Annotated in this window: 47 protein-coding genes and 2 pseudogenes (1 of these 49 running past the window's edge); 17 read left to right on the top strand and 32 right to left on the bottom strand. The window is 40.3% G+C overall.

Annotation, left to right across the window (positions count from 1 at the left end; genetic code table 11):
* Nucleotides 1-2,385, bottom strand: partial view of an NACHT domain-containing protein gene (locus BP861_RS11935; protein WP_292375808.1) — the 5' portion only. The gene continues 750 nt to the left of window position 1, outside the view; the window shows 2,385 of its 3,135 coding nt (coding positions 1-2,385); it begins with the start codon at nucleotides 2,383-2,385; its stop codon lies beyond the left edge, outside the window.
* Between the two features lie 97 nt (nucleotides 2,386-2,482).
* Here BP861_RS11935 and BP861_RS16055 point away from each other — a divergent pair, with 97 nt between their 5' ends.
* From BP861_RS16055 to BP861_RS11925, 3 genes are all read left to right on the top strand, one after another.
* The gene (locus BP861_RS16055) at nucleotides 2,483-2,557 is read left to right on the top strand and encodes a nitroreductase family protein (RefSeq protein WP_292377548.1); all 75 of its coding nucleotides are present in this window, start codon (nucleotides 2,483-2,485) and stop codon (nucleotides 2,555-2,557) included.
* 815 nt (nucleotides 2,558-3,372) lie between these two features.
* On the top strand, nucleotides 3,373-4,605 hold the full coding sequence (gene hacA, locus BP861_RS11930) for a homoaconitase large subunit (RefSeq protein ID WP_292376066.1): 1,233 nt from the start codon (nucleotides 3,373-3,375) through the stop codon (nucleotides 4,603-4,605).
* A 313-nt stretch (nucleotides 4,606-4,918) separates the two neighbouring features.
* Entirely contained in the window at nucleotides 4,919-5,098 is a 180-nt protein-coding gene (locus tag BP861_RS11925; RefSeq protein ID WP_292375806.1) for a hypothetical protein, read from the top strand.
* 161 nt (nucleotides 5,099-5,259) lie between these two features.
* On the opposite strand, the gene BP861_RS11920 is transcribed toward BP861_RS11925, so the two are convergent.
* The 10 genes from BP861_RS11920 to BP861_RS11875 all read right to left on the bottom strand — a co-directional run bounded on the left by BP861_RS11920 (nucleotide 5,260) and on the right by BP861_RS11875 (nucleotide 18,922).
* Complete coding sequence (locus BP861_RS11920) at nucleotides 5,260-5,427, bottom strand: hypothetical protein (protein ID WP_292375804.1); 168 nt, start codon at nucleotides 5,425-5,427, stop codon at nucleotides 5,260-5,262.
* A gap of 304 nt (nucleotides 5,428-5,731) precedes the next feature.
* The gene (locus BP861_RS11915; protein ID WP_292375802.1) at nucleotides 5,732-6,583 is read right to left on the bottom strand and encodes a 2-oxoacid:ferredoxin oxidoreductase subunit beta; all 852 of its coding nucleotides are present in this window, start codon (nucleotides 6,581-6,583) and stop codon (nucleotides 5,732-5,734) included.
* Nucleotides 6,570-8,309, bottom strand: a complete 1,740-nt coding sequence (locus tag BP861_RS11910) for a 2-oxoacid:acceptor oxidoreductase subunit alpha (protein ID WP_292375800.1) — start codon at nucleotides 8,307-8,309, stop codon at nucleotides 6,570-6,572. The genes BP861_RS11915 and BP861_RS11910 overlap by 14 nt, the downstream gene beginning before the upstream one ends.
* 523 nt (nucleotides 8,310-8,832) lie before the next feature.
* On the bottom strand, nucleotides 8,833-8,982 hold the full coding sequence (locus BP861_RS11905; protein ID WP_292375798.1) for a hypothetical protein: 150 nt from the start codon (nucleotides 8,980-8,982) through the stop codon (nucleotides 8,833-8,835).
* 386 nt (nucleotides 8,983-9,368) lie between these two features.
* Nucleotides 9,369-10,625, bottom strand: a complete 1,257-nt coding sequence (hmgA, locus tag BP861_RS11900) for a hydroxymethylglutaryl-CoA reductase (NADPH) (RefSeq protein ID WP_292375796.1) — start codon at nucleotides 10,623-10,625, stop codon at nucleotides 9,369-9,371.
* 555 nt (nucleotides 10,626-11,180) lie between these two features.
* Nucleotides 11,181-11,549 (bottom strand): DsrE family protein, encoded by a 369-nt coding sequence (locus BP861_RS11895; protein WP_292375794.1) that lies wholly within the window; start codon nucleotides 11,547-11,549, stop codon nucleotides 11,181-11,183.
* A 628-nt stretch (nucleotides 11,550-12,177) separates the two neighbouring features.
* Complete coding sequence (locus tag BP861_RS11890; protein ID WP_292375792.1) at nucleotides 12,178-14,787, bottom strand: valine--tRNA ligase; 2,610 nt, start codon at nucleotides 14,785-14,787, stop codon at nucleotides 12,178-12,180.
* Between the two features lie 481 nt (nucleotides 14,788-15,268).
* On the bottom strand, nucleotides 15,269-15,922 hold the full coding sequence (locus BP861_RS11885; RefSeq protein WP_292375790.1) for an HAD family hydrolase: 654 nt from the start codon (nucleotides 15,920-15,922) through the stop codon (nucleotides 15,269-15,271).
* Between the two features lie 1,113 nt (nucleotides 15,923-17,035).
* Nucleotides 17,036-17,800, bottom strand: a complete 765-nt coding sequence (locus tag BP861_RS11880) for an HAD family hydrolase (RefSeq protein WP_292375789.1) — start codon at nucleotides 17,798-17,800, stop codon at nucleotides 17,036-17,038.
* Nucleotides 17,801-17,974: 174 nt separating this feature from the next.
* A complete protein-coding gene (locus tag BP861_RS11875) occupies nucleotides 17,975-18,922 on the bottom strand; it encodes a phosphotransferase (protein WP_292375787.1) in 948 nt (315 codons plus the stop codon).
* 635 nt (nucleotides 18,923-19,557) lie between these two features.
* On the opposite strand from BP861_RS11875, the gene BP861_RS11870 reads away from it, so the two are divergent.
* Nucleotides 19,558-19,866 carry a hypothetical protein gene (locus tag BP861_RS11870; RefSeq protein ID WP_292375786.1) on the top strand — a complete coding sequence of 103 codons (309 nt, stop codon included), beginning with the start codon at nucleotides 19,558-19,560 and terminating at the stop codon, nucleotides 19,864-19,866.
* Between the two features lie 431 nt (nucleotides 19,867-20,297).
* On the opposite strand, the gene ahbC is transcribed toward BP861_RS11870, so the two are convergent.
* From ahbC to cobA, 3 genes are read right to left on the bottom strand one after another with little or no spacing between them, the layout of a single operon-like run.
* Nucleotides 20,298-21,497, bottom strand: a complete 1,200-nt coding sequence (ahbC, locus tag BP861_RS11865; protein WP_292375784.1) for a 12,18-didecarboxysiroheme deacetylase — start codon at nucleotides 21,495-21,497, stop codon at nucleotides 20,298-20,300.
* Nucleotides 21,498-21,510: 13 nt separating this feature from the next.
* On the bottom strand, nucleotides 21,511-22,302 hold the full coding sequence (locus BP861_RS11860) for a uroporphyrinogen-III synthase (RefSeq protein ID WP_292375782.1): 792 nt from the start codon (nucleotides 22,300-22,302) through the stop codon (nucleotides 21,511-21,513).
* 40 nt (nucleotides 22,303-22,342) lie between these two features.
* A complete protein-coding gene (gene cobA / locus BP861_RS11855) occupies nucleotides 22,343-23,110 on the bottom strand; it encodes a uroporphyrinogen-III C-methyltransferase (protein ID WP_292375780.1) in 768 nt (255 codons plus the stop codon).
* Between the two features lie 526 nt (nucleotides 23,111-23,636).
* Between cobA and rnz the strand changes: the two genes are divergently transcribed.
* Complete coding sequence (gene rnz / locus BP861_RS11850; protein ID WP_292375779.1) at nucleotides 23,637-24,554, top strand: ribonuclease Z; 918 nt, start codon at nucleotides 23,637-23,639, stop codon at nucleotides 24,552-24,554.
* Between the two features lie 75 nt (nucleotides 24,555-24,629).
* Here the strand turns inward: rnz and BP861_RS11845 are convergent, their stop codons facing one another.
* Together BP861_RS11845 and BP861_RS11840 are read right to left on the bottom strand one after the other, a co-directional pair.
* On the bottom strand, nucleotides 24,630-24,890 hold the full coding sequence (locus BP861_RS11845) for a hypothetical protein (RefSeq protein ID WP_292375777.1): 261 nt from the start codon (nucleotides 24,888-24,890) through the stop codon (nucleotides 24,630-24,632).
* A 255-nt stretch (nucleotides 24,891-25,145) separates the two neighbouring features.
* Nucleotides 25,146-26,264 carry an AAA family ATPase gene (locus tag BP861_RS11840; protein WP_292375775.1) on the bottom strand — a complete coding sequence of 373 codons (1,119 nt, stop codon included), beginning with the start codon at nucleotides 26,262-26,264 and terminating at the stop codon, nucleotides 25,146-25,148.
* Between the two features lie 667 nt (nucleotides 26,265-26,931).
* On the opposite strand from BP861_RS11840, the gene BP861_RS11835 reads away from it, so the two are divergent.
* Both BP861_RS11835 and BP861_RS11830 read left to right on the top strand, forming a co-directional pair.
* Nucleotides 26,932-27,111, top strand: a complete 180-nt coding sequence (locus tag BP861_RS11835; protein WP_292375772.1) for a hypothetical protein — start codon at nucleotides 26,932-26,934, stop codon at nucleotides 27,109-27,111.
* Nucleotides 27,112-27,508: 397 nt separating this feature from the next.
* The gene (locus BP861_RS11830; RefSeq protein WP_292375770.1) at nucleotides 27,509-27,994 is read left to right on the top strand and encodes a hypothetical protein; all 486 of its coding nucleotides are present in this window, start codon (nucleotides 27,509-27,511) and stop codon (nucleotides 27,992-27,994) included.
* Between the two features lie 166 nt (nucleotides 27,995-28,160).
* Here the strand turns inward: BP861_RS11830 and glmU (BP861_RS11825) are convergent, their stop codons facing one another.
* From glmU (BP861_RS11825) to glmU (BP861_RS11810), 4 genes are all read right to left on the bottom strand, one after another.
* Nucleotides 28,161-29,354, bottom strand: coding sequence for a bifunctional sugar-1-phosphate nucleotidylyltransferase/acetyltransferase (glmU, locus tag BP861_RS11825; RefSeq protein ID WP_292375768.1), 1,194 nt, complete (start codon nucleotides 29,352-29,354; stop codon nucleotides 28,161-28,163).
* Nucleotides 29,351-30,655 (bottom strand): phosphoglucosamine mutase, encoded by a 1,305-nt coding sequence (gene glmM, locus BP861_RS11820; RefSeq protein WP_292376064.1) that lies wholly within the window; start codon nucleotides 30,653-30,655, stop codon nucleotides 29,351-29,353. The genes glmU (BP861_RS11825) and glmM overlap by 4 nt, the downstream gene beginning before the upstream one ends.
* Nucleotides 30,656-30,724: 69 nt before the next feature.
* A complete protein-coding gene (gene glmS, locus BP861_RS11815) occupies nucleotides 30,725-32,578 on the bottom strand; it encodes a glutamine--fructose-6-phosphate transaminase (isomerizing) (protein ID WP_292375766.1) in 1,854 nt (617 codons plus the stop codon).
* 19 nt (nucleotides 32,579-32,597) lie between these two features.
* The gene (gene glmU, locus BP861_RS11810; RefSeq protein WP_292375764.1) at nucleotides 32,598-33,815 is read right to left on the bottom strand and encodes a bifunctional sugar-1-phosphate nucleotidylyltransferase/acetyltransferase; all 1,218 of its coding nucleotides are present in this window, start codon (nucleotides 33,813-33,815) and stop codon (nucleotides 32,598-32,600) included.
* Between the two features lie 1,230 nt (nucleotides 33,816-35,045).
* On the opposite strand from glmU (BP861_RS11810), the gene BP861_RS11805 reads away from it, so the two are divergent.
* Nucleotides 35,046-36,299: a replication protein A gene (locus BP861_RS11805; protein ID WP_292375762.1), complete on the top strand. Its 1,254-nt coding sequence runs from the start codon at nucleotides 35,046-35,048 to the stop codon at nucleotides 36,297-36,299.
* Nucleotides 36,300-36,869 (top strand): RPA family protein, encoded by a 570-nt coding sequence (locus BP861_RS11800; RefSeq protein ID WP_292375760.1) that lies wholly within the window; start codon nucleotides 36,300-36,302, stop codon nucleotides 36,867-36,869.
* A 106-nt stretch (nucleotides 36,870-36,975) separates the two neighbouring features.
* Here the strand turns inward: BP861_RS11800 and BP861_RS11795 are convergent, their stop codons facing one another.
* Complete coding sequence (locus BP861_RS11795) at nucleotides 36,976-37,158, bottom strand: hypothetical protein (RefSeq protein ID WP_292375758.1); 183 nt, start codon at nucleotides 37,156-37,158, stop codon at nucleotides 36,976-36,978.
* 452 nt (nucleotides 37,159-37,610) lie between these two features.
* Between BP861_RS11795 and BP861_RS11790 the strand changes: the two genes are divergently transcribed.
* The 5 genes and pseudogenes from BP861_RS11790 to BP861_RS11770 all read left to right on the top strand — a co-directional run bounded on the left by BP861_RS11790 (nucleotide 37,611) and on the right by BP861_RS11770 (nucleotide 39,471).
* Nucleotides 37,611-37,829: a hypothetical protein gene (locus tag BP861_RS11790; protein ID WP_292375756.1), complete on the top strand. Its 219-nt coding sequence runs from the start codon at nucleotides 37,611-37,613 to the stop codon at nucleotides 37,827-37,829.
* Between the two features lie 96 nt (nucleotides 37,830-37,925).
* Complete coding sequence (locus BP861_RS11785) at nucleotides 37,926-38,297, top strand: hypothetical protein (RefSeq protein ID WP_292375754.1); 372 nt, start codon at nucleotides 37,926-37,928, stop codon at nucleotides 38,295-38,297.
* Nucleotides 38,267-38,473 (top strand): annotated as a pseudogene (locus BP861_RS16050) (ATP-dependent 26S proteasome regulatory subunit); the annotation flags it as partial. The gene BP861_RS11785 and the pseudogene BP861_RS16050, both read left to right, overlap by 31 nt.
* 66 nt (nucleotides 38,474-38,539) lie before the next feature.
* On the top strand, nucleotides 38,540-38,839 hold the full coding sequence (locus BP861_RS11775) for a hypothetical protein (protein ID WP_292375753.1): 300 nt from the start codon (nucleotides 38,540-38,542) through the stop codon (nucleotides 38,837-38,839).
* 410 nt (nucleotides 38,840-39,249) lie between these two features.
* A complete protein-coding gene (locus BP861_RS11770; RefSeq protein ID WP_292375751.1) occupies nucleotides 39,250-39,471 on the top strand; it encodes a hypothetical protein in 222 nt (73 codons plus the stop codon).
* Nucleotides 39,472-39,614: 143 nt separating this feature from the next.
* Here BP861_RS11770 and BP861_RS11765 read toward each other — a convergent pair whose 3' ends face one another.
* From BP861_RS11765 to BP861_RS11745, 5 genes are all read right to left on the bottom strand, one after another.
* A complete protein-coding gene (locus BP861_RS11765; RefSeq protein ID WP_292375749.1) occupies nucleotides 39,615-40,175 on the bottom strand; it encodes a metallophosphoesterase in 561 nt (186 codons plus the stop codon).
* Between the two features lie 213 nt (nucleotides 40,176-40,388).
* Entirely contained in the window at nucleotides 40,389-41,177 is a 789-nt protein-coding gene (locus BP861_RS11760; protein WP_292376062.1) for a winged helix-turn-helix transcriptional regulator, read from the bottom strand.
* Entirely contained in the window at nucleotides 41,177-41,698 is a 522-nt protein-coding gene (locus BP861_RS11755; RefSeq protein WP_292375747.1) for an ArsR family transcriptional regulator, read from the bottom strand. The genes BP861_RS11760 and BP861_RS11755 overlap by 1 nt, the downstream gene beginning before the upstream one ends.
* 64 nt (nucleotides 41,699-41,762) lie before the next feature.
* Nucleotides 41,763-42,800, bottom strand: a complete 1,038-nt coding sequence (locus tag BP861_RS11750; RefSeq protein WP_292375746.1) for a deoxyhypusine synthase — start codon at nucleotides 42,798-42,800, stop codon at nucleotides 41,763-41,765.
* Nucleotides 42,801-43,094: 294 nt separating this feature from the next.
* Entirely contained in the window at nucleotides 43,095-43,592 is a 498-nt protein-coding gene (locus BP861_RS11745; RefSeq protein WP_292375744.1) for a pyruvoyl-dependent arginine decarboxylase, read from the bottom strand.
* A gap of 556 nt (nucleotides 43,593-44,148) precedes the next feature.
* On the opposite strand from BP861_RS11745, the gene BP861_RS11740 reads away from it, so the two are divergent.
* Both BP861_RS11740 and BP861_RS11735 read left to right on the top strand, forming a co-directional pair.
* Nucleotides 44,149-44,811 (top strand): hypothetical protein, encoded by a 663-nt coding sequence (locus BP861_RS11740; RefSeq protein ID WP_292375742.1) that lies wholly within the window; start codon nucleotides 44,149-44,151, stop codon nucleotides 44,809-44,811.
* A gap of 164 nt (nucleotides 44,812-44,975) precedes the next feature.
* Nucleotides 44,976-45,818, top strand: coding sequence for a carbon-nitrogen family hydrolase (locus tag BP861_RS11735; protein WP_292375740.1), 843 nt, complete (start codon nucleotides 44,976-44,978; stop codon nucleotides 45,816-45,818).
* Nucleotides 45,819-45,957: 139 nt separating this feature from the next.
* Here the strand turns inward: BP861_RS11735 and leuS are convergent, their stop codons facing one another.
* The 6 genes from leuS to BP861_RS11705 all read right to left on the bottom strand — a co-directional run bounded on the left by leuS (nucleotide 45,958) and on the right by BP861_RS11705 (nucleotide 56,060).
* A complete protein-coding gene (gene leuS, locus BP861_RS11730; RefSeq protein WP_292375738.1) occupies nucleotides 45,958-48,861 on the bottom strand; it encodes a leucine--tRNA ligase in 2,904 nt (967 codons plus the stop codon).
* 29 nt (nucleotides 48,862-48,890) lie between these two features.
* Nucleotides 48,891-50,108: a threonine synthase gene (gene thrC, locus BP861_RS11725; protein WP_292375736.1), complete on the bottom strand. Its 1,218-nt coding sequence runs from the start codon at nucleotides 50,106-50,108 to the stop codon at nucleotides 48,891-48,893.
* A 424-nt stretch (nucleotides 50,109-50,532) separates the two neighbouring features.
* Nucleotides 50,533-50,865, bottom strand: coding sequence for a DUF1622 domain-containing protein (locus BP861_RS11720; protein WP_292375734.1), 333 nt, complete (start codon nucleotides 50,863-50,865; stop codon nucleotides 50,533-50,535).
* Between the two features lie 125 nt (nucleotides 50,866-50,990).
* Nucleotides 50,991-51,323, bottom strand: a complete 333-nt coding sequence (locus BP861_RS11715; RefSeq protein ID WP_292375732.1) for a DUF1622 domain-containing protein — start codon at nucleotides 51,321-51,323, stop codon at nucleotides 50,991-50,993.
* A 462-nt stretch (nucleotides 51,324-51,785) separates the two neighbouring features.
* Complete coding sequence (locus BP861_RS11710) at nucleotides 51,786-52,673, bottom strand: LppY/LpqO family protein (RefSeq protein ID WP_292375730.1); 888 nt, start codon at nucleotides 52,671-52,673, stop codon at nucleotides 51,786-51,788.
* Nucleotides 52,674-53,192: 519 nt separating this feature from the next.
* A complete protein-coding gene (locus BP861_RS11705; RefSeq protein WP_292375729.1) occupies nucleotides 53,193-56,060 on the bottom strand; it encodes a M1 family metallopeptidase in 2,868 nt (955 codons plus the stop codon).
* 582 nt (nucleotides 56,061-56,642) lie between these two features.
* On the opposite strand from BP861_RS11705, the pseudogene BP861_RS11700 reads away from it, so the two are divergent.
* Nucleotides 56,643-57,671 (top strand): annotated as a pseudogene (locus BP861_RS11700) (hypothetical protein); the annotation flags it as partial.

Below are 57,671 nucleotides of genomic sequence, written 5' to 3'. Positions count from 1 at the left end.
TGCATAGCATTCTTTTATTATATCAACTGATAGATTATCCCAATAAAGTTGCTCTTTTTTATCAAAATCTTTGCCCATAATTAGATTTTCATTCAGTCCAAAACCTATCTCTGCGGCTAGTGTTGCTTCATGCTCGTTTTGACTATTAATATAGTATAATATCAAATTCTTTAATGTTTCAACAACCTTGGTTCGGTTTTCTCTAACAGAATATTTTAAGTCTAAAATTGGTTTAATCGGATCCCCTAAATGCAAAATCCCTGTTTCAAATTCTCCTGGTTCTATTATTTTTTCAAAGGTATTTTTCCCAAGATAAAAAGAGAATTCAAAGCACTCTTTTGTAATTTCCTTAACTAAGTTTGGATTTGGAGTCATAAATTCCAAGCTTCTTGCCGCAAAGGAGAGTAAATTTTTACGCTCCATATTCGTTGATTCCTTTGCTACGCTCAATATAGTATAAAGTATTTTATCTGTAGCACTTTCTGAGTATTCTCCCCTCATCTGAAATGCTAATTGAATTACCACATCCCATTCTCTTCTTTTTATTTTTGGAATCAGCTCATTGGTTAATTCTTTTGTTTCCTCATAATTTCTACAAAACCAGTCTGCTGTAAAATATTCCAAAAAAGTCCTGTGTGTGAATTTATATAACTCTTGATTCTTCGTGGCACCAATGGCAGTAAGTATCCATGCGCGCCCCCTTGAGAAATTTACAAAATCTGTTGCCACCGCTTTGGCTTCATCTTTATCTTCATAAGTAGAAGGATAAAGATACTCAGTTGATTTCTTTATTAATTCCTCCTCACTTACACCTTCTTTTGAAGATTGGTTTGTATATATCCAATGAGCAAGATGAGAAATTAGAGATTCGATTTTTGAGTCTTGTATCGTAATTCCAGGATTAATTCCTCTATGTTTATCCCATTTTTTGAACAGCATTTCAGCGCATTTTTGATATATTTTAGGTCTATTTTCTGGAATGTAATTTTCTTGCCTATATATATTGCACATTAAAGACAACATCAAGGAATTAGAACGAAGATCAGAGACTTTTTCGCTTTCTATCATGAAGCGCCTTGCTTTCTCACTTCTTTCATTTGGCCTTAATTCGAAATCTAGATTAAACCATTTTTCTACATATTCTTTTATTTGAGCTTGATTAAAAGAAGTCATTTCATAGATCTCAAACATATCTTCTCTTAAAGTGGCTTGTTCATAACCTATTCTACGTGAAGTGACTATTATTGGAGTCGAAGGATAAAGAGTACAGAATGATTCTATTTCGTTTACCATTTTTTCTCTATATCTTGTATCTATAAGCTCATCAAGTCCATCAAATATTAATAAAATATATCCATTTAATAGCAGATATTCAAAAGTACCCTTTGGCGGTTCTATTTGAAAGTCATTACTGAACTCTTCATTGATGAAATCGATAATGGAAATATTATTTTTCGTTTTTTCGGCATGATAATCTCTAATCACCACTACAAAAGGAACTATTTCTCTTCCTGCAAAAAGTCTTTCTGAATATCTAGCAGAAAGTTCATAGCATATTTTTTTGGTGAAGGTGGTTTTTCCATTTCCTGGATCACCCAATAATACAATACGATGCACTTTTAAAAGAAAATTAAAAAACTCTAAGGGATTATTATTTTCATTATCTCTACTTCTTTTTATGAAATTTGGGCAGACATAGATTTTTTCGATGGGTTTTCTTACACCACCTTCAAAATTTGATATTTTTATGTATTCGTTTCTGTTTTTCAAGACACTGCGATATTTCTCAAAAAAGTCCTGAATTTCGTTAAAATTTAATTTCTCTCTCGAAAGGAATTCTATATTTTTTTTGATTCCGGTTAATTCATCCAAAATTACTTTTGAATGGTAACTTGATGTAGCTGCAAGAGCTATAATCTCACCATTAGAAATTTGCTTGTCGAGTACTTCTTGACATCCTTTAATCAATATATTAAAAAGTAATGAAGAAAGACACGAAATTCTCTTCTCTTTAATATCAAAGTATTGTGATAACAAAAGTGTGAATTCTTTTTCGATATCTTTGATATTTTCGTTAGTGGAATTGTGAAATATATTTGCTGCATATATTTGGCGTATTATACCTTCAATTGCCGGGCACTTAAAAAATATACATATCGATTCAAAATTTATTTTTAAATTTTCGTCTAAATTACTTATTTCCCTATTTATGGATTTGAGATCTTCTTCTATTAATGGATCAAAGTAAGATTTACCAAAAATTATTTTTTCTATTTCTGTCTTTTCAAAGAGTGACTTTTCAATCTTTCTGCACAGACTTTGAGTACCAAAACCAATTACAGAAGACACCGACTTGCCAAATATTGTTTGAGTGATCGGCCCCATAACATTCATCCACGTCGTCCATAAATAGATAGAAGTTTATTCTTACTTTTAAGACTTATACAGTTAAAGTATTTAATTTGCACTTTTTCTCTCGCGCATACCGAGGGATAATCTCGAGAAACTACTGGAGGCTGCTAGGCTTGCACCATCGGCTGCAAACAGGCAGAACTGAAAGTTTATTTGCATTTGCTCTAAAAACGCTATCATGAAAGAGATTGATTCTCAAAAAATACTGCGGGATGTAGCATATCTTAATTAAGTACACTTATTTCTTGCATTATAGAAAACTGACACTGTTTGCTTATATGTTAATTGCATTTTTTTCTAAGCAGGTAAACAAGCAAATTCTAAGGACTCTTGTAACAAAGATTATCTATGCAAAGTAGAGTTAAATGGAAAAAAATATCTAAACAATATTATATATTTATATAGTTGAAGTAGAAGAACACTTTAACATTAATGAATCATTGACATTAAACATATTACCTTTCTAGAGAAGAAACTGAAGAAGAATACGAAAAAAACTGAAAAACAAGCGAAGGCTATAAGAGTACAATTTTATATTGGCAATTTTCAATAACGGTGTGTGCCTTTATGAAAGCCTTAATATCAAAGAACTTCATAATCCTGAGTTTCGGTTTGTAACTTTCCTTGCTGACCAGTTAGATGGAGAACTTAAACTGAAAAAAGTAAATGGAATAGAGTTTATTATTAGGTTTAATGTAGAAAAAAATAATCACGCGTTGACATCAGCGCCACATTTAATTAAATAAAGAGTAGTTTATTTTGCTTTATAGAAACCCTGTATAAATCAGCTTCAAGAGGCTGAAAAGATTTTTGTACAATTTATATTTGTAATATTAGGATTTTGTTCTTTAATATGTCAAGATATATTACAGTTATTTCTTTATAGTGAATCCAGGAATCTGAGTTTCTTAGACTTCATTATTACTTGATTATCAAACAGGAGACTTACTTTTGGGAACAATTAGCGAAAAAATTTTCTCGCGGGCAGCGGGAAAAGAGGCAAAGGCAAATGATTTTGTCCTGGCAGATATTGATTATGCAATGGCGCATGACGGGACCTCGATACTTACAGTTAACGCTTTTAAGGAAATGGAAATGAAAAAGGTCTGGGACCCCTCAAGGATTGTAATCCCCTTCGACCACATCGCGCCTGCAAACAATGAGACTTCAGCTACCCTGCAAAAGGAAATCCGGGAATGGGTAAAGGAGCAGGGCATTCCGAATTTCTATGAGCTTGGGGAAGGAATCTGCCATCAGGTGCTTCCAGAAAATGGGTTCGCCCTTCCTGGAAAACTGGTTGTGGGAGCTGATTCACATTCCTGCACTTATGGGGCTTTCGGGGCTTTTGCAACAGGCGTGGGAGCCACCGATATGGCTGAAATTTTCGCCACAGGTAAGCTCTGGTTTAAGGTGCCAGAGAGTCTAAGGTTCACGGTTGAAGGAAGGCTTGGAAAAGGAGTTTATGCAAAAGATTTGACCCTTTACCTTATCGGGAAGACCGGAATTGACGGGGCCACCTATAAGGCTGTAGAATTTTACGGGCAGGCTATCTCCGAATTGTCAGTTTCCGGCAGAATGACGCTCTGCAACATGGCAATTGAAATGGGAGCAAAAACTGGAATTGTTCCGCCGGACGAGAAAACTTTCGATTTCCTGAAAAATAGGGCGGCTGCTCCCTATGAACCGGTTTATGCCGACCAGGATGCAGTCTATGTAAAAGAACCTGTTTACTCAGCTGAAGATATCGAGCCTCAGGTAGCCTGTCCGCACCAGGTTGACAACGTAAAGCCTGTGGGAGAGGTTGAAGGTACCCACGTAGACCAGGTTTTCATAGGGACGTGCACAAATGGGAGACTTGAAGACCTTGAGGTCGCAGCAGCAATCCTTAAAGGAAAAAAGGTCGCAGTCAGGACTATTGTTATTCCTGCATCCCGCACGACTCTCCTTTCAGCAATTGAGAACGGAACAATGGAAACTCTGCTTAAAGCAGGCGTTACGCTTGCAACCCCTGGCTGCGGCCCCTGTCTTGGTGCTCACCAGGGAGTGCTCGGGGAAGGGGAAGTCTGTATTTCAACCGCGAACCGAAATTTCAAAGGCAGGATGGGAAAAGACGGTTTTATTTACCTGGCATCTCCTGCAACAGCAGCAGCTTCGGCACTGTCAGGAGAAATTACTGATCCAAGGACAGTTTGAATCTGAAAAATAAAGGACAGACATTTATATCTGAACCCCTAAAAATTTGAACAGAATAGTTTGAACAGAACATTTTCAATAGAACAGTCTGGAACCTGACCTATGCACTTCAGGATTTCAAACAGTTCAATTTTTTAAACTGTTCAATTTAATAAATTATTTTATTCATTTTGGGCTTTCTTTTTATCTCTTTTTGGTTCAGAATTCTAAAATTGTTAATTATATCCAGCGGAGATTTATACCATGAATCGCATATATTTTAACAGGAGGGACAACTATTACTGAAGAACTTAGTCACGAGAACCTTTCACATTTGATTGAGCACTGGATAGAGCATAACGAAAGCCACATACAGAGTCTCAGGGAATGGGCCCAGAAAGCCAAAAAAGATGGTTTTCTCGGAGCTTCTGAGGATATCTTGGAAGCTGCCAATAAAATCGAGGAAGCAAATAAAAACCTTAACCATGCAAAAGAAGAGCTTTTCCATCAGTGAAAATGCGTAAGAGCAAAATCTTAAGAGCTGATTTTAATCTCTCTGTGACGGGCTTTCTCCGTCACCATTCTTTTATTTACTTTCTCACTTGTGAGTCTAGACTTTCAGACCTCTGCTCAGGCCAGGAGTTTCTTAATATCTTTTAAATCCATAATAAGCTCTTAAATCCTAATAAGCTCTTCAACGCTTGATTCTCCAATATACCTCATGAAACTTTTTTCTTCCTCAAGGCACAAATCTTCACTTTTAAGTAACTCTTGACTCAATTTATCCCCAAAAATAATAGGTACAGTTTTTTCACTTTTCTTGGCATTTCTTTTTCTCAACATTTGACAGAGATTTTTTGATGAAAAGTGAGATATTCAGAATTTTATCTGCATGGTCCCCCATTGATTACCTCCCATACAAATACATATAAATCTCAAATAGATACTAATATTTCTTAATTTATTATCATCTCTTTAAAAATTAAAAGAGATAACGCAGTGAAGATTTCATCCGGGTATTATTAAAAACGTCTACAAATTTAAGAACGATTTTTCAAATTAGAAGCTACTTCTAAACTTGAAACTATTCTGAGGAATGTCAAAATTTCAGAAAATCGATTTTAAACAAAAATAGAAAGAGGAGATTTCAATAAAATTTCTCAATTTCGTGCTTTACTTCTTCAGGAGAAAACTTTTGCCTTACAAGGGGTTTTTCCTGAATTGCCGGAATTCTCTCCTCAAATACATCTCTCTCATACTTATAAAAAATACCATTTGGGATTTTATCTCCCCATTCCAGAGATTTCTCAAAGGCTTTTATATGGTCGTAAGGGTCATAATCGTCCCCAAGCTTGTAAACCCTGTCCCTGTACCATTTGAATGTGTTTATCTTATTGAAGGTCACACAAGGTTGAAGAATATCAAGAAGGGCAAAACCTCTGTGTGTTATGGCAGCTTTCATAAGTTCTTTAAGGTGCTCCTGATCGCCTGCAAAACCTCTAGCTACGAAGCTACAGTTCTGGGAAATCGCCATGGCAAGTGGGTTCATTGATTCCTGAAGGACGCCATAAGGCTGAATTGTTGTGTAGGTTCCCTCTGCTGTAGTAGGAGAGGCCTGCCCTTTGGTCAGTCCGTAAACTTGGTTATTGTGCACGAACATGGAAATATTCGGGTTCCTGCGGATTGCATGAAGAAAATGATTTCCTCCTTCCCCGTAGCAATCACCATCTCCTGCAACTGCAATTACGTGAAGGGAATGGTTGGCAAGTTTTGCAGCTGTAGCCACAGGCAGGGTTCTACCATGCAGCCCATTAAACGTATGGCACTTTATATAGTGGGGCAGTTTTCCAGCCTGTCCTATTCCCGAAACCACAAGAACTTCCCAGGGTTCAATCCCAAGTTCGACAAGTGCCTGTTTGATGGCCGAAAGAATCTGAAAATTTCCGCATCCAGGGCACCAGGCCGGAACCTGGCCTTTATACTCTTCAGATGTAGGCATTCAACTCCTCCTTCAGGTTTTCAATTGTAAAAGGTCTCCCATCATATTTGCTTATCTGGTGAGAAAATCCAAATCCAGTTTCTGCCTTTAGAAGTTTTGCAAACTGCCCAGTGGCATTGTTTTCTATGCAAATTGTAAGATCTGCGTTCTCAAGAAGCCCAATATAATCGAACATTTCCAGTTCGGGAAGAGGGTAAATCTGACTGAAATGTAGCATTGCGACCTTCTTGTCCTTAGAAATTGTATCAACCACCTCTTTTATCACACCATAAGTAGATCCATGCCCTACAAGCACTATCTTTGGAGAGGAGTCACCATATAAAAGCGGAGCTTCGATTTCTTTCTTTATAAGCGGCAGTTTGTTCAGCAGCCTTTTGTGAACCATTTTAATGCGGGTTTCGGAATCTTCTACAATATGCCCATCTTCGTCATGCTCATCACTATCCGCTACTACAAGGTGTTTTCCGGCTTCCCCCGGGACTGCAAGAAGAGAAATTCCTGTACTGGAATATTTGTAACGTTTATAGTCCGTAACGCCTTTAAGATCCTCTTCCCTCAGTCGGTAATCGTTATAAATTAGGTTCTCCAAACCGAAGTTTTCAAAAGTCCATTCAGATTCTGCGAGGTATTGGTCGGACTGAATGAACACAGGGATCTGGTATTTTTCTGCAAGTTCGAAAGCCCTGTTAGTCAGGTAAAAAGCCTGCTTTGGAGTTCCTGGCTCGAAAATAACTCTCGGAAACTCTCCGTGGCCTGCGTGAAGAATAAAAAGCAAGTCTCCCTGTTCGGTGCGTGTGGGAAAACCCGTAGCCGGTCCAGGGCGCTGCATTTCCGCAATCACAACAGGAGTTTCGGTCATTCCTGCAAGGGAAAGTCCTTCGACCATAAGGGCGAATCCTCCTCCGGACGTTCCGGTCATAGCCCTTACCCCTGCAAAAGAAGCTCCTATCGCCATATTAATAGCTGCAATTTCGTCTTCAGCCTGCTCAACAACGAGATTATACTCTTCCGTCCTGGAAGCCAGATACTCCATAATTCCTGTTGAAGGCGACATAGGATATGCCGAATAAAACTTACAGCCAGACATAATTGCTCCCACTCCGATTGCCTGCAGCCCGGTTATGAGCATGTGCCTTTTCTCCTCAGGCTCACGGATTCCAAAAGCTTCGCATCTGGGGCAATTCGTAAGAGCGTATTTATAGCCTGCTTCTGCGCAGGCTATATTGTTCTGGACTATTTCTTCCCCTTTTCTCAGGAAAGTTTCTCTCAAAATCTCTTTTAAGGCTTCAAGCCCGAGATCAAGCAACCCAAGCGCTGCCCCGGTTGCTACAGTATTTGCCATAACGCTGTTCTTCCCGACATCCAGCGCTATCTTTCGGAAGGGAATATCTATGAACTCCGGTTCTTCGAATTTCTGTTTGGCAATTTCAGAGTCATAGAGAATAAATCCTCCGTCTTTCACATTCTTTCTGGCAATTTTAATGGTGTTCAGGTCAAGAGCCAGAAGAATATCTACCATCTCTCTGGATGCCGAGATTTTCTGGTCGGAAAACCGTATCTGATAATAATTATGTCCCCCCCGTATCCTCGACATGTAGTCCTGGTGCGTAAATACATGATATCCTATTCGAGAGAAAACCTTTGCAAGAGCTCCTCCTATGGTCTGCAGTCCCTGTCCGGCCTCTCCTCCTATTCGAAGTGTATACTCCAGAAACTTAACCCCCATATTTTTCTTTATCTTCTATTTATCTTCAGTTTCTCTGGCTCGCTCAGTTTACCAACGTTTTTACCCCATGAATCCCGATTGGTGAATTTCAGTTATGGCTAATTTACAGGTCTTAATTGGTACTGTGCGAGGGTTTTTTATTAGCTGATGAAATGCATTAAAATTCAAGCCTCGAGCCTGTTTTAAACAGTAACAGCAAAATAGAATTTTATTGGATAGTTTTTTCCTTGTCCTTTTGCTACTGGCTCTATCTAGCTTTCTTCTATTGAGTTCCCCGAGAAAATATTATTATTTAACCTTAAATAACCTTGCTTCTTTTCCTTATTTGTGTGAAATTGGCAAAAAGAAATAAATAATAAAAATGGAATTGAGCTCATCTCGAAATCTACCTTGTTTATATATATAAGGATTTTAGAACTAGTTTCATGATCGAAGGATCGATTGATTATTCAAAATCAGAGATATAAGGATGTAGTTCTAAGTTTTGGGATGAGCTCTTAATAAGCAAATCGGCGATTTAGATTTAAAATAGATAGAGAACCTTCCCAAAAAGAATACAGCCTACCAGGGCAATTCCAAGTATCAATATATCTGCCTGCAGCACACTATATAATATTAAAAAGCAAAGCAATAAGGTAACTGCGCATGCCAGAATATCCACAGGATTGCTCATGCATGCCTCCATATTAAGTTTACAAATTCACATTATGATAAGGGTTTCTAATTTATCAAAAATTAAATAATAATAAATCAATATAATTTTCAAATCTTCTTTCTCAGTAAAAAGATAAGAAATCCGGGTCTTCAACTAAAACAGAGATAAATTTCCAGCAAAAAGAGAAAATAGAAATATGGTCCCCAAAAGTCATTCTGTGCCATAATAGGGGGATTCCTCGCCTAATGTAAATCTAACCCGTATAAAATTTAACTTTTGTTTCAAATCAAGCCTTTTTAAAAAGGCTTGAGCGAAACCCCCCTAGCGACGTTTGAGTTTTAGCCTTACCCCCAAACCCTATCGGCGTGATCAACCGGCGCAACGGTTGCGGCTCAACGGTTGCGTTAGAACTTCCCACGGCCTAGCTGGGCATGAGCGCGGGCAAGGTGCCCCGCAGCCTGGGCTCCTATAAGGTTAACTTCTCCTGCAAGCACGGCAGAAGCTACGATTTCTGCAAATTTCTTGGAGTTTACTCCGGGAACGTCACCTGAGCCTGCAACACCAAGAATATTCAGGCAATCTCTCTGGGTTCCAAGGCTAGTGCCTCCTCCAACAGTTCCTACAGGCAGGGCAGGCAGGGTAACAGAGCAGTGAATTTCTTCGTATTTCGTAAGCTCCATGCTCGTAATTGCAGTGCTTCCTTCTACAACATGAGCTGCATCCTGCCCACAGGCCAGGTAGATAGCAGCAATAATGTTTGCAGCATGGGCATTAAAGCCAAGTGATCCTGCTCTTGCTGAACCCAAAAGGTTTTTGCTGTAGTTCACCTCAAACATGGATTCTGGTGTACATTTCAAGGTCTCTTTGACAATTTCTTTTGGAATGGTAACCTCGGCTACAACGGTTTTTCCTCTTCCGAGAATTGTGCTTATGGAAGCGGGTTTTTTGTCGGTACACATATTTCCTGAAAGGGTAACCGGATGTGCACCGAATTCATCTTCTATAAGGTGCATCACTGCATCAGTAGCTATAGTCACCATGTTCATGCCCATGGCGTCTTTTGTGTCGTACGAGAACCTGAGGTATACGTATGTGCCAGTTACGAAGGGTTTTACGGAAAGCAGTTTTCCAAAACGTGTCGTCTTTTCAGCAACGGCTTTCATCTGCTCGAAAATCTCAGGACATTTTACCCACTCATAAAATTCTTTAGCCCTGCTAAGACTCTCAAGCTTAAAGACAGGTGCTCTGGTCATCTCGTCCTCAAAGACTCTTACATTTGCTCCACCTGATTTCGTGATCACCGAACAGCCGCGATTTACACCGGCAACAAGAGCCCCTTCAGTTGTAGCAAGAGGAATGTAGTATTCGGAATTTGCGTATTCGCCATTTACCTTCAGAAGTCCGGCAACTCCGAGAGGGATCTGAACTGCGCCTATCATGTTTTCAATATTTTTTTTCGATGCGGCCTCAACATCAAGGGAAAAATTCTGAATGTGCTCAAACTCGAGTTTTTCAAACTCCTGTATTGCAAGCCGTCTGAGTTTTACTGAAGTTACAGGGTCTGCAAACTCCTCAATCTTGCGAAGAGCCACATCTCCATCTAGAACCTTTTGTAAGAGAATTTTCTCCTCCTCACTTAATTCATAATCTTGTAAAAACATGAAATCACCTGCTGAAGTTATTTTCTTTCCATTTCTTTAAAATTAATTGACTGAAGGGATGCGATATGTGCAAAAACGCTCTATCTATTGATTCGCGTTTTTGTATCTTTATTCTAGCTATATCCACATTGACATATAATCCATTCCTCAATGTGACGTATTCTATAACTCTCAAGCTGTGTAAAAAAACCTTCACTATACATAAAAAGATCTGTCGGCTTCCTTTAACATTCAAGGAATACTTGTAATCTTACAAACCTTAATATTTATATAAAAATTCTCAGACTCGGTTGCAGATCCGTTAAAAGGGGATCTGGTAAGTAAGGCTCAGAAATCAATAAGAATTTTTAAAGTGACTAAAATTGGATGAAATATAGATTAAATGTTCTATAGGCCTGTTTCATATCTATATTTACTGATTGCAGGATCAATCGGGTCCGGGTAGAATTAGGTCGAAGAAAACATTACTTCAGAAAGGGCTTCAGTAAAACACATCCAACTACTTGAAAATTTTGTTTCTTAAGTTTCTTATTTAATTCTAAATGTTCTTAAGGCTCAGAAATTAATGATTAACTGATTTTCTTCGGTGTATCTCAGAAAAAGCTCGGCCACTTCTTTTGAGCAGATAAATTCAATTCCAGGTATCAATTCTTCTTTCTTAAGTCCGATCATGTCCGAGGCAAGCTGGCAGCACCGAAATTCAACTCCCATGTCGATACATTCCTGAACAGTGGCATCGTATTTGGGTGATCCCCTTGTTTTATCTTTCTTTGCAAGCAACACACCCATAGGACCCCACAGGATTACCTGCACATCGAGCCCCTTACTCCTGTAATACTTCGCAAACTTGAGAGTTTCCTGCGGACTGGTGCTTTCATACACCATGTTTTTGAGCAGCAATAATACTTTTTCGACTTTTGTCATAAAAACTCCAGGTATGAATAATACATTTCTGAAACAGATTACCTAGATGTATATAAAGTTTCACATTGAAAAAGGAAGTCTATATTTTTTCACTTTCTTTATATAATTATGTTCCTCTTTGTGAGCACAGCAAAGTTCAGATACTTTAATCTCGTTAATTCGCTCTATTGCAAGGTAAAGTAATATAGCCACTTCACTACTCTGAATCTAGCCTGAGATTTTTGCAACAAATATTTTTTAAATGTGGGGACTAATTCTAAATGCCCGTTTTTCGAGATTCCGGCTTTATAAAAATACTTAATTTAAGCTAAGCAATTTATAAATTATCTTCGAATGTTCTCCATATTTGATGTCTAGTTTCCATATTTGATGTCTATTTTGTATCTTTGAAAATAGCACTCCAGTAATAATAAGATAAAGAATATAAATAAAATTATATAAATAGGTTTTACAGTGGCGTGTGCAGGAATAAGAATTGGAATTTGAATTAAAATCGGAATTTGAATTTATGGAATCTGGCCTTTGGATGTCCTGCTTTCAGAGCTGGTCCTGCCTTCAACTGTTAGTAAAAAGCTGGAAAAATAAGCATTATTCTATACCAGATAATTTTAAAAAGGTAAGCTTTTGCTTACCTTACAATTACAACAACCGCGCCTCTGACTTCAAGCACATCGACCTCTCTGCCTGCGGAGATAACTTCTTTCCTTATCTCTACAGCCTCGGATTCGAGCTCGATAGGTTTGCCGTCTACATTAACGGTTATTTTTCCTGAAGCGGCCTGAGCTTCAATTGCAGCAGGGTCTTCGGCCTTGAGAGCTTTCACGACAGCGCCTGCGTCTTTTCTGAACCTGGGGCCCAGGATACCCATATTGGGTTTAACTTCTACTGGCACATATTCAAAGGAAGGAGCTCCTTCCATTAACTCAACTTCGGAGTTCGTAGCGCCTGCAATATCTCCTGTATCGATATTTGCATTGTATATCTCAAGCTTTTTCAGAGGGGCATTAAGTGCCATTCCCAGTTCAGACTTGTATCTGCGGACCTCACCTGTGATCTCCTTAATCAGTTCCCCTGCAGCTTCGGCTTCTTCATTTATGAAGCTTTCCTCTACTTCCGGCCAGGCCTGTGTATGGACACTCTCATCACTAAACCTTGAGTATAGTTCTTCCGCAAAGAAGGGTATAAAGGGTGCAAGCAGAAGCGAGAGAGTTTTAATTGTCCTGTAGAGCACATACTGGGCTGCTCTCCTGCTTTCGGGCTCATCGCCATAAAGCCTGCTTTTTACTAGTTCCAGATAGTTGTCAGCAAGGACTTCCCAGGCAAAACCTCTTATGGCTTTGAAGGTAGAATCAAACTGGTACTCATCAAACTCCTTTGTTGCAGTGTCTACAACTCTGTTAAGTTTACTCAGTAGCCACCTGTCAATTATGTGGAGAGATTCCACAGGGAAATTCTCGGCGTCTTCTTGTCCGAAGCCTTTCAGGTGAGACATTGAAAATCTATAGATACTCCACATCTTCTGAAGGAAGCGAGAAGCTGAGACCACGTCTTTCCAGCGGAACATTACATCCGAACCTGTGGACCCGCCAACTGCACCCCATTGCCTGAAAGCATCGGCACTGTATTGTGTGGTTACTTCTTCAGGAGAAATAACGTTTCCAAGGGATTTGCTCATTTTATGTCCATCAGGCCCGAGTACCATACCATTAATTACTATAGAGTCCCAGGGTTTCTTTCCTTCAAGGGCTAAACTCCGCAGGATTGTGTAAAAAGCCCAGGTTCTGATAATATCATGACCCTGTGGGCGGATCTGTGCAGGCAGGCGGAGGTCGTGCTCGCTTTCCCAGCCCGTGACGTGTAATGCCGTGATCGAAGAGTCCATCCAAGTGTCAAGCACATCGGTTTCGGGTTCAAATTCGGTTGAGCCGCAGGCGCAGGCTTTCTTCGGAACTGCTTCATTCGGGTCAATTGGAAGCCAGCTCTCTTCTGCAATCATTACTTCCCCGCACTTCTTGCAGTACCAGATCGGAATTGGGGTTGCAAATATCCTCTGTCTGGAAATGCACCAGTCCCATTCCATAGTGCCTGTCCAGTTCTGAAGCCTGACTTTCATATATTCAGGATACCATTTAATCTCATCTGCAGCTCTCAGGATACCATCGTTGTCGATTTTTACGAACCATTGGGGCTCCGAAAGGATTTCGATAGGAGTATCACAGCGCCAGCAAAGCCCTACATTCTGTTCCAGAGGCTTCTGGTTATAGAGGAAACCTGCGGCTTTCAGGTCAGCAATGACAGCTTCTCTGCACTCGGCAATGTTCAGGCCTTCATACTTGCCTGCTGCTTTTGTCATCTTTCCCTGTTTGTCGATGGCTTTTATAAGAGGGAGTCCGTATTTTGCCCACCAGCGTACGTCCTGCTTATCCCCGAAAGTACAGATCATAACAGCGCCTGTACCGAATTCAGGCTCAACATCCTCATCGGCAATCAGAGTAACTTTCTGGCCAAAGAGCGGAACTGTAATGTCCTGGCCTATGTGCTGGCTGTAACGTTTGTCTTCAGGGTTTACCGCAACTGCAACACAGGCTGCCATAAGTTCTGGTCTGGTGGTTGCAATGTCTACCTTGTCGAAGTGAACAAAGTTAAGCTTTGTTTGCCTTGTTTCATACTCGACTTCTGCAAAAGCAATGGCAGTTTCGCAGCGGGGACACCAGTTGACAGGATGTTCTTCGTGATAGATGTATCCGTTATTATACATCCTGACAAAAGATTTCTGTGTTTTTACAAAGTATGAAGGTTCCATGGTAACGAATTCGTTGCTCCAATCAACAGAAAAACCCAAACGCAGCATTGTTTTTCGCATCTTGTCGATATTTCCTGCAGTAAGTTCCCTGCACATCCTGCGGAACTCGGCTCGAGGAACCTGGTTTTTCGTTATCCCGTGAATTTCTTCAACCTTGACTTCAGTTGGCAAGCCGTGACAGTCCCAGCCCTGAGGGAACATTACATTGTACCCACGCATACGTTTGTATCGGGCAACAAAGTCAATATAGCACCAGTTAAGTGCGTTTCCGATATGGAAATTACCTGTAGGATAAGGAGGAGGGGTGTCGATAATATATTGGGGGCGGGTATCTTCCCCCCAGTTGAAATGGTACATGGAGAGGTTCCACTTCTCCATCCACTTTTCCTCAACCTCACTTGCATTATATTCTTTTGGGATTTCTGATTCTGTCATAAAGACACTCCATGATTGGGAAATAGTGTAAGAACTCTTGGGGTTTAGAGTGCTTGCGATTATTTAAATATATCTGGTTTTGTATGAAGTGAACATTTCTTCTTTTTCAATGCCCTATCCAGTATTTGACAGGTATATACATTTGACTTCTATTGATTGCATTTTTATCCGAAAAACAATTTTCATAAAATAAAATACTTACAATCAGTTATAATCTTACTATTGGCAGCATAGACTAACTTGTCAGCATATAGTAATGCTATTAGAAAGGAAAGCTGTCAGAAGGCTATAGTTCTCAAGAAAACTGTGTAATATTTTAGAATGGCCCAAAATAGAAATTGACTGAAACGAAAGCAGAAATAGATGCAAGTTAAAAAGTATAAAACAAAGTTCGGGTTAGATTCTGCTCGGATTCAGCTTAGAAAAAGCTAACTTCTTCTTTTTTCTATCCAATTTCTCTTCTTCCTGTGATCTGTACCAGTTATGCGTATTTCCATGCTTTGCGGATGTGCATTGCATTCATTCCCAGGCTCTGGGGTGGGTAAATATCATTTTCGGGTGTGTCGCCGATTGAGAGTACTTCCCAGGGTTCAAGTCCAAGTTGGTCAAGAGCCAGCTTGAAAAGTCGGGTGTCAGGTTTTTTGATCCTATGGTCGGAAGATAGAATTACGAAGTTAAATTGATCGTAAAGGTTCAGGAAGCGAAGTTCTTGTTCGGTAAAAACTCTCTGGGCATTGGAAACGATACACTTCGGGACATTTCGATATTTCTCAAGCAGGCGCAAACTCTGGGGATAGGCTTCAAGCTTTCTTAAGGATGCAGTCCTGAAGGTTCTGGCAGTTTCAACTCCAAGCCACTTGGGATCGATTTCCCGGAAAGCATTTTCGGCACAGATCTCTGTAAAAATTTCTTCAATGCGGATATCCGGGTGCTGATGGCCTGAATTTCCAAGTCTTTGTATTACTTTCCGTCTGTATTCTTCCCTGAGCCGATCAGGTTCGATTCTCACGCCCTGATAAAGCAGCCACCTGCTCAGTCTTTCGTTCGTTTCCCGGCTTTTCTCATCAGTCCTGATGTCAATAAGGGTTTTATAACAGTCAAAAATTAGACCTTTTATCTTTCCGTTTTGGAGCATAGGGACTCTCCTTCAGTTTTTCGGAATTTTTAGAGTTCTAGATTTCTATAATTATGACATCTATAATTCTGGCGTCTATAATTCTAGCTTCTATAATCTTGTCTTCAATTAATCACTTGATAATAGCTATCGTATATATATTTTACGTAAATATCTATATATTTAGTAAATAGCAATGTATAGTTTTTAATTCTATAGGTAATTAATTTTGTACAAGGACTGTGCAGAGGAAATATCTGGACCTAGATTATGGTTAGGTGAAAAAATTGATTTTCTATGGAAATCCATATTGCCCTATCTTCCTCTATCTAAACCATATACAGGAAGCCCAATAAAGGTAGATTGTGAGGAATATAAAAGAAAAGTACAATAGAGGAATTCTTTAGTTAGATAGATTCGTGTAAGAAGATATTTTCAAGATATAAAATCAAAGAAATATCAAATCTTGGGTGTAATATTAGCAGCAATAATGAGTTAGATGAAGTTTTGTAATCGTCTCATAAATTCCTTATTTTTTTAAATTCCTTACGCTTCCTAAAATATCTAATAGTTTAAACAAAATAAAATAAACAAACCAGGTCATCAAAACGACACACGTGAGTTTTAAAATCAACGTAATATCCATAAAAATCAACCTATAAAATCATCATATTTTTATATATTGCCCGAGAATTTTCTTCCAGTTTTATATTATATTCTATAAATATGAAAAATCTTTGCGATATTATTTGTAATATCTCCATTAACGAAAAATAAGATTCATTTTGTAGAATGTTTTCAAATAAAATAGATAGTTCTTTTATTTAAAGTTTTATTTAACAACACGAAGTTGGGTTTTTATATACAGAACTCATCTCAAAACTCACAATGCTTTTTGAATCTTTTATTTTTGTGACAAATCGAGCCTCTGATCATGAAAGCAATCCTGAATAATTCTGACAATTGAGAAAAATGGGTTTTGGGATGAGCTCTTTTATAAAAGTATAAAGCGTATTGTTAAATCCCTGTTTAAATTCAAAAGATAGGTAGTCTTCATAATAAAGGGAAAAAAGATTAAATAAAAAATTTGGGAATTTACTGCCTTATTGAAAAAATTTTGATTTTTCATTCCAGTTACTCATTCAGACCGAACTGTTTCCATGCCTCTTCAATATGCATGGTGCGCATTCCAAGTTTTTTTGCAGGCACTAGATCGTTTTCGTTAGAATCTCCTATTGACATAACGCACTTGGGTTCGAGTTCAAGGTCCATCTTTTTGAGCGCAGTCATAAAAATCCTGAGGTCAGGTTTCTTGTACCCTACGTCTGATGAGAAGATAACAAAGTCAAAATAATCATGGAGCCCGAGGAACCTGAGTTCCAATTCGGAAAAAACTCTTTGACCATTAGAAATTATGCACTTCGGGATATTTATACAGTGTTCAATTAATTTTATGCTCTGAGGGAAAGCTTGGAGTTTTCGTATAGAAGCTGCCCTAAAAACCCTTGAAGTCTCTACTCCAAGACTTTCTTCGTCAATTTTCCAGACCGAATTCTCCCTGCAAATCTCTGCAAAGATTTCCTCTACCTTTATCTCGGGATATATTTCCTTGGAGTTCTCCATTTTCTGCCTGACCTTAAACATATACGTTTCCCACAGTTTTTCAGGCTTTATCTTTACTCCCTCATAGGCGAGCCACGCGCTCAGCACTTGATACGTCTCCAAGCTATGTTCTTCGGTACGAATATCAATTAGGGTCTCGTAGCAGTCAAAGATAACCCCTTTTATATGGCAGCTCTCAAATGCCTTCTCTCCTTTTTCTGGGGAATGACTCAAAAATGTAACCTTAGTTTCACCCTTTTCAAGCTTGTAATCGTTAGAGATGATTTTTCCTCCCACACCCTTAACTAAACAGTTACCTAATTGCTTTTTATTTTACTTAACTATCTTTCATTTACTTAATTAACTTTTTTCAGTTAATTAGCTTCTTCCTTTACTTAATTGCCCTTTATCCTTATCTAATTGCCTCTTATTTTTCAGTCAATTGGCCTTTATTTTTTATTCTGTCGGTTTTTATCTTTTGTTAATTGCTTCTAAGCATTCACGTGCTTCTTTAATCAAATAATTTCTATAGTCTCCTCGATGAAGCCTGGCCGAACGGAGAAGTCCTATACTCATAAAAAAAGGCAAAACTTCAGTAACATAGTTAAAATTCTTTTCATTGCTACTGTATTCCCAGAGAAAATTTCCTATATACGGTTCGGCTTTCCATCCTCCCCCTCTGTGCAGTTCAAACTCATTTTTAATTTCTGCGGTGAGAATCCCGAGATCTCTTACTGGATGCGCGTGAAACCAGGAACTTTCAAAGTCAAGTGCATAAGGCTGACCTTTACAAAAGATATAATTGGAAGGAGTAACGTCCCTGTGAACCATGCAGCCGTACTCCCTGTTTAGAAGAGGACTGTACCACCATTGCCCAAGCAGTCTATTGAAAGTCTCTCTGATGTTACTATCCAGTTTCAGATGGTCCAGCACTTCATGATAATTTCCGAACTCTTTTTCCTTATTGTAGGAAGATTTTGTATGCTCATGCAGATGTCTAAGCATATGCGCAACAGCAGCAAGTTTTTCATAAAGTTTTTCTTCATGACTGAAGTACCACGCCAGAGATTTTCCAGGTATATGTTCGGTTACAAGGGCGCAATTGAACTTCTTATTGATTGCAAGCGGCTTTGCAACATTTATTACAGAAGCAGCCTTTTTAAGATTCAGATATTCGTTCATCATGCCTTTGTAAGGGTTATAATCTTTCAACTGACCGGTAGGCTCAGCAAAAAACTTTGCCATAACGCTAAAGTGTTCACCCTTGAAATGATACCTGCAGACCGTATGGGATGACTTGTACTTATAAACATCAACAGAGCAATTTTTATTCTTGAGCCGATGCCCGACAACTTCTTCAACAAGCCAATCCCTGAATGGGTCCCCGAGGCTTAAAGTATTAACATGGAGTGATGCCACCTCAAATTACCCCCACTTTTCCAGAACTCCCACAGTTGTATGTTTTTCCGCAATATAATCCCATCTCAAGTTAATTTTTGTAATTGAGTAGTTTTTTGTAATTGAGTAGTCGCCAATTTTAAGATTTGATTATCCAATACTTACAACAGTATACTATAGTTTGGATATTTTATATTGTTATTGGTGTTTAACTGCAAGGAGCTTATTCTTCTTTCTCAAGTTTGGACCCGCCGATGGCAGCTGTGTTATTGTATTCTATTTCTTCCCAGTACTCCTGTAAGGCGAGTCCCTGAGCTTGATTTTTACAATCCACTTTGCTTACATCTACGAAATGTGGAATATAACCTTAATTTTTTGATAAGCTTAATATTTATATATAATTAATATTTATCTCTCTTCTAATATTATATTCGCTAAATACTACTGTCGTAGCGATACAATTTGGAGCAGTTTCACCGACGTATAAATTAGCGACATATAATATGAGGATAATTTTACCAATAGTATTCTACAGATAAATTTGACTTGTTAATTGGTAAGATTATATTTAAGCAGTGTATCTGCTAATGGAAATGAGTTGAAAAACTAACAACTTTAGATTCTACCATATAAATAAAAACTTGGGGTGTAAACAAATGGGGAAACAAATGATTGATAGAATTAAAAAGACACTGACTATTTTATCGGTAGTTCTTTTTGTAGTGTCAATAACAGCTGCTGCAGTAAGTGCAAATGACGGTTACAACCGTGGTGACTATGGTCATCATGGCGGCTACGATCATCATCGCGGTGGCTACGATCATCACCACGACGGCTACGATCATCACCACGGCAGCTACGACCATCATGGCGGCTACAATCATCACCACGGCGGCTACGGTCATCATGGCGGCTACGATCATCACCGCGGTGGCTACGGTGGCCATCACGGCGGTTATAGGTAATTAATAATCCTGAATGAAGATAGTAGTTACTGCAGTATGACAATATCTAATCTCAATATTAAAAACTAAATACTATGGTCATGAAGCTCTGTTATAGCTAATTACTAAATTTCTCATTAGCTAAGAGAAGAGATAAACACAGAATACACGGAAAGCACGGAGACTTTCCGTGCGCTTTTTTCCTTTCTGCAGTACTTTTGAAGAGTACACGGTTCATATATACGTTTAAAATTAATTTTAGTATGTATGTACTTGACTGTTCTTTTCTTTAATGTGGATCCAAAATTGAGATTTTGACATATTTTGGAATGAATGCACTAGAGTAATTATTAATAATATGAAATTTTGAGAAGCAATTTTGAGTTTTGGGATTAACCATTAATAAATAAGCAGGTGAATAAAGCCATTATTAAATAGAGCCTGAAAGGATTTCAGGCCTTATAATATCCAATTTCTTCTTTTGTAAGGTAACACGCAGGGTCATCTGCCCAGACATTCCCGTATACGGCTTCGGCCCGTACTCTGAAATTACCATTGCAAACATCAAGCCATTTGCATTGCGCACAGCGGTCTGCGTGGGCTTTTATCAGGGGTTTACGGTTTTTAAGCCCGGCCATGAGTTCATTAGTTAGGTCAGTCCAGATTTCACTGAATGGGCGTTCCCGCACATTTCCAAAAGAATAGTGTCTCCAGAATTGGTCGGCATGTACCGCTCCGTCCCAGGATACGCAGCCTATACCTATCCCTGAGGAATTGCCCTGGTTCATGGAGAGAAGTTCAAATACTTCGGCAGCTCTCTCCGGATTTTTTTTAAGGAGCTTCATGTACAGGTAAGGCCCGTCACAGTGGTTGTCAACAGTCAGGACTTCGGCAGGAAAACCTTTTTCGTGGAGTATTCTTGTCCTCTCGAGTATTAAGTCTACAGCTTGCCTGGATTCTTCAAGGGAAAGATCTTCGCTTACCATTTCTGAACCCCTACCTGCGTAAACCAGATGATAAAAGCATATTCTGGGAATTTTTTCTTCTTCAAGCAGATCAAAGATTGCAGGAATATCCCTGACATTTTGCTTGTTAATGGTAAAACGCAAGCCCACCTTTATGCCTTCTTCCTGGCAATTGTGAAGCCCCTTAATAGCTGCGTCAAATGCTCCTTTCATGCCCCTGAACTTGTCATTTGTTTCCCTTATTCCATCCAGGGAGACTCCTACGTAAGAGAGTCCTACGTCCTTCAGCTTCTTTGCCAAGTCCCGGTCTATGAGTGTCCCGTTTGTGGAAATCACAGCCCTCATTCCCTTCTCACGGGCATAGGCTGCAAGCTCAGGCAGGTCTTTTCTCATCGTTGGTTCTCCTCCGGAGAAAAGAATCACCGGGCTCCCGAAACTTGCAAGGTCATCGATAAGAGCTTTGCCCTCTTCAGTAGAAAGCTCGTTTTCAAATTCTATATCTTTTGCCTGAGCATAACAATGGACACACTTCAGGTTGCAGCGACGGGTCATATTCCAGACCACAACTGGCTTTTTATCTTTTGAAAATTGGAGTAAATGAGAGGGAAGCCTCTTTGATTCCCTTCCATAGCGAAGGGCATCAGATGGTTCCACTGTTCCACAGTAAAGTTTTGAAATACCTATCATGTCTATCAAAATCTCAAAGCTGGTTCTTTATAGCCTTTAACAGGGCTTCAAAAGTGAACTCGTCGGGAATTACGTTCGCATTAATTCCATATTTCCTCAGTGTGTTCCCTGTAGGCGTTCCTATAGCTCCTACCACGGCCATGTTGAGAGACTCTTTTATAGTTTCCTCTGATCCCAGCTCTTTCGCATGTTTCATAAAGCCTTTTACCATCATCGAGCTTGTAAAAGCAAAAGCATCCACTTCCCCTGCAAGTGTGCGTTCGATCAGTTCTTTCTGATCTGTTCCTTCAGGGATGCTGAGCGTGTACACGTGAGTCTCATTGACAATAGCCCCGCATTTTTCAAGTCCTTCTATTAAAACTTTAGCTCCAAAAGCGCTCCTGGCAAGCTCTACAGTTTTTCCTTTTACTTCAGGGCAGAGAGCTTCTACAATTCCTTCGGAACTGTAATCTCCTGGCAGGAAAGAATTGTCAATTCCTATTTTTATGAGTTCCTTTTCCGTATTAGGTCCTATTGCTATTACCCTAGTTTTTTTAAGTGATGTAATAAAATTTTTCTTTTCAGTTTCCGAGAGCTTGTTAAGGGTAAAGGTTATTCCATTTGCACTGGTAAAGATCACGTAGTCAGACATTCCAGTAAGAACTCTCTGCAAGAAAGGTTCAAATCCCTCATCTTTCATTCCTTCAAGCCGGATCATGGGGGCATATATTGGTTCAAAACCGTAGTCTTGCGCAAGTACTTTTGATTTTTCCCTGTAGCTTTCTGGCCTCATGATTGCAATGACAGGCCTTCTTTCTTCTGCCATATTTCCCTCTCCTGTTATATCCTGTTCTTTCCGTGCTGGGTTAAAAAGCCGCTCCTGTCCGCTGTTCCCCTAGGATTTCTTGCAGGCGTACTACATCGCCTACAACTGTAATGGCTGGAGCCTTTACTTTTCTTTCCTCTGCCAGACTGGCAATATTTTCAAGGGTTCCCACAGTTACTCTCTGGTCAGGCCTCGTTCCTCTCTCAATAATTGCAACAGGTGTCTGAGGGTCCTTCCCATGTTTCATTAACTCTTCTGCGTTCCGGCCGAGCATTTTCACGCCCATAAGGATTACAATTGTTCCTCCGAACTTTGCAAGGGTTTCCCAGTCAAGTCCACTCTCTTCTTTTGTGGGATCTTCGTGCCCGGTTATGAACGTGACCATCGAGGTACTTTCCCTATGGGTTACCGGAATTCCTGCATAAGCAGGCACTGCAATTGCAGAAGTGATCCCTGGCACGACTTCAAACTCAATGCCTTCAGTTACAAGCACCTCGGCTTCTTCTCCGCCTCTCCCGAAGACGTAGGGATCGCCTCCTTTAAGCCTGACTACCATCTTTCCTTCTTTTGCTTTCTGCACAAGCACTTCATTAATCTCAGTCTGGGTCATAGTGTGGTTGCCGGCATATTTTCCAACATCGATTTTTTCCGCACTTGCCGGCATTGAATCCAGAATAGCTTTTCCAGGAAGCTGGTCATAGATAATTACTTCAGCACTGTCAATTAGACGGCGGGCTTTCAGGGTAAGAAGCTCTGGATCTCCAGGACCTGAGCCTACAAGGTAAACTTTTCCGTAATTTCCTGACATATTAATGACGTTTCCTTTTTTCCTTTATATTTCCCGATAGACGATTTTTATCTCTCAGCATGCTTTCTTCATATCTTTTGGATAGTTATATCCTGGCTGGGGGAGCTCGATTGATGGTCATCACTTTTAAAGAAGAAAGCATGTCTTCTTAAAGGGAAGATTGATAGAAATGTAAATCTGTAGGATTTAAAGGGCTTTTATAATAAATACTATCCCATCTTAACATATTATTATCTATGGACTCTTTATATTGGATCTTATTTATTCATCTATATGAGATCCTGTTTCTGAAATGCAACTGTTGGGCTTCAACAGTTGCGCCGGTTGATCATGCCAGATAGGGGTTCGTGACAAGCTCCTCAAACTCAAACATTGCCCCGTTTTCGATCAAACCTTTTTTGAAAAGGTTTGCGCTTAATCCTTTTCAAAAAAGGCTTGCGGTCAAAAGCTTCTTTTGAAACGGTTTGTGATGCAGTTAAGATGATGGTAATCAATAAATACCTCTTAAGTAATTACTGAGTTCGATATGCTGCGCATAATTTTTCTTGGTACTGGAGGCTCTCTGCCTACTCGCAATAGAAACCCGTCCGCAGTAATGGTTAATCGGGAAGGAGAGCTCATTCTGTTCGACTGTGGAGAAGGCACCCAGCAACAGATGATGCGGGCAAAGACGGGAATGATGAGCCTGTCCTCTATTTTTATCAGTCATTTCCATGCGGATCATTTCCTGGGAATCCCTGGCCTAATCCAGACAATGTCTTTCATGGGAAGGAAAGAGCCTCTTCTGATTTACGGCCCTGAGGGGACAATGGAATTTACTGAGCTTTTTAAAGCTCTTGGCTACTTCAACCTTAAATACGAAGTCCGAGGAATCCAGTTAAAACCAGGAGATATTGTGGAAAGAGAAGAATATGTGATCCGAGCTTTAAAAACCGAACATAGTATTTCAAGCCTCGGATATGCCCTTATAGAAAATCCCCGCCCAGGGCGTTTCCACAGAGAAAGAGCAATCGAACTGGGTGTTCCTCCTGGCCCTCTTTTCGCAAAATTACAAAAAGGAAACACGGTAGAAGTTAATGGAAAGCTTGTAAAACCGGAAGATGTAATGGGAGCCTTAAGGCCAGGAAGGACTGTTGTATACAGCGGGGATACAAGACCCTGTGAGTCCGTTCTTGAGGCCAGTCGGGGTGCAGATGTGCTGATCCATGACGGCAGTTTTGCGGATGAAATGGCAGATTGGGCGGAAGAGTCAAAACATTCGACAGCAGGGGAAGTCGCAACCCTAGCAAAGGAGGCTGGGGTCAGGAAGTTAATCCTTACCCATATCAGTTCTCGGTATACTGATGACGCCGAACCTCTTCTGATTGATTCGAAAAAAGTGTTTGAAAATGTAATTATAGCCGAAGACCTGATGGAAATTGAAATCCCTTATAGGTCGAAATAAGACTTAAATCTTTTTTATTCAAAAAATTATAGTTACAACGAAAGTATGGATTATTCTGTGCAGAATCAGAATAATTCAGACGAGAGTCCAATCCAGTTTTTTGTTTTCAGCATCGTAAAGCGTGACATGCATGGTTTTGTCTTCTACTTCATAGATAGGCTTGACTCCTAAGTAAAGAGTGTCTCCATAACTAATATTGAGATCATTATTTACTCTTCCGAAATACACTCTGCCTTTTGTGCTGTTTTCTTCTACCGTTATACCTTTCCACATCAGGTTCTGGATCACATTTATAACTTTACACTCAAATCGGTCGACTTCACGTATCTCATTCATGGGGATCCCTTTTAATTCTTATTTCTTATCTGGTTAAGAGTTTATTAAACTCATTTCTGTTAGAAAATAACGATTTTTATACATAAAATTGTTCCTGTTCTTTCAGGCAAAAAGGGTATGTAAAAAACACTATACTCAAAAAGATTTATATTTTAAACAAAAACTTTTCCAAAAATTATCTAAAAAAGTGTGTTACTTTTTTAGAAATAAATACCTTGAATTTCATACTTTAACAGTATTTACCTTTCCTCTAGCTTAAATATAAAGTTCAGAAGGACCCTGGAGGGCATATTTCCTGCCAAGTTTTGCAAGCGCGTTTTCAAAATCCTTACTTGCTACTACTTCCCGATCTTCTATTATTGCTTGGTGAAGAGCGGTTTTTAAAACTTTTTCCACAAGGTCTCTGCCTGAAAGTCCATTTGTTTTCTTTGCAAGTGATCGGAAGTCACAGTCCTCTACCTGCAAGGGGAAGGTTTTTACATTTGATTCAAAAATCTTGATGACTTCTTCTTCTCCGGGAAGAACGAATTCAATCTCTTCTTCGAACCTGCTTCTTATAGCTGAATCCAGGGAATAAATCCTGTTTGTGGAGCAAATGGTACATACCCCATCACGTTCCACAATGCCATCCATTTCGGTTAGAAGAGCGTTTACAATTTCGCTTACGTCTCCCCTCAGCTCCTGGTATTTTCGATCCAGGGCTATGGCATCAAGTTCGTCAATAAAGATTATACAAGGAGCCATCTCTTCTGCTCTGTCATAGAGCTGGTGGATTTGGCGAGCCCCGTCTCCCACATATTCTCCTATCAGCTGTGTAGCCTTGACAGGTATGATGGGAACATCGGTTTTGTTTGCAAGAGCCTTTGCAAGCATAGTTTTTCCGGTACCTGAAGGACCGAAAAAGAGGATATTTCTTGGCGCCCATTTCCCAAAGCGTTCGGGCTCTTCAAGAAAGCGTTCGATCAGCCTGCATTTTTGCTTTGCAAGTTCCTGCCCGATTACGTCTTCAAATTTAACGCTACTCTTTATTTCTGCCGAGGAAGGAAGCCCGTTTTCTTCTTCAGTTACAATAATTGAAGTTGAACTTCCTATCATGGATTCTGCAGGTTCCACATCTATGATGCGGTAGGCAAAATCCGGGAACATCCGTCGGTCAAAGAGATAGTCTCCCTTGCGGGCAACATATCCGTTCCACTGTTCCCGGGCATAAAATTCAAAAACATCCCTATTTTCAATAACAGGATATTCGTCCATCATGCCGCTTAACGGATAACCTTCAGGCTTCAGGATCAGAAGCTCGGAGGTAGATTTCCCAAACTCGGTATTATTTTCATGATTCTTTTTCGCGTTCACTCTTTGTGAGACTGGTCGCACTTTGTTATCAACTCGAATACTTTTCTATACCTCTATAGTAATCCGAAGAGCTAATAAAACTAACCCCCTAAACTAGGCAAAATATTCGACTGCGAAAGGCTCATCTTCTTCTTGGAGCTGAGACACTGGCTTCTAGAAATCTTGCTTTTAAGCTTCTCCCGGAGGAACCATTTACAAGGTTTCTTTTCAGGGACTCAGACAATCAGGTATCATTATATATTCATATCTTCAATGTAACTATGTATATGTCTTGTGGGACATTGTATAAGTGTAAAATATTTATATGAGTATTCAAATAAGTCATTTGTTATTTGAAATATATTTGAATCAAAAGTTCTGTAAAATAATGGGTTTTCTAAAGATTCATTATAGAGCTTTGAGATTATAGCATTATAGTCCTTTATAGTGCACAAGAAGGTACGATCTAAAAGAGAAAACTAATATATTAGATAAATAATATAAAACTCATAATTATTGAATCAAAAGTTATTTTCAAACATGTTTGAAAATCTACCAATAACTTTGAGTAAATTATATGATTAGTATGTATATGTATTGATTCTTAGAATTGTACAGTGATATTACATCAGTAATACAGCAAACTAACGACTTTAAAAATTTCAGTACCTAAATAAGGTAATTTCAGAGTATGATTTTTATGTTTACTATGGAGAATACTGAAGGTTTCGACCAAAAAACTCTTGATAAGATGAACGCTGAAGTCAAAAAAACTATGAGCAAGCACGATCCAAAATCAAAAAACTATAAAAAATTATTTGAACAAATTGAGGACCAGGTCTTCGATAAATACTGTTCCGAGGTGTTCAGGCCCTCTCTCAAACTTTGATAATTTCCTGTAGTAGATTTACCGCTAAGTAAATCCTGTGAAGGTGAATTTTCTTTTATTCTATTCTATTTGATACGAAAGTGCTTTCAAGTACTTTCATTTATTTGTACCTGTACTCAAAGAATATCATGTGCATTTTTACTAATCCTTATAGAACTTTCAATAATTTTTATATTCATCAATCTTTGCATTATTTATCATTGTATCTATTAGATTAATTTCTATTACCTGTATTCTGTTACCTGAATTTCCCCTGCCTGTATCTTTCTCTATATTCTAATTCTCTTGCTCTTTTTCGGTTTAATTTGTACCAATAACTTTTTTATATTCCTGCCTCTTATTTCCAATTATGTCTCTTTGCAGCAAAACTAGAATTTTGAGTCTTTTCCTTCTGATTATGCTTTTGTTTGCCCCCATAGCAGGGGCAGTCTCAAATGCAGGCAATATCAAAAAAGCCGATCCCTATAAAGCGCCTGAGAACTCTACTACAAATAACAATCTCTTTGCAGAACTGAGTACAAAAGCCGAGCTTTATAACACGAATTTTGATAAAGTTCCTGGGGTTCTGCAGAGACTTGTAGCCAGTGAGGAAATTGCCGGGAAAATCAAACTTGAGAACGGCGAGATGCTTTATGTGACTTTACTAATGGGAGGAGGAAAAATAAGGGATTTCTATAGTTATGCCACTCCTAATGATCCTAACTCAAAGTTTGGGCCTTCCATTACAGTGGAAACCGATGAAAAAACCGTAAAAAAAGTGCTTGATTCGGAAGAGCCCTTAAAAGAAGCAGTGAAAAGCATGAATGATGGCTCTCTAAAGGTAGAAACTGAAGGAATTTTCCGAAACATGATGCTCTCAACTTTAAAGGCATTTTATAAATAAAATAACCTTTTTTGATCTCAAAAAAATAATTAATTTGAATTCTCCTTCCCTTTTCGGGAAAAGAATTCAATTTTTTTAAAACTACTAATTTGTTTTCAGAAAAATCCTAATTCTTGAATTGTTTTCAGAGTTCCTGATTTTTTTCTTTCTGAACCCTGATTTTGGATCAATGTTTGACAATCTCTCCGGGATATGTATATCTTCCTTTTTCCATTATCACGCCAATGTTTATACTTGTATTGATGCCGGTATGCACGTCATCTCCCATAATGACTCCGAGTTTTCTCCTACCCGAGTCAAGAATCCTGCTTTTTATCATGACTTTTATGTTTTTCCCATCATGGCGGAGATTTGCAACCTTTGTACCAGCTCCGAAGTTGCAGCGGCATCCAATAATGCTGTCTCCAACATAGCTTAGATGTCCCACATGAGTATTTTCCATGATAATCGTATTTTTTATTTCAACGGCATTTCCTATCCTGACGTGGTTCCCTATTGCGGTGGAAGGGCGGATAAAACAGTTAGGCCCTATATCACAGTTCTCTCCTATTATCACTGGGCCTTCGATATAAGAGCCGCTTCTGATAAGAGTGCCTTTTCCGATTACAACCTCCCCTTTTATGGTTGCATTCGGTTCCACGGTACCCTCACAACTTCCCTTAAGGTCTTTCAGGAGGTATTCATTTGCTTTAAGGAGGTCCCAGGGATACCCTATATCTATCCATCTGCCTTCCAGGGGACTGTAGCCTACGACTGCTCCACTATCGATCAGCATCTGGATAGAATCCGTAATCTCGAATTCATTTCTCACTGAGGCCTGGGTTCTGTCAATAAAATCAAAAATGGATTGCCTGAAGAGATATATTCCGGCGTTGGCAAGGTTAGTTGGAGGATTTTTAGGCTTTTCTATTATCCTGACAACTCTATTATTCTCAGTTTCAAGCACTCCGAAATCCGATGGGTTTTCTACCTCTTTTACGCAGATGACCGCTTCTTCTGTCCTTGAAACCAGGGCTTTTAAGTCCTCCTGTCCTATGAGCATGTCTCCGTTGAGTACAAGAAAAGATCCATCAACATAGCCTTTTGCACAGCCTATTGCATTTGCAGTCCCTAGCTGCTCTTTTTGCTGTACATACTCTATGCTTACTCCCCATTTGCTTCCGTCTCCGAAGTACTCCTTTATCTGCTCTTCGAGATAACCGGTAATGAAGACAAAACCTTCAATGCCTGCTTCTATAGCTGAATTAAGTATATGCTCGAGGATGGGCTTATTTGCAACCTGGAGCATGACTTTAGGACAGCCGGAAGTCAGAGGTTCCATCCTTGTGCCTTTGCCTGCCACAAGGACAACCGCTTTCATTTAAGTGCCTCCTTTACTATCTTTTCAACCATCTCGAATATCTCATCAACATTTTCCCTGGCTTCAGCCGTGATTCTAACTTTTGCTTCCGTTCCCGAGGGGCGGACAAGTACCCAGCCGTTGTCCATTTCTACGCGAATGCCGTCAATATCAAGTACTTTTCCCAGAGGCTCGAGTTTATCCTTCACTTTTTCCATAAACTCTACCTTTTTCTCGTTTGCACAGGGTAGAGCTCCTCTTTTTGTAGCATACTTGGGAAGCTCTTCTCGAAGTTCGCTTAATTTCTTTTCCTTGACAATCTCAACAAGTCTTGCGGCTGCATAAATTCCATCCGGGCAGTAGGAAATCTTCGGGAAAATCCAGCTTCCTGAGGGTTCGCCTCCATAGATAGCACCGCATTGTTTTATGCCCTCTGCGACGTAAACATCTCCTACTCTTGTCCTTACAATCCCCGAACCCTGAAGGGAATCGTCAACCATCATCGAAGTGTCCACAGGCACGACAACCGTTCCTTTCTTACCATTGCACTCATATAGCCCGAAAATTGCAAGCAGTTCGTCGCCTGATACAAAATTGCCTTTCTCGTCCACAGCCATCATCCTATCCGCATCACCGTCATGCGCTATTCCGAGATCGGCTCCAAAATCCACAACAGCTTTTTTGAGCAAGGAAAGGTTTTCATCGGTTGGCTCCGGATTTCTTGCAGGGAAATGCCCGTCAGGTTGAGCATTCAGGGTTATTACCTCACAGCCCAGTTCCTGAAGAAGATAAGGGCTAATTGTCCCTCCTGCTCCACAGCCGCAGTCCAGTACTATTCTCAGGCTAGAGCTTCCGACGAGCTTTTTGATCATGTTCATATGAGCCTGGATAGCATTTCCGTCTTCTTCGAATTTGCCTATCTGGTTCCAGGGAACCCTGGAAAAATCCGCATTTTCAATCGCTTTTTCAATTTCGTCCTGTTGAGCTGAGTCAAAGGCCATGCCGTCAGGATTCCAGAGTTTGATCCCTACATACTCAGAAGGGTTGTGGGAAGCTGTAACCATTACACCGCACTCGTATTCTCTGGCTGCATAAGCCAGGGTTGGGGTACTAACAAGACCTATCTCTGTAACACTACAGCCTGCTGCAGTCAGTCCTGCAATCAGGGCATGCTCGATCATAGGGGCCGAAACTCTTGGGTCCCTTCCTATAACTGCAGTCTTTTTCCGGCTTCCCAATACAAGCCCTACATTAAGTGCAAGTTCGGGCGTGATTTCTTTGTTTGCTATCCCTCTTATTCCTGAAGATCCGAAGAGTTTCATATTTCCCATTCCGAAGTTTCCTGAAGTGTATTTTCTTGATTCTATGATTTTTTATTTTCAGTCTTTCCGTTATTCCACGGTGACACTTTTTGCAAGATTGCGCGGCTTGTCAATCGAGCATCCCCGTGCAAGAGCAGTATAATAAGCAAGCAACTGGAGGATTACAACACTGAGCAGCGGAGAAAGCAGTTCGCTACTCTGAGGAATCGTTAGGACAACATCCGCATATTTTCCGATCTCGGTGTCTTTGTTATCGGCTACTGCAATAACCGTAGCATCTCTAGCTTTTACTTCCTTTATGTTGCTTAGCACCTTATCGTAAGTCTGCCCTCTTGTTGCAATTGTAACTACAGGCGTTCCTTTCTCAAGGAGAGCAATCGGCCCATGTTTAAGCTCACCTGCGGCAAAACCCTCAGCATGCAAGTATGAAATCTCTTTTAACTTGAGAGCTCCCTCAAGGGCAATCGGATAGTTAAGGTGCCTGCCAAGGAAGAAGTAGCTCTTTGCTTGAGCAAAATTCTCTGCACATTCCTTGACTACTTCTTTCTGGCTAAGGATCTGCTGAATCTGACCTGGTATTTTTCTTAGATCCGTAATAAACCCTTTAACATAATTAGGACTTAGCTTGCCTCTTGAAAGGGCGAACTTTACGGCAAGCAAATATAGAAGTGTAAGCTGGGTACTGAATGTCTTGGTCGCTGCGACTCCTATTTCAGGCCCTGCTCTGGTATAGAGCACACTGTTAGTTTCTCTCGTAATGGTGCTTCCTACAACGTTTGTAATTGCAAGTGTAGGGCAGTGGTAGGACATTACTTCCCTGACGGCCGCAAGGGTGTCTGCAGTTTCTCCTGATTGGGTAATTGCAATGGCAAGAGTCCCATCACTTATAACCGGGCTTCTGTACCTGTATTCCGAGCAGATATCTATATCGCAGTGAATTCCTGCAAGCTGCTCAAAAAGGTATTTTCCAAGCAATCCTGCGTGCCAAGAGGTTCCACATGCCAGAATCTGGACTCTTGAGAGCTTCTTTATCTCATCCTCGGTCATATTAAGTTCTTTAAGTGATATCGTTCCTTCAAGCTCCGAAAACTTACCTGCGAGTGTATTATGAATAGCACTAACCTGCTCGTGGATCTCCTTAAGCATGAAGTGTTCGTAACCGGCTTTTTCAGCAGCTTCAAAGTCCCATTCAATCTTTTCTATCTTCTTTTCTCGGATCTTTCCTTCCCTGTCAAAGATCTCTACACTGGTAGGAGTCAGAACTGCGGTTTCAAAGTCATTTACGAAAATGACATCCCTTGTATAATTCAAAAAAGCTGTTACATCCGATGCAGCAAAATTTTCTCCATTGCCAAGTCCTATAACAAGTGGGCTGTCTTTCCGGGCAAGCACGAGTTTTCCCTGTTCATCAGCACAGAGAACTGCAAGGGCATAAGAACCTTCAATCTCTTTTAGCGCTTCTCGGAGTCCTGTAAGAAGTTCACATTTTGTTTCTGTTCCCTCAGGCTTCCCGTATATGTGTTTATGCAGGAGGTGTGCGACTACTTCAGTATCGGTTTCAGATTTAAATTCATATCCTTCTGCAGTCAGTTGCTCTTTCAATGCCATATAGTTCTCTATGATTCCATTATGCACAACCGAAATCTTACATGGATTTCCAGAGTTATGGGGGTGAGCATTTATTGTGCTGGGTCGCCCGTGAGTTGCCCAGCGGGTGTGCCCTATTCCAATGTTGCCACTTATTTTTTCTGGAATTATGGCTTCAAGGTTTATAATTTTCCCTACTGATTTATATGTGTCAATTCCGCTGCCCAGAACCGAAATTCCAGCAGAATCATATCCACGGTACTCGAGTTTTTTGAGTGATTCTATGATGACAGATGCAGCAGAATTTTCTCCTGCATATCCTACGATTCCACACATTTTTTCCACCTTTTTGGGATTAAAGAACCACTGAATGACGGGATAGATCTCTGTATATGGTGTTTCCAGATTCAACCTGGCAGTCAACAGCGATTGTTACTCCGGCTTTCAAAAGTACGCGGTTCCCAATCCGGTTATCGTCTCCAAAGATGGTGCCGAGTTTTGGAGCCCGATGAATAGTTCCGTTCATAATGATCGACAAGCCTTCTTTTTCTTCAACAAAGAAACCTGAGCCAATTGTATTGTTGCTTCCAATTATGGAATTTGAGATCTGCCCGTGTGAGTATATCCTGCAGTCATTCATTATTATACTATTCTGAATTTCGGTAAATGATCTGATTGATACATTGTCTCCTATTGTTGTGGAGGGCAGAATAACTACATTGGGGCCTATATCACAATTCTCCCCTATGACAACAGGGCCTACAATATAAGTTCCTGAGCGAATCCTAGTATTCTTTCCTATTGCTACTTTCCCGCTTATTACAGCCCCCTCTTCCAGTCCTCCTTCAAGCCTTAGGTTCCTGGCGGAATTTAAGACTATGGCATTTGCTTTTAATAGATCCCAGGCATGGACCGCATCAAGCCATTTTGATTCGGTAGGAACGGAAGTAATGATTTTCCCTTCGTCAATCATAAGCTGGAGGGTATCGGTTATTGCATATTCCCCATTTTCGGATATAGGAGTCTTTTCGATAGTTTCAAAGACTTGCGGAGTAAAAACATAAATTCCGGTATTTACGATACGGCTTAGGTCTCCAGGCCTTTTTTCTATAATCTTTGTAACTCTCTTCTTTTCTTCTAGAACCACGCCGTAGCCTGCGGTCTCTTCCATCCGAACGGTCAGAAGGCTTGCATCTCCCTCATAATTGTTCAAAAGATCTGCAATAGTTTTCGGTTCCACAAGGTTATCTCCATTAAGCACGAGAAATTCCGAGTCCTCGGGGACGATCCACTTTTTTGCTTGTTCAATTGCGTGTGCAGTACCTAACTGAGCTTTCTGTTCAACGTACTTTATTTTTACTCCGAAATTCAGTCCGTCTTCAAAATAGTCCATTATGCGTTCTTTTTTATATCCAACAATTAATATTATCTCAGTTATCCCATTTTTTTCAAGCGAATCTATTACATGCTCTAGAATAGGCCTATTGGCTATAGGAAGCATGACTTTTGAACGAGTCAGAGTAAGAGGCCTGCAGCGCAGCCCTTCTCCTGCTGCAAGGATGATAGCTTTCATAAATTTAAAGAACCTTTTTTAGAATTTATACATTACCTTCAGAAGTTTTGGATGAAATATGTTGCATAAATATATCTCAGATGTCTTGCTGTATAAGGGATAACTAACGATAAAAAAGTAATCCTCTATAATTAAAAAATAAGTTCTCCATATTGATGAACAACTCCAGTATCTAAACTGTAAAATGTGGTGAAATTTTATCCTCTATCCCTGCTTTTATAGGAAATTTCTCTCTTCTTAACTACTCAAAAATTATTTATTTTATAACTCAGATATACATTTCCTACCTTTATATCTTATGCCTCCTAACTCTTGGAATTCCGGGCAATTTTTTAAGAATTCTTCCTACTAGAATTTTGATTAACTATTGTATATTTATTATACATTTTGGGCAACTTATGAAAAATATTAATACAACTCTTACGATTTTTCTGAACAATTTATGCTTCTTCATAAAAGTATAAAGCAAGAAACTTTGGATATCATTGAAACGCCTAAAACTAAAATTTAAAAAATTATTGTACTTATGAGTAGCTGTACTTCGAGAATAATTGCGCTTCAAGAATAGTTATATTTTGGTAGCAGTTATACTTTAGAACATTACTTCAATATTTAATATTGCCAGTCTATGTTTATGGATTGTCTGGATATTGGTGATCTCTGGATGTTTTCTTACTTCCTATCTTTTACTCTGCGATGATTTCAACTTTTCTGCAAGAACCTTTTTCGGCTAGCCCTTAAAATCTGTGTTTATATATCCAATTTCTATATAGATAGGTAAACACTGAACTAAAATCTCAGATTTTTAATATTTTAAAATCCTTACTTTTTTCAGAGAAGCCGAATGGGCTCCTTGTAATGAAGCGCAAACCTCTGTATAAATAAGTTTAAGTATAGTATGAGCATATAACCTTTAAAAAAATTTGGATTATGTCATGAAGTAACTTCTAAATTGAACTCAGCAAGAAGCAGGTATTTATTGCATTGGAATACAAAAACACTATCAATATAGTAATTATATCAATATAGTAATTATTACCTAGCATAAGAGTGTCCTCAGGAACCAGTTCCTCGGGTTTCGCAGTCTTAAGACGAGCTTTTCCGTATACTGGTTACTGTCTTGAGGAAATACTTTCACTCCGCTTTCCTTAACTTTATATGCTGTGGCGTTGTATATCAAAACGCCTCTCTATACAATAAATCTAACCAAGAGGCTTGAGGTAGGACAGAATGAAGCAAACAGCCGAATCTATTCGAGATCGATTTTTAAAGCTTGGAATCGATGTGCCTGTAGAGGACATCGAAAGCAGACTTGACGAACTTATTACAAAATTTAAAGTTCCTTCAAACGAGGCCCAGCGTAGCGTAACCAACTACTTTTTAAAGAAATATTCCATCCCGAAGAATGAATTTTACGTTAGGCAGGCTGAACCACAACTTACCAAGATTGTGGACATCTCGGAAAACGGACAGTGGGCAAACCTTAAGGCAAAGGTTGTCCAGCTCTGGGAAAATACTCATGAGTCCATCTCTCAGGTAGGACTCTTGGGGGATGAAACAGGAATTATAAAGTTTACAGAATGGAAAAATGCCGAACTGCCTGAACTTGAACAGGGAGAGAGTTACCTTTTCAGGAGTGTTGTTGTAGGAGAGTACAATGGCAGATTCCAGGTTCAGCTCAACAAGAACAGTTCAGTAGAAAAACTGGACGAGGTCATTGGGGTTGGAGGAGGAGATTTCGTGACTGCTGCAAGAGAATCCGAGCTCAGAAATATCTCCGACCTTGTTGGAGGCCAGTGGGCTACAGTCAGAGGAAAAGTGGTTCAGCTCTGGGAAAACTCTCACGAATCGATTGAGCAGGCAGGGCTTCTAGGGGATCAAACAGGTATCATAAAATTCACTAACTGGGCCAGTTCCGAACTTCCAGATATGGAAGAAGGCAAAAGCTACATTTTGAAAAATGTAGTTGTCAATGAATGGGGCGGTAAAGCCCAAATCCAGCTTAACCGGTCAAGTTCTATTGAAGAACTTGACGAAGATATCGAAGTTGGATCAGCAACTTCCACATACTTCGGAGCAATGGTGGATATCCAGACCGGTTCAGGCCTCATAAAACGCTGCCCTGAGTGTAAAAGGGCTCTGGTTAAAGGTGCCTGCCCAGAACACGGGAAAGTAAAAGGGGAATATGATCTAAGAATAAAAGCAGTTTTGGATTCCGGAACTTCCACTCAGGATGCTCTGATTAACAGAGAACTTACTGAAAAGCTTGCAGGGCTTTCTCTAGATACTGCAATTGCAATGGCCGCAGATGCCCTTGATCCCGGAGTTGTGCTGGATAAATTGAAAAATGAACTGGTAGGCAGGTACTATACCGTAACCGGGCATAAGCTTGATCGCTATATCCTTGTAGATTCAATTACTCCCAGGACTTCTCTGGATAGAGAAATGATTGATGAAATGCTTGTTGAACTGGAGGTGCAGTAAATGCCAGGCTTTTTCAGAGAAGCTGCTCGCAGGATTTTTGCTCAGGAACTAAAGGATTCGAATCTGACCTCAAGGGATGAAAGTGATCAGTATGCTCCGCAGTATCTGTTGACTCCCACAGGGGCTAAAGTAAACCGCATCTTCCTTGTTGGCACACTTATCGAAAAGGAAGATATCGGCACTGATTCAGAATACTGGAGAGGAAGGGTCTCAGACCCAACAGGTTCCTTCCTAGTTTATGCTGGACAGTACCAGCCCGAAGCAGCTCAGTTCCTCGCTGAGTGCGAGTTGCCAGCTTTTGTAGCAGTTGTTGGTAAAACAAGCACCTATACCACAGATGATGGAAATGTACTGACTTCCATCCGGCCAGAATCCATCCAGCAGGTTGATGAACTTACACGGAATCTCTGGGTGCTTGATACTGCAAAGCAGACTCTTGAGAGAATAAGGGCAGTTGAGGCAGAGATAGACCAAAACTCAAAACTTGCAAAAGAACACTACTTGACTGATACCGGTCACTACCGTGCGCTGGTAAAAAAGACGCTTGAGTCCCTCAAAGACAGAGAATAAAATCTAAACGAGTAAAGACCATACTATCAAAATCGGGGATAAATGCCCCTAACTTTTTTATTCAGAAAATCAGCTTTTATTTTTCCTTTCTATCTATTTTCTATTTTCAAGTTTTAACGGCAGATCTGCATGGAATGCAGCAAGCAGGCGGCACTGTGTAGCTGTAGCCTCTGAACTCATTTTTACTGCCCACTCCTACGGTTATAAGTCCCTCAAGGAGTGCAACGATAAAACCTTTGAAGCTCTTGAATAATCCCTTGACTCTATGCGTTATTATCTTTCGGATCATGTCGAATATATCCGTTCGGGAATTCCAGAAAAACGGTAAAAATTCATTTTCATTAACCTTTTTTGGTCTCAATTGGTTTGGTTAATGCACAAATCCGCCGTTCAATAGGTATGGAGTGGCCACGAGGGCGGCGAAATCCTCTATGTTCATCATACTATCCTGCGCAGGGGTTCGCCCTTATACTGGTCCTGCAGCAAACCCGAAGAAGCAACAGGGTTTACGCCTTATGACTCTCTCCAAAAATTCTTGAAAAAAGCCTGAGTCTCGAAGAGAAGTTTATGTTGAAAATTACTATTATCATGTTAAAGTAGAAAAAAATGATATAGTTTTGAACTGAACTTGAAAAATCGGTTTGAACTCTTGAATGCCTAAAGGTAAAGGTATAGTTGACTTTGATAGTGTTCAAAGTCTGTAATGAAAGCTGTCTATATAGTTTGGATGTGAACAGTTGGATGGACGAACGAGGCGGAGGGTTCATTTTTGCAGGGGCATGTGAATCTGCAAAATACACAGATCTAGGAAACGCGTTTATTAACAACGGTTTTGATACCTACTTTGGGTATAAAGACACTGTTAACACCTTACATAATGCCCGCTTTTATTCTGCATTCTTTGATATGGCTACTTTCACCGATGTCACTGTTTCTGAAGCTGCCAACTATGCAGCATGAGAAGTAGAAGAGGAGTTTGGAGATTCAGTAGATGTTGCCAATAACAGATTTATAGGAAATTCAAACTTGTGTTTAAGACCTTAAGGAGAGAAGATTATGAGACTTAGTCAAATTTGTATCTTGACTTTGGTACTGGCAAGTGCAATATTTGCGGCTTTTGCTTCTGAAGAGGGAGGAATTATATTTACGAAAGAAGATGCAAAGCAAACAAAATACCTTGATCCATCAACTGCAAATGTAAATATTAGTTTTGAGGATGCAAAAAACAAAATAATATCAGAAAATCCGGAAGTAATCAATGAATCTATCCATGGAGAACTGATTGATGATGAAAATTTTGGGATAATCTGGCAAATAAGCTCAAAAACAACTAATGGAAAAAGCATCTTAACAGGAATAGATGCCTCTAATGGAGAGCAACTTTTTGTATATGATGGATCAAGAATGTACAGGGCAAAGACAGTGTAAGTAAAGATGATGCTCTGGAAATAGCAGAAAAATATATTCAATCCAAGGTTTCAGCGGAAAAAATTAATGAGATTGAGCTCGAAGATGTAAATTACATAGGACCTGCTGCGGATGATCTGCCAGGAAATTATCATGTAAGTTACGCAAGAATTATTAGGGGAATACCTTCTCTTTCCGATGGAATACTGCTTGATGTTAATGCAGAAACAGGCGAAGTTTCAAGCTATGACAAAAGCTGGTCTATGTCTGAAGAAGAGATAGCACTCATTGATACGGAACCAAGCATTACGGATGAAAAAGCAGTTGAGATTCTCAAAGAATACATGAGTAACGAACCGTCCATAGGAGAAGAAAAAGCAAATACTGTAAAAGTTATTTCGTCGAATCTTGTCTGGAAAGAGGACGATGAAGATAAAACTCATCTGGCATGGTGGATCAGGTTCATGGATTCAAGTTTTTCAAAGGACGATAACTATCCTGCTTCAGTATGGATTGACGCACATTCAGGAGAAATGTTGCTGTTTAATTATTACAGAGACTAAGTTCGAAGGAGTTCTAACTTTCTATTCCTCTTTGGCATAAAAGTACGTGATTATTTATTTTTTCACGTACTCTCTTTTTTCCCATAACTAAGATTATCCCATTGATAATTATTATCCGTTCATCAACCGAGAATATCTGGCCTCCACAATCTTCCTCTTTTTTATGAGGTCCTTAAAAATTGGCCCGTTTTTTAAGGATTAATCATCTTTATTTTTGGAATTAAATATTGTTCTGTTATTCCCCGAAGTAAAATACATACTTCTGTCAATTAAGGATTTATTATTGTCATCGATCCAGAGCTAGAAGAGGCAAAATATACATAGATAAACGAGACATGGTATAAAATGAGTAACTTGTGTTTGGATAAAACTCAGTAGTAAATAATTAAACTAATACGTGAGATGATCCTGTGAAAACCTATCTTCTGGTCTGGTTCAGCAGTGAAGGAGCCCGTCCATCAGAAATAAACCGACGGTTGATGTCTCTGGGGTTCGAACCAATGCAAGGCAGCTACGATTTTGTATACAACTGGAATAGCAATGTCAGTGTCGAGAAAATTCTCGAATTTGGGGATAAAGTATATCTGAGCCTTCAGGGCACAGGTGTAGTGTTCAAACTGGAAACCCTGTAAATCGAGCTTGCAAAAATTGAACTTCCCTAACCCTGCTTAGCAAGGCGCGTGCTGGATTTCAAGCAGAAATAAGCACTGCTTGAGGTTATTAGATAGTCCAGATTGTGATCCCCTTCGAGCCATTCCTGCCAGTTCAGAGACGTTTAAGCCTTTTTATCATTCTGGTCTTCTTCATGTTTGTGTTTCTTCAGGGAGTCTCGGAACTTTATGTAATCGCAGGTGTTTCCCTCAAGAGTAATTATCCTGCCATTAATACTTCCTTTTTCGATTATGAGTTCTACAACACTTGGATTTGACATTCTGGGTTTGGTGGGAGAGCCGGGGCAAACAAGCACGACATCATTTTTCTCTATCAAAGGTCGGTGCAGGTGACCGAAGATCAGAATATCTACCTCCATTTCTTTTGCGAGGTAACCCTGAGCAGTTGTATCGGTAACCGAAAGCCCTCCTTCGTGTATAACCCCGATTTTTACGCCTTCGACTTCGAATTTCAGTCTTTCGGGAAGGAGCCTTTTGAGTTCTGAAGTGTCATCATTTCCAAAAACGGCCTTTAACTTACCGCTGGCATTGAAGTCGTTATATGCTTCTACAGTACTGAAATCCCCTGCATGAACTATGAGGTCGCACTCATCAAGGAGCGTTTGAAGTTGCTGGGGAATTTCTCCGGTTTTCAGATGAGTATCGGAAAGCACAATCAGCTTCATGAGTAGTCTCCTTATTGTATAAGACATGCCGTTTAAAGATAAATCTATGATGCAAGAAGCCTTTTAATAAAAAGTTTTATAGAAAACGATGTGGCGGCATAATCAACTGGCCCAATGTTTTTGATACAGTTATCCAGTAGATGGCAATGCTTTAAAAAATTAAAAGTTTTGACCCAAACCCCAAAGTTGGAATTGATTCAAAGTTAGCATGAATTATTCGAGGGTCAGGTCTACGAGTTCATACTCAAGATTTTCGGTCTCTAGTCTGTTAAGCAGGGAAGGAACCTGTTCGTCTACTGAGACAACAAGGGAAGATAGACCATGGTATGCAGCCTCAATAACGGATTCATTGGTTCCAAACATAACATTCGGGGTTATGCCGGTCTTGCGCAAGGCGATAAGTGCTTCTACACCGATAGCTGCAATATAGGGTTTTGAGCTTGTCAGGGATCTCAAGCGTTCAATATCTACTTTTCTTGATCCTCCACGCTCAATCCTGGGAACCTTGCATATAGTAATTGTAGCATTTTCCAGGTCGATCAGGCCTCTCAGGCTTGTAACGCCTACATCTTCCCCTGCAGTTGCGTCGGAAATTGCGGTGCCTGATGCGCCTGTTTTTTCTGTGCTGCTCACATACAGGAGTCCTTTTTCCATTTTTAGGTATACCTGCTGGCCTTCCTTTACATCCTCTTTTGTAATGGCTGTCCAGGTTGAAACATGGCTGATTATATCCTCCATGACAAAGCGGGCGTACTGCTTCATTTCGGTGGCATTTTCAAGAACCCATTCCACACCTTCTTTTGTAATCCTATACCGAACACGGCCCTCAGTAACTATCAGCCCGTCGTTTACAAGTTCTTTAATATATTCGGAAACTGCCTGGGGGGTTATTCCAATCTTTTCGGCAATTTCTTTTTGTCTTACATTCGGCTGGTGGGCTGCAATTTCGATAAGAACCTGAAACTTGGTTACTCCGCTTTTAGTCTGGAGGATTTTGATCATCAATCGTAGTTCTCCTCTACATCTTCAATTAATTTTAACCTCTGTCCCATTACAGAAAGTCTTTCAGATCTGCGAGCCACAGCACAAATATAAAATGGGTTTTTGTTAAGCGTCCGTGTGAGGTTGCTCATAGAGGTGTTTCCTTCTTCTACCAGCCTTTCCAGTTCTTCCATTGCGTCTTTGACCTCCTCGTATGGCTTGAAGGTCAGCATGATTATATCGCTTAAGTCCTCAAAAGAACACTGGAAATTAACCTGAACCTTGGAATAGGAACTGTGGTATTCTTTGGAAGGTTTTTGCCCTGCCTCAGGAACTCTCCACTGGCTCTCTAGAAGTCCGGCTTTTTTCAGGATATGAAGGCTTTTTGATGAGTCCGTACCCATGAATTCGTCTATTTCTGCTCTGGTCATCCATTTGTTTGAAAGTGCGTCAAATATCTTTTTGTGAGTTCTTGACCCAAAAGTCCTGAGTAATGGTACTAAATAGGAAGGATCGTTAATTATTCGAGTTCTTTTACCCATATACTCCTCTCCTTCTCGTCTTACGTTATAAGCTTTCAAATATAATAACTATTCGTAATTTTGATTACTCGCTGTAATCAATATCAAGCCCTTCAGGCTCTTCCCAATTAAAAATCGGGGCATTCCGCTTCAATTCGCGGCGTTTTTCATGAAGTGCATGGGCTACAATAGGGAGAGCAATAGTAGCATCCACGAAGACCTGCACTTTTTTTGCCTGAGCTGCAATTTTTCCCCAGGAAACAGCTTCGTCAAAAGTACAGCCTGAAAGCCCTCCCCAGTGAGGAGCATCAGCAGTGTACTGAATTGCATAATCATGCCCTCCGATCTGCATTCCAAGAATAGAAGCTATTACTTCGGTCTGCTGGATAAAATTCTTCGGGACTCCACCTCCAATGTAAACGACTCCGGTTTTCCCTGATTTTTCCACAATCTGCGTGACTTCGTCAACGTCTTTTATCTGGTCAATCTCAAGTTTCAATCCTCTTCTTCTTGCAATAGTAAGTCCGATCCCTATTGAACTATCCGAAAGTGCAGGAACGAAGATAGGAACATTTTGCCTGTATGCACTTACGACTATAGAATCCTCGGCCGCTCCACGCTTTACCAGTTCCTTGCCAAGCAGGCGCATGAACTCCCTTGAGGAACAGGAAATTTCCCCGATATCGGCTGCAAAATCCGCAATCAGGTTATCTGTGGTCCTAAATTCCTCTTCTACTGCAAAAACGTCGTAAATCCTGTCAACGCCATGTTCAAAGAGATTTTCATCGTCAGCCAGATGAGAACCCACATAGTGTTTCTTGCCGAGCGCTTCGTGTGAATCGTGGAAAAGATTAGCTCCTGTGCTTACAAGGCAGTCTATCATCCTCTCCCGAATCATATAGGAAATAACCCTGCGCATGCCCGCAGGAACCATAGCCCCGGACAAGCCCATAAGCACAGTCATATTCTTTTCTTTAAGCATGTTATGCCAGGCTTGGACGGATTCGGCCAGCTTTCTTCCCTGGAAGCCTGTTTTGAGCATTCCATCCATTAATTCGCTTACAGACCTATCCTTTACATCTATCGGAACGGTTGGGTTATCTGTGAATACATTAAGATGCATACCATTCTCCTAATAAGCAGATAATGATAGTTTTGCGTGACTCCTAATACCTGAAGACATTTGCGACAGGCGGTAAGATATGCAAATAGCGCTAGGTAATTATATAATTTTTATTAAATATCAATATATGCGGACACTTCCCCTGATGATATCAAACAGAGGTAAAATTTCTTTAAGAAGATAGATTTGCCAGATTTAAATATAGATCAAAGAATATGAAATTGACAGTATGATAAGCAGTTTTTATTTCATGTTTGTAAACAATCGAAATTGTTTCATGCATACTGTTAGTGTTCATATAGTAAAGACTGCTACAGATATCACGGTCATCCAGTCTCCGTTTTCATTTACGGAAGATGACCTGGGAAAACTGAGTGTCCTGAGAGGGGCTTCGTTTGTCCAGGTGCTGTACATACTTCTTGCAAGTTTCTCTGAATGTTCCCCTACTTCTTGAGCGGTTTCTCCATAGGCATGATACTCTGATATATAACCGTGCTTGTTTATATTTTGTGGGAGTGCACAACCTACCGACGCGCTGAGTGTCCTTCTTGGCTCATTGGAAGAGATCCTGGACATTACACAAAATACTATTTCTCCAGGACTTAACTCTCCGAGACCTTCTTCTTTGGATACAATCTCACAGTTAGGAGGCAAGATAGAACTTACAGTTACAAGATTAAATTTTTCAATACCTGCATCTCGGAGTGCAACTTCAAATGATTCTAGATGTTCGGAGTGTGTACCAACTCCACTTGTAAAGAATACTTTCCTAGGAATTAATTTCGTAATCATTTTTGCAGCCTTGTGTAATCAATTTAAGCTTAATTCAGATAGCAATTATCATTTTTAAGCATTGCCCTCCAATTCGGCTGGAAAAAAGGCTCAATTCTTATTTATTTAACTAATAATGAATATAAGAAAATTATATCCATTATTTTATTTCAAGCGTTTTCTTGCCAGAAAATTGCTCTTTGTACTATGTTAAAAGTTTTTTTGCACGGTTATATTAGATATTTTTCCACAAGACTCCGAGTTTTCTTTATTTAAATCTTCACTATATTTTATCGCGAGTATTCCACAAATCTTTTTTATATTAACTTGGATGTCTCTTCCTAAACTTCCTATACTTCTCACTTACAGGCTCTCTCATAAGCTTTATATTATGCAGGATAGTTACATCGTGTATATTACTTCCTGTAATTTTCTTGTTTATTTCTCTTACAGCCAGAGAATGTTCAGGTCTTTTTAAAGAGTCGGGAAAATATGGACATATTTGCCGGTTGCTCTGAAATTCGAGATTTTTTCCTGGCCTGAGCCCTGAAGAATAAATTAACAACAATAAAACGTGATGTCGGTACAGATGGAAGAAAAACTCAACCTTAAAATCCTGGAACTACTTGAAGGCAGGCGGCTCTCAATAAGCGGGCTTTCCAGAGAACTGAAAGCCATAGGTATAGATGAACACCGCCTGGTTCTAACAGGCTATCTCAGGGCTCTAAGGGATCTTGAAATTCTGGATGAAATCGAAATCCCCCCTTCAAAAATTTATACTCTGCCCGAAAAAACTTCAGAGCCTCTGTCCGATAAAAACAAGGAATTCAGGTCTCCTGAACTTTCTGATCCAGAAGAGCTCTATTCTATTCTCAGGGCACAGCTTCTTAAAATCAATCTGGATTTCAGGATTCCTGTGGGTGTATATGTAGTTTCCAGATTGTTTGAAAGGCCTTGTTTCCGCAGGGAGTTGAAGCTCATAGGAATTACTCAAAAACACCTTGAGCAGTACCTGGAAAAGCCCGGCATAGTTTGTGAGGTGCAGGATACACATTTGAAAAAAGCCAGGGCTGATATTACAAAGATTGAGATTCCTCCTGATGACCCTGCGTATGAAATGCGGGAAAATAGGGAAGAGGTAACCAGACTTGCAAATGAAGTGTTTGCAGGACTGATAAAACACAGGCTTGACCTCGAGGGCCTGGTAGCAAAGAGTAAGCAAACTACCCTGCTTCCCTAAGAAATTCTCATTTAATTAATTTGAAATTTCTCTATTTAAATTCACTTCCTTTAGATTCATTTCTTTAAGCCGTTTATCCAAGTTAATTTCTTTAAATTTTTTCTTTAAATTTGTTTACCTTAATAGTTCTAACCGTTTGCTGATGGTTGGCTGGTGTTTATGATATGAAAGTTGCCTGTATCCAGATGGATGTGTTACATTGCAGAAAGCAGAAGAACCTTGAAAAAGCCCTCTATATGGCTCTCGAAGCCGTAAGAAAAGGAGCCGAACTTATTGTTTTTCCCGAAGTTTTTTCAACGGGTTTTTGCTACGAGCACTTTGACCATGCAGCAGAAACCTTTCCCTCCCCTATCCTTGAAAATCTGGCCTGTTTTTCCGAAGCCAATGATTGCATCATCCTAGGTTCTGTAATTGAAAAAGTTGCCTCTGAAGAGATTTCTGTTAGTAGGAAACCTGCGGATTCTAATTATTCTGCTCTTTCGGACTCGAGTAAATCCATCCTCTACTATAATCTCGGTTTTTGCTTTGAATCTGGGGCTCTTGCAGGCAGTTACCGAAAAACTCACCCCTTTAAGGCTGAGAACCAGTACTTTTCCAGGGGTAGCTCAATAGAACCCATAACTCTAAAAAAGCAGAACCTGAAAATCGGTTTTGAGATTTGTTATGAGCTCCGTTTTCCCGAAGTTGCAAGAAAACTTTCCCTTGCCGGCTCTGACTTGCTTGTAACTACAGCTGCTTTCCCCAATCCAAGGTCTGAACACTGGAAGACCCTGGCAAGGGCAAGAGCAATCGAAAATCAGATCCCGCATATTGCCTGTAACCGCACGGGTTCGGCTCCTGACCTCACCTACTTTGGGAACTCAATGATAATCGACGCCTGGGGCGAAGTAAAAGCCGATGCAGGTAACAAAGAGTGTGTAATTGTTTACAACCTTGACCTGTCCGAAAAAGACAAGATTCGAAAGGCTATTCCTGTTTTTGAAGATAGGAGAACTGAACTTTACTAATTTTTGTAATTTATCTATTTACTGTAAGCATGGAAAGTGTTGAAAGCATAGAAAAAAGAGCATTCGGGGGTTACATTCCGGTTCCCCCGATGTAATATTGGCCGATCAATTACGTGACACATCTGGCCTTTTAAGTAATTTATTCTTCCTTCTTAGACTGCTCTATGTAGATTGCAGGCCTCAGGGGCTCAGCAAACCTTGACTTCTTTTCAGGGTCATAGGCAGGAGAGTCAGCACTGTGGACTTCAACCGGGCAGCCGATCTCTTTTTCTAGGAAGGAAACTGCCTCTTTAAGGAGAGTCTGTTCATCAATGCCAGGGCCTGTAAAGATTTCGTACCTGTCTGCGCCCCCGCTTTTGAACTCCGGCACGAGCTTCTGTACGAACTTAGGGATTTCCTTGCCAAAGCGCTTGAGGTCAGGGTTCGCCATCAGTGTTTTAATAAGGGTGCCTACTTCGAGTGAACCTTCAAGCTGTATCTCGCAGGCGCACTTAATGGCTTCGGCTTTCCAAGCAGGGGCCGTATAGAGATGAACCTTTTGCGGGGTCATCTTTGTTACCCTTATAATCTCCTCAACATCTTCCAGGGTTCCCCTTATCATCTCTTCGGCAAGCTCCGCGCCGTCATCTATCAGGTCTTCATTATAGAGCGGGTACTGCGCAAGGGATATTGGATCCTCATGTCCCATTGCTTCCCAGATTTCCTCACAGAGATGCGGGGTAAAAGGAGCCATAAGCCTGACCCAGTTATCCAGCACATAGTAGAGCATGGTCTCTCCTCCCCTTCTCTGGTACCATTTAACATCATTTTGCAGCAGGAAGAAAGAATTCTGGATTGCTTCCCTTGTTTGGATAGAATAAAGGGCTGCATTTGTCTCCCGAATGTAGTTCTGTATTCTCGAGAGTATCCAGCGGTCTATTTGCTTTAGCTCAGTACTCAGATCTGCACGTTTTCCACTCTCTATAACATCCTTTGCAAAAGAATAGAACCTATCCACCTGCCTTCTGGCTGATTCTATCCCTGTCCTCTGCCAATCGGCATCCTGTGTCTGCTCGGCTGTGGAAAGGATATACATCCTTGTTATATCCGCACCATATTTGCTGACTGCACTTTCCATTGTAAGGATGGGACCTTTGGACTTACTCATTTTTTGCCCCTCTAGGGAGACAAAACCGTTTACTGCAAGAGCTTTTGGCCACTTCTCCTCTTCAAAAAGGGCTACATGGTGGAAGAGGAAAAAGAGCAGATGGTTCGGGACGAGGTCTTTTCCTGAAGAGCGCAGGTCAACCGGATACCAGTAATTGAAATGCCTGCGGATTTCCTCAAGAAGCTTTGGACTAACTCCGGTATCCTCACTGGTTGCTGCCAGGTCGCCCTTTCCGAGCAGAACATAGTCAAAGAATGAAAGGGTAAGATTTTCTATCTTCAGTTCGCCATTTTCGATAAACTTCGCAATGATATAATAGCTCATGTAAATTGTCGAATCCCCAAGGGACTCAATAAGCCATTCCTTATCAAAGGGAAGGTGGGTTCCAAGGCCTTTTCTGCGAGCGCAGGCTTTATCCTTAAGCCAATCAACCTTGTTTTCAAACTCGACCCTGTACTCTTCGGGAATAATCCGCATCTGGCTGAGGCATTTATAAACCTTTGCTTTCCATTCAGGGTTTGAATAATTAAGGAACCACTGGCCTTTGACCATATTTACAACGCATGGTGTGCCGCAGCGGCAAACAACAGGTTCGCTGAATTCATAAAAGGTCTCCCCTGCATTTGAGCTGATGAAGTCCCTGGTAAGGATATCCTTGATTTTGGAGACAGCCTGTCCTTCATATTTTCCTGTAAGCTCCTTAAGGACTCCCCCGTGGAATTCCCTTCTGTATACTATCTTTGTGGCTTCCTCGGCTTTCGGGTCTTTCTGGCTTGTAATCCCCATGCTTTCTACGATTTCCTTTGCGGGAAACTCTCCAAATTCAGGTACCTTGATAAGGGAAATCAATTTGATGTTCCTGAGGTCTTCGGTTATCCCATACTCACTCAGGTCAACATCGTAAAGGTCACGAAGAGCAAGGTAGTCAAAAGGTGCATGGGCAGGCACGCTCATTACTATTCCACTTCCGTTTTCGGGCCTGACAAAAGATGCAGGAAGGGAAATCACTTCGCCGCCTGTAACCGGATTTGTGAGTTTTATTCCTATTATGGATTTTGCAGGTACGTCTTCAACATACTCGACTGTACGGTCCGTAAAAGTAAGTTTTCGGAAAGCTTCTTTGCTGACAACCCAGAACTCCTCGCTTTCGCCCTGGGTGACCTTTGCTTTTACATAAGTTACGTCAGGGTTGACCCAGAGGTTAGTCACTCCGTATGTCGTTTCTGGCCTGAGGGTTGCACAGGGTAAGACCAGGTCTTTATACCGGAACTTGATCAGCGTATATTCGACAATGGTAGCTTCTTCCCCATGCAGGATGTCGTGATCCTCTACAGGGTTATTGTCGTTAGGACACCATTTTACCGGATGGGAGCCTTTTACGATCAGGCCCTTTTCTTCAAGCCGGGTATACTGCCACTCTATGAACTTTTTATACGTCGGGTCAGTCGTAGTAAATTTTCGTCTCCAGTCAATGGAGTACCCGATATTGCGCATGGCTTTTTCGGACTCAAGTTTGAAATAATCAACAATTTTTTCAGGGGTATCGAGCGTTGGCAGGATATCTCCGGGAATCCCGTGAAGTCGTTCATAAACGTCCATGGTCTGAGGGTCCCGATTTGCAATTAGTTCCGCAAGCCCCACAATGGGTGTGCCTGTTACATGAAAGCCCATAGGATAAAGCACGTTGTACCCGAGCATCCGTTTGTGCCTTGCAACAACATCCCCTATGGTAAAAGTCCGGGTATGTCCTGCATGCAGGTTTCCATTCAGGTATGGGTAGGGGATGGTTATGAAATATTTTTCTCGCTTATCGGGCTCGGCCTGGAAAATTCGGCTCTCATCCCATTTTTTCTGCCATTTCTTTTCGATCTCGTGAGGCTTATAATCCTGCTCCATTTGTGTTCACGCCCATCGATTTTTAGATTTTATTTCGCTTTTCCAAAGATAGCTTCCCGAATGGCTTCTATACTGGCATCTACAACAATAGGCTCTTCGCAGATGTCAATTACAGTCTGCGGGTCTTTAAGCAGGTGCCCTGTAGTGATACAGACAACGGTTTCATCTCTGCTTATAACACCCATATCAACAAGTTTTCTAAGCCCTGCAACCGAGGCTGCACTTGCAGGTTCGACACCTATGCCTTCAAGCCTTGCAAGGTCTTTCTGGGCTGCAAGGATTTCTTCGTCAGTAACCGATTCTGCAGTCCCGCCGGATTCCCTGATTGCAGCCAGGGCCTTTTTCGCATTAACAGGGTTTCCGATCCGGATTGCTGTTGCGACGGTTTCGGGGTTTTCCTCAGGAGTGATTTCCGGCGCCTCGTTCTTTATGGCTCTTACAATGGGGCAGGAGCCTGCAGCCTGGATTCCGGTCATTTTCGGAAGCGAATCAGTTATGCCGAGCTTCTTAAACTCCCTGAAGCCCTTCCATATAGCTGTAATATTTCCTGCATTTCCTACTGGCAGGACAACTCTGTCAGGTACCCTGAAGCCGAGCTGGTCTGCAATCTCAAAACCGATAGTCTTCTGGCCTTCAAGCCTGTAGGGGTTGATCGAGTTTAAGAGATAAATTTTCTCCTGGGAACAGAGGGTACGCACAAGCTCAAGTGCGTCGTCAAAATTTCCTCGAATGCTAAGAACCTTTGCCCCGTGCATAAGGGCCTGAGCTACCTTTCCAAGAGCTACTTTTCCTGCAGGCAAAAGTACAATTACAGGAATCCCGGCTTTTGCACCATAGATTGCAAGGGCTGCCGAGGTATTTCCCGTAGATGCGCATGCCACGGTATTCATACCAAGCTCAAGCGCCTTTGTAACTCCTACAGTCATTCCCCTATCCTTAAAAGAGCCTGTAGGATTCATGCCTTCGTGCTTTACGTAGAGCTCTTTAATCCCTATTTTCTCAGCCAGACGGTCGCATTTATAGAGGGGAGTTCCGCCTTCCCTAATCGTAACAGGTTCTCTTTCTATAGGAAGAAGTTTTGCATACTTCCATACCGATGGGCATTCGGTCTTCAGTTTTTCCATGTCAAGTTTAATTGAGGAATAGTCATAGATTACATCAAGCAGCCCGTCACATTTGCTGCATGTATAGATTACTTCATCTTTGGAATACTCTGCACCGCATTCGATACATTTGAGATGATACATTAAATTGCTCCTGTTTCTGATAACTTTAAATTTTTGGGTTCCAGGTTTTACTCATACCTGACTAGTGTTAGATAGCCCGAGTTTAGGCAGGATAATCTGGATTTTGAATTAGTATCATATTAGAGTTTAATAATATTTTGTATCCTTAATACACTACTTACTTTTAAATTATGCTGTTTCGAGCACTATTTGCTCTTATAAGCAAATATCTTTAAAAATCGAAAATCAAACTTAAAGTGGGTTATGGGTTTGATAATAAGAAAATGCATGTTTAAGCTCACTTTTTCTCTATTGTTCCTTCTGCATATAGCCTGTATAAGTCAAAGCAAAACTAATATTAACGGTATAAAATTAACACTAGCAAAGAACTAAAAGGCAGGCTAAGACCCATTTATAATTTCCCGGAGAAATTAAATTCTTTTCTTTAGTCAAACTGATATTCTTTTACTTCTTTACTGAGGAAATAACCAAGAATTGTCCTGATCAGTACAACTGTGCCCAGTACTGTGAGATCCTGTATAGTCGGGTTTCTCAGGGTTCCAAGGATAGCAACTACGATATAAAACTCAAGTCCAAAGAGTATTCTATTGGTAAGTTCCTTTCTTATTGTTTCAAGGTTCTGGGTTTTTTTTAATACCTCAGAAAGTAAAATCTGAATTGTTGCCCTTAATCCTCCATAAATAATAATAGTTGTACCTATTGCTTCGAAAATCCATTCGAAATAGAGCAGGAAATTGTCAAACAATCCAGATAACAACCTTTTATCACTCTCCAGGAAGTACATATGGAATTGACTACTGGAATTGACTACTGGAATTGACTACTGAAATTAACTTGCTGGAATTAGCTTACTGGAGTTCGCTTAAACTTGTTAGTCGACTTTCAGTCAAAGTGATACTCTTTAACTTCTTTACTCAGGAAATAGCCAAGAACTGTCCTGATCACTACAATAGCTCCAACAAGTAGCAGATCATTTACTGTAGGGTTTCTTACCGTTACGATTATATCGCCAACTATTAAAAGTTCTAGAGTGAAGAGTATTTTATTTGTAAACTCTTTCCTTATTTGTTCATATCTGTAAGGTCTTTTGAAGGCTTCCAAAAGTAAGATTTTAATTGCAGCCTTTAATCCTGCGTATACTACAAGAAGTGCACTCACAAGCTCGAAGAATCTAACAAAAATCTCCAGAATCGAGTTAGTGAGTTCAAGTACCATTCTTACCCTTCCAAAAATACTCTACTTCAAAATAGACCTCGATCTCAAAACTTAGGTTTTAATGCATCATGAAAAAATTTTTAGAATTTCGTCCACCAATTTTTATTTTGCCAATTATATATTCTTTGTTTAATATATATTTTATCCCGAAGACATCTAGCCCAAAAAAGTTTTATTTCAGTCAAGCACCAGTTGTTTGGAAGGGGGCACCAGCGCAATTTTGGTTTTTCGATCTATTCACAATCTAAACAATCTTATTTTGACATTAAGTTTCAAAAGTAGATAATAGACTCCTAGATAATAGACTCCTAGATAATAGACTCCTAGATAATAGACTCCTAGATAATAGACTCCTAGATAATAGACTCCAGAAAACGCAGGAAATCTTCAGGTTAAAATGAAAGGCGGGTGTTAATCATACACCCAAGGATTAAACTTTTCACATTTTCGGCAATCGGAAGTTTAAGAACTCTCGCTTCCTGTCTTGCTATTTGTTTCGTTGAGAGCTTCACGCATGATACCTGCAAGTTCTGTGGCATCTCCTGTAGCCCAGCAATGTACGTAGAATAGCCGTGGCTGCTCGGTTATCATGTGGCTGTGAAGAGCTGTAACTTCAATGCCATTAGCTGCCAGTGTGCGTACCACAGGCTCAACTTCATTTTCTTCCAATACAAATTCGCCGATAACGGCTGCGTTACCCTTGCCAAGAGGCTGGAAGTTTATCATTGTTGATACATCCATGACCGGAGACAACACATAGCCGTTCATCCGCACTTTATCGGCTCTGGGTATATCGTAATTATAATCTCCTCCCTCAGCCGAACCTTTGTCTCCAATAATCCGATCAAGTTCTGTGGTATTAATTCCCTTACTCTGGAACTTCTCACTTTCGCTAGCAGATGAATATCCGTTGACATAATCGGTAATATTGCGTATATTCTTAGCCATGTCTATAGGATCGCCATTTCCGTATATGTGTATCCACGTTATATGCGGTGACGTTCGTAGTAGGTGATTATGTATTGCAGTCACCTGCAATCCTGACTGAAGAACCATATCGGATACGTTTTTTACTTCCTCTTCCGTAACCCCTATTTCACCGACCATCATTGCCTGATCTCCAGCTCTCATAAAATCAAAGTCGTGAGAGCGTTCAGAGGCCTGATTCAGTTTTATGCCGTCAAGTGTTACATTTAAAGTCATCGGTATTGTAAACTTTATGGCACCGTCCGGGCTGACCTTACCCTTTTCACCCATGGCCTTTTCCACAGGCTTCCAATATTCAGAGGCATTTGCCTTCTCACTATTAGAAGTTTTTGTGGTCGCTGCTCCGATTATCGTCAAACACACTAATAGAACGATAAACAAACTGGCAAATTTAATAGTCTTTCCACGCACAATATGCACCCCCTTAACACTACTGGAGTAGTTAAGCATAATATGGTGAATAACAATATATAATTTGAGCTGAATATTATTTGTACATATTTTACTACATATGTAAATAATTTAAACGCAAAAAAGAAACCCTAAAGTCTTAATTGTCAGCTTACAGTAATACTATTCTCACTATTCTCTAATTTTTTCTAAAATATTAAGTACTCTCTAAACTCAGTCTATCAGGACTCATACAAAAAAACCTGGATAGAAAGAGAAAACTTGATAGTTTCGAGTAAGGAAAACAAAGCTACTGTATCATAGCTTACTAAACTAACTTCGTGGCGCTATAAATTGTGTCTTCCTAACTGTATAATAATGTTTGAACATCAACTTAATTGCGAGAAAAAGATGGAAAATCTAACTAAAAATTCAATAAAAATTTCTGTTCCGGCGATATAGCACCGGAGCAAAAAAGATCAAAGTATAAGTTTACTTTCTCTCAGGATTTCCCGGCTTCAGTTCCGGAATTTCTCCGTGCGCTATACCGTATGTTTTGACAGCTTTCGGCGCTCCTAACAGGAGTTTCCTAATCCTATTATATACACTCGGGTATTTCTGGGCGTCAAGTTCTCCGAGAAGGTCTGCCAGGATCTTTACCAGCGGTATATGATACTTTGACTCCATCTGATCTATGTTTGCAAAGGCATTGAGCATATTGACTGTGCTATACTCGTTCACAGGAGCCAATTTTCTCAGTATCTCTGCAAAGAGAGCCCTGCCTTCTTCGGTCTGAAGTGACTTTTTCCGGTTGCGGGCAAAGCTTCCATAAAGGGCACGCTGGTCATTTGTCTGCTCAATCCTGAAAGCATCTGACCTTTCCATTTCTCTGACAAGTTCCACTGCGTCGATGCTGCTGTTACTTCCTATTACAGAGAGGAAAGCTTCCCAAGCAACGAGATTTTTCTTTGACTCAGCTTCAAAGGCTCTCAAGACTTCTATTTTATCGGGCGCAGAGCTGTTAAGGTATGCTGCAAATGCGCTCAGCCGATCCGTTGCACAGGTTGCAGTCTCAAATTGCTGTTTTATCATTACATGGATGTCAGGAGTATCAAGGGCTGCAAGGATGCCAAGACAGACGTTTTTAGCCTGCCTGTTCTTGATTATTCTTGCTGTCTCCTCAGGAGTCGAATCCCTGGGAGTAGAGGCACTTTCAAAGAAACGGTAGGCGGAGATAACCGAGTTTTTATACTTCCAGGCAACGGCTTTCAGGAGTTTCTGTCTTACTTCATAAAGAGCTTGGTACCTGTGAGCAAATTCTTCATCCTCCACAGACTCAAAAATGGTTAGGAATTGACCACCTGCCTTTTCGAGAAGCTGCCGGTCATTGAGAAGCCTGTAGTACAGTTCGATAAAGTCTTCAGAGGGTTTTGATTCGGGATTTTTAAGGAGCCTTAGCTTTTCCCTGTCAACAAGGGTATAGAAAGCTGTAAACCTGCCTATGGTATCACTGTCTTTCCTTACCTGAATCAGGAGCTCGTCATGGCTTGCTTTGTATACAAGTTTCCCGTAGAAAGAATAGCCTCTATTAAGTGATAGGAAGGCTGGCATGTCCACATTTTCGATTACAATCTCTGAGTTTTCCCCGCTAACTCTTTCCAGGATTTCGACAAGGTCATTTCCGTTTTCGTCAACAAGGGCTGCCTTGAATGGGAACTCCCAGGGTTTTCCGCCGTCTGGGTATTTTTGCTTGAGGAAAAATGTGAATTTCCTGGCAGCTCTGTCGTATTCGGCTGAAACCTCTACTACAGGGTACTTTGTCTGTTTCAGCCATGTTTCAGCCATTTCCTTTAAAGGCTGTCCGCTTTCTTCTTCCATAGCTTCAATCCAGTCCTGGGTAGTTGCGTTGGAATGTTTGAATCTTTTGAAGTATCTATCCAGACCCCTGACAAAGGTGTCCTTTCCTATCAGGAACTCAACCATACGCACGTATTCCGGGGCTTTTACGTAGGTGACTGCGGTAATCAGGTCGTTTGGGTCATTGAAGCCATCAGGAATGATCGGCATGGAAGCTGCTCCTGAATCCAGGGCAAAAGTTCCCGAAGCCGGAGCAAGCAGCTCAAGCACTCTGCCGAGCCTACTATAGTCCTCCCCAAAGAGAAAGGCATGATGCTGTTCTTCCACATGCACGGTTACGGCTTCATTCAGCCAGATCTCAAACGGGCTTTTTCCGGTGACTTCTGATCCATTTTGGTTGTGATGGTACTCGTGTACCTTGACCCGGATCATATATTCGTAAGCCGGGTCCGTCATCTGCGGGAAAGGCATTATGCGGTTTGTGGTTATCGTGGTATTCCCGACGTTTTCCATTCCTCCGAAGTCCGAGTTCTGCATGCCGATTTCCCTGTAGACGGTGCCTGTATACCTGTATCCGGAATTGATGGTTTTGTTAAGCTCGGCAAGCCTGTCCCTTACCTTTTGAAGGTCTTCCTGTGTGGATTCGGGCTTTGCCTCAAGTTTCGTCTTCTCTCGCATGCGGACAAGCTCCCAGAGCTCCTTCCTGACAGACAGCTTCTCCTCATCAAACTGTTCGGGCCCTGTAAAAAGGTAAACCCACATAACCGCATCGTGCAGGATATCAAGTGCTTTTTCGGCTGCTGCTGCATCTGAGTTTGGCGGCACGAGCAGTTCCAGCATAAAAGTGCCTCCATCAGGATACTCAAATTCCCGTTTGAAGGTCGCATAAGTCCCAGCCCCCAGGAAAAAGAGATAGGTCGCCATAGGCGTGATGGAGTTGTCATATACGATTTTGTCCCGCCCAGGTTTTACGGTGTGCCTCTCAACTACGACATCACCGTTTGTAATAAGGTTTGTGTACTGCGAATCCGCAATTATTGTGGTTCTGTAAGTGCATTTTGCGGCCATATCGTCAATGCACGGAACAATCCTCTGGAATCCCCACTGCTGGCACTGCGTTATCTGCTGAGGGGGAGCTCCTGCCGGTGTTTCGTCGTAGTACAGCCCTTCAAGGATATTTTTGGTCGGCCTGCAAACCGTATCCGTAATAACTGCAACCTCGGTATGTGGAGGAATTTCTTCCCTGAAATTAATTTCAAGAATCGCATCATCCTTCCGGTATCTGTAAGAAACCTCGTACTGTATGCAGCTCACAGCCCGGATCTCAAGATCCCTGCAGTTTAATTCAAGCTTTTCAATAGGTGCGTCCTTTGTCCTTACCCTGAGTACGGATTTCACATTAGTCCTGTCATCATAAACATCAAACACCAAATCCATATGCAAAACGTCAACAGTAAGTTCCCCGAAATCTTCAGGATAATATTTGTAAAGCCTGTTCTTCATAAAAGAGTCACCGAATAAATTATAAGAGTTATGTTATGGGATAGAGAAGGAAGGGATGAGATTTAAAGGTGTAGTTTTGAAGAGGATGATTTTTCTATTTTGTATAATAATTCTAGAGTATTTTTCACTACTTATTTAACCTCTTATATCTCTTTGTATCTTAATATTTATGTCAATTTTTAGAATTTCATCAAACTGAAAATTAATCGGTATACGATATAAAATATTTTTTTAAATTTTTCGAAAAATTATTATATGTGTCACATAATACCTTTGAAAATAATGCTATTGAGAGACATTCAATTTTGGATGATTTTCAATCAATTTATTTACAGTTACTTATTAAGTTTTTCATAACTTCGAATTAAAGTTGTCACACCCCGTGGTTTGCAGCTGGGTATTCAACTATAATAAAAACGCTGGATCTTCAGAAGTTATCCGCTTAAAATGAGAAATCAATAACAGTAAAAAGAAATCTATCTGAAAACATGATAATTTTTCGAAAAGTTTACTGTTTATTATTTCTCTATCTGTGAGAACTTTATTAATTGTTAATTCTTTAAAAGTTGAGAAGGTGGAGAGATGACTAGATTATGCGTTTTAAAAATTGTATTATGTTGTTTATTGATAATTATGATTGGGTGTACATCTGCGTCGTCATCTGAATCTTTAGCCGAGTCTAAACATCCTTATGCAAATAATTCTACATATACGTGGCCTAATATAAGTGAACCTGATGCTACTGAAATACGACTTCACTTTTCAGATTTAGATATTGGTGGGTACGAAAAATTAACTATTTTAGATAAGTATGGAAATGATCTTGTAACTTATTCTGGCATCACAAAAGCAGACTTCTGGACAGAATGGTATACAGGGGATACGTTGGGAGTTAGACTCATCACAAGCGATCAAGGGACAGGATATGGGTTCAAAATTGACAAATTAGAAAGCAGATCAGATATGTGCATATCTAATAATTCTTTAGCCGAATCATATCATCCTTATGCAAATAACTTTGAGTATAAATGGCCTGATGTAAGCAAACCTGGTGCCACTCAGATACGAATTCACTTCGAAAGTCTTAATCTTGCTGACACCTCCGATAAACTCGTTCTTTATGATAAATATGATAATAAGCTTGCGACTTATGAGAGTGGCTGGGGTATCAATTATCAAGATTTCTGGACAGAATGGTATACAGGAGATACGTTAAAAGTCAAACTTGTAACAGGTAACTCAGGGAATGCATATGGGTTCAAAATTGATAAAGGTGAAATTAAGAATGATAGAAACGTAACAACTGCTTTTTCTGAATCTACAGAAGTTAATACTGGAACATCTAAAAGTAAACCTGAAAAAAGTAAAGAATCTGAGTTTTCAGGCGAAGATTCTGAAAAATCTCAAAATCCAACGGATTATATTGATTATATCCATAATCAAATGATAGAAATTGCAGTTACTTTGAATATTATAGAAGAGGAAGATGATCAGTCATGGATGTATAAGCATATAGAACTTGTTTTTGGTGGATTTGGGACTCCCCTGGTATTCGCTATGGTTGGATTTCTGAAAAAATTGAAAGGTAAAAAATCAGAAGATAAAAAGTCT

This window comes from Methanosarcina sp. UBA411, from assembly GCF_002495725.1.
Lineage (GTDB): Archaea > Halobacteriota > Methanosarcinia > Methanosarcinales > Methanosarcinaceae > Methanosarcina.
The sequence above is the reverse complement of the archived record's forward strand: the minus strand, read 5'-3'. Positions and strand labels throughout refer to the sequence as shown.

Bases quoted from the DNA above. Each gene is read 5' to 3' on its own strand.
- BP861_RS11920 (WP_292375804.1), bottom strand. From the start codon at position 5,427: ATGTTGAGAAAAAGAAATGCCAAGAAAAGTGAAAAAACTGTACCTATT.
- BP861_RS11915 (WP_292375802.1), bottom strand. From the start codon at position 6,583: ATGCCTACATCTGAAGAGTATAAAGGCCAGGTTCCGGCCTGGTGCCCT.
- BP861_RS11910 (WP_292375800.1), bottom strand. From the start codon at position 8,309: ATGGGGGTTAAGTTTCTGGAGTATACACTTCGAATAGGAGGAGAGGCC.
- BP861_RS11905 (WP_292375798.1), bottom strand. From the start codon at position 8,982: ATGAGCAATCCTGTGGATATTCTGGCATGCGCAGTTACCTTATTGCTT.
- hmgA (WP_292375796.1), bottom strand. From the start codon at position 10,625: ATGTTTTTACAAGATTATGAATTAAGTGAGGAGGAGAAAATTCTCTTA.
- BP861_RS11895 (WP_292375794.1), bottom strand. From the start codon at position 11,549: ATGACAAAAGTCGAAAAAGTATTATTGCTGCTCAAAAACATGGTGTAT.
- BP861_RS11890 (WP_292375792.1), bottom strand. From the start codon at position 14,787: ATGACAGAATCAGAAATCCCAAAAGAATATAATGCAAGTGAGGTTGAG.
- BP861_RS11885 (WP_292375790.1), bottom strand. From the start codon at position 15,922: ATGCTCCAAAACGGAAAGATAAAAGGTCTAATTTTTGACTGTTATAAA.
- BP861_RS11870 (WP_292375786.1), top strand. From the start codon at position 19,558: ATGGGGAAACAAATGATTGATAGAATTAAAAAGACACTGACTATTTTA.
- ahbC (WP_292375784.1), bottom strand. From the start codon at position 21,497: ATGATAGGTATTTCAAAACTTTACTGTGGAACAGTGGAACCATCTGAT.
- BP861_RS11860 (WP_292375782.1), bottom strand. From the start codon at position 22,302: ATGGCAGAAGAAAGAAGGCCTGTCATTGCAATCATGAGGCCAGAAAGC.
- cobA (WP_292375780.1), bottom strand. From the start codon at position 23,110: ATGTCAGGAAATTACGGAAAAGTTTACCTTGTAGGCTCAGGTCCTGGA.
- rnz (WP_292375779.1), top strand. From the start codon at position 23,637: ATGCTGCGCATAATTTTTCTTGGTACTGGAGGCTCTCTGCCTACTCGC.
- BP861_RS11845 (WP_292375777.1), bottom strand. From the start codon at position 24,890: ATGAATGAGATACGTGAAGTCGACCGATTTGAGTGTAAAGTTATAAAT.
- BP861_RS11835 (WP_292375772.1), top strand. From the start codon at position 26,932: ATGGAGAATACTGAAGGTTTCGACCAAAAAACTCTTGATAAGATGAAC.
- BP861_RS11830 (WP_292375770.1), top strand. From the start codon at position 27,509: ATGCTTTTGTTTGCCCCCATAGCAGGGGCAGTCTCAAATGCAGGCAAT.
- glmU (WP_292375768.1), bottom strand. From the start codon at position 29,354: ATGAAAGCGGTTGTCCTTGTGGCAGGCAAAGGCACAAGGATGGAACCT.
- glmM (WP_292376064.1), bottom strand. From the start codon at position 30,655: ATGAAACTCTTCGGATCTTCAGGAATAAGAGGGATAGCAAACAAAGAA.
- glmS (WP_292375766.1), bottom strand. From the start codon at position 32,578: ATGTGTGGAATCGTAGGATATGCAGGAGAAAATTCTGCTGCATCTGTC.
- glmU (WP_292375764.1), bottom strand. From the start codon at position 33,815: ATGAAAGCTATCATCCTTGCAGCAGGAGAAGGGCTGCGCTGCAGGCCT.
- BP861_RS11805 (WP_292375762.1), top strand. From the start codon at position 35,046: ATGAAGCAAACAGCCGAATCTATTCGAGATCGATTTTTAAAGCTTGGA.
- BP861_RS11800 (WP_292375760.1), top strand. From the start codon at position 36,300: ATGCCAGGCTTTTTCAGAGAAGCTGCTCGCAGGATTTTTGCTCAGGAA.
- BP861_RS11795 (WP_292375758.1), bottom strand. From the start codon at position 37,158: ATGATCCGAAAGATAATAACGCATAGAGTCAAGGGATTATTCAAGAGC.
- BP861_RS11790 (WP_292375756.1), top strand. From the start codon at position 37,611: ATGGACGAACGAGGCGGAGGGTTCATTTTTGCAGGGGCATGTGAATCT.
- BP861_RS11785 (WP_292375754.1), top strand. From the start codon at position 37,926: ATGAGACTTAGTCAAATTTGTATCTTGACTTTGGTACTGGCAAGTGCA.
- BP861_RS11775 (WP_292375753.1), top strand. From the start codon at position 38,540: ATGTCTGAAGAAGAGATAGCACTCATTGATACGGAACCAAGCATTACG.
- BP861_RS11765 (WP_292375749.1), bottom strand. From the start codon at position 40,175: ATGAAGCTGATTGTGCTTTCCGATACTCATCTGAAAACCGGAGAAATT.
- BP861_RS11760 (WP_292376062.1), bottom strand. From the start codon at position 41,177: ATGATCAAAATCCTCCAGACTAAAAGCGGAGTAACCAAGTTTCAGGTT.
- BP861_RS11755 (WP_292375747.1), bottom strand. From the start codon at position 41,698: ATGGGTAAAAGAACTCGAATAATTAACGATCCTTCCTATTTAGTACCA.
- BP861_RS11750 (WP_292375746.1), bottom strand. From the start codon at position 42,800: ATGCATCTTAATGTATTCACAGATAACCCAACCGTTCCGATAGATGTA.
- BP861_RS11745 (WP_292375744.1), bottom strand. From the start codon at position 43,592: ATGATTACGAAATTAATTCCTAGGAAAGTATTCTTTACAAGTGGAGTT.
- BP861_RS11740 (WP_292375742.1), top strand. From the start codon at position 44,149: ATGTCGGTACAGATGGAAGAAAAACTCAACCTTAAAATCCTGGAACTA.
- BP861_RS11735 (WP_292375740.1), top strand. From the start codon at position 44,976: ATGAAAGTTGCCTGTATCCAGATGGATGTGTTACATTGCAGAAAGCAG.
- leuS (WP_292375738.1), bottom strand. From the start codon at position 48,861: ATGGAGCAGGATTATAAGCCTCACGAGATCGAAAAGAAATGGCAGAAA.
- thrC (WP_292375736.1), bottom strand. From the start codon at position 50,108: ATGTATCATCTCAAATGTATCGAATGCGGTGCAGAGTATTCCAAAGAT.
- BP861_RS11715 (WP_292375732.1), bottom strand. From the start codon at position 51,323: ATGGTACTTGAACTCACTAACTCGATTCTGGAGATTTTTGTTAGATTC.
- BP861_RS11705 (WP_292375729.1), bottom strand. From the start codon at position 56,060: ATGAAGAACAGGCTTTACAAATATTATCCTGAAGATTTCGGGGAACTT.